This is a genomic window from Vibrio sp. OY15, assembly GCF_000742455.1.
Classification (GTDB): Bacteria; Pseudomonadota; Gammaproteobacteria; order Enterobacterales; family Vibrionaceae; genus Vibrio; species Vibrio alginolyticus.
The window spans coordinates 173,014-230,684 of record NZ_JPIL01000014.1; the positions used below are offsets into that span (position 1 = coordinate 173,014).

At 44.1% G+C, this 57,671-nt stretch carries 51 protein-coding genes, 4 tRNA genes and 1 pseudogene (2 of these 56 only partly in view); 28 read left to right on the forward strand and 28 right to left on the reverse strand.

Annotated features, from left to right (window positions below; translation table 11 throughout):
* Window positions 1–463 carry the 3' end of a D-lactate dehydrogenase gene (gene dld, locus IJ23_RS18395; RefSeq protein WP_033907024.1) on the forward strand. It extends 1,244 nt beyond the left edge of the window, so 463 of the gene's 1,707 nt are visible here — the last part of the coding sequence; its start codon lies beyond the left edge, outside the window; it ends in the stop codon at window positions 461–463.
* 140 nt (window positions 464–603) lie between these two features.
* Here the strand turns inward: dld and IJ23_RS18400 are convergent, their stop codons facing one another.
* The 4 genes from IJ23_RS18400 to IJ23_RS18415 all read right to left on the reverse strand — a co-directional run bounded on the left by IJ23_RS18400 (window position 604) and on the right by IJ23_RS18415 (window position 5,014).
* On the reverse strand, window positions 604–912 hold the full coding sequence (locus IJ23_RS18400; protein WP_033907025.1) for an AzlD family protein: 309 nt from the start codon (window positions 910–912) through the stop codon (window positions 604–606).
* Window positions 909–1,640: an AzlC family ABC transporter permease gene (locus IJ23_RS18405; RefSeq protein ID WP_033907026.1), complete on the reverse strand. Its 732-nt coding sequence runs from the start codon at window positions 1,638–1,640 to the stop codon at window positions 909–911. The genes IJ23_RS18400 and IJ23_RS18405 overlap by 4 nt, the downstream gene beginning before the upstream one ends.
* A gap of 311 nt (window positions 1,641–1,951) precedes the next feature.
* On the reverse strand, window positions 1,952–3,181 hold the full coding sequence (alr, locus tag IJ23_RS18410; protein ID WP_033907027.1) for an alanine racemase: 1,230 nt from the start codon (window positions 3,179–3,181) through the stop codon (window positions 1,952–1,954).
* A 201-nt stretch (window positions 3,182–3,382) separates the two neighbouring features.
* Complete coding sequence (locus IJ23_RS18415; protein WP_005375988.1) at window positions 3,383–5,014, reverse strand: methyl-accepting chemotaxis protein; 1,632 nt, start codon at window positions 5,012–5,014, stop codon at window positions 3,383–3,385.
* Between the two features lie 550 nt (window positions 5,015–5,564).
* On the opposite strand from IJ23_RS18415, the gene IJ23_RS18420 reads away from it, so the two are divergent.
* From IJ23_RS18420 to IJ23_RS18435, 4 genes are all read left to right on the forward strand, one after another.
* Window positions 5,565–5,651, forward strand: a tRNA-Leu gene (locus tag IJ23_RS18420).
* A gap of 36 nt (window positions 5,652–5,687) precedes the next feature.
* Window positions 5,688–5,761, forward strand: a tRNA-Cys gene (locus IJ23_RS18425).
* A 307-nt stretch (window positions 5,762–6,068) separates the two neighbouring features.
* Entirely contained in the window at window positions 6,069–7,592 is a 1,524-nt protein-coding gene (gene amyS / locus IJ23_RS18430; RefSeq protein WP_033907028.1) for an alpha-amylase, read from the forward strand.
* A 130-nt stretch (window positions 7,593–7,722) separates the two neighbouring features.
* Complete coding sequence (locus IJ23_RS18435; RefSeq protein WP_005375990.1) at window positions 7,723–7,977, forward strand: hypothetical protein; 255 nt, start codon at window positions 7,723–7,725, stop codon at window positions 7,975–7,977.
* A 74-nt stretch (window positions 7,978–8,051) separates the two neighbouring features.
* On the opposite strand, the gene IJ23_RS18440 is transcribed toward IJ23_RS18435, so the two are convergent.
* Together IJ23_RS18440 and IJ23_RS18445 are read right to left on the reverse strand one after the other, a co-directional pair.
* Window positions 8,052–8,840, reverse strand: coding sequence for a lipase family protein (locus IJ23_RS18440; RefSeq protein WP_033907029.1), 789 nt, complete (start codon window positions 8,838–8,840; stop codon window positions 8,052–8,054).
* 69 nt (window positions 8,841–8,909) lie between these two features.
* Window positions 8,910–9,839, reverse strand: coding sequence for a CHAD domain-containing protein (locus IJ23_RS18445; protein ID WP_033907095.1), 930 nt, complete (start codon window positions 9,837–9,839; stop codon window positions 8,910–8,912).
* Between the two features lie 301 nt (window positions 9,840–10,140).
* Between IJ23_RS18445 and IJ23_RS18450 the strand changes: the two genes are divergently transcribed.
* Window positions 10,141–10,227: transfer RNA gene (locus IJ23_RS18450), tRNA-Leu, on the forward strand.
* A gap of 36 nt (window positions 10,228–10,263) precedes the next feature.
* A tRNA-Cys gene (locus IJ23_RS18455) sits at window positions 10,264–10,337 on the forward strand.
* Between the two features lie 5 nt (window positions 10,338–10,342).
* Here the strand turns inward: IJ23_RS18455 and IJ23_RS18460 are convergent.
* The 5 genes from IJ23_RS18460 to rnk all read right to left on the reverse strand — a co-directional run bounded on the left by IJ23_RS18460 (window position 10,343) and on the right by rnk (window position 15,729).
* Window positions 10,343–11,335, reverse strand: a complete 993-nt coding sequence (locus IJ23_RS18460; protein ID WP_005376038.1) for an LLM class flavin-dependent oxidoreductase — start codon at window positions 11,333–11,335, stop codon at window positions 10,343–10,345.
* A gap of 235 nt (window positions 11,336–11,570) precedes the next feature.
* Window positions 11,571–12,776: a diguanylate cyclase domain-containing protein gene (locus IJ23_RS18465; protein WP_235213041.1), complete on the reverse strand. Its 1,206-nt coding sequence runs from the start codon at window positions 12,774–12,776 to the stop codon at window positions 11,571–11,573.
* Between the two features lie 133 nt (window positions 12,777–12,909).
* Entirely contained in the window at window positions 12,910–13,896 is a 987-nt protein-coding gene (locus IJ23_RS18470; protein ID WP_033907032.1) for an ABC transporter substrate-binding protein, read from the reverse strand.
* Window positions 13,897–14,123: 227 nt separating this feature from the next.
* Window positions 14,124–15,083 (reverse strand): GGDEF domain-containing protein, encoded by a 960-nt coding sequence (locus IJ23_RS18475; RefSeq protein WP_025767735.1) that lies wholly within the window; start codon window positions 15,081–15,083, stop codon window positions 14,124–14,126.
* A gap of 238 nt (window positions 15,084–15,321) precedes the next feature.
* Window positions 15,322–15,729, reverse strand: coding sequence for a nucleoside diphosphate kinase regulator (rnk, locus tag IJ23_RS18485; protein ID WP_005390213.1), 408 nt, complete (start codon window positions 15,727–15,729; stop codon window positions 15,322–15,324).
* A 526-nt stretch (window positions 15,730–16,255) separates the two neighbouring features.
* On the opposite strand from rnk, the gene nirB reads away from it, so the two are divergent.
* The 4 genes from nirB (at window position 16,256) to cobA (ending at window position 21,136) form a co-directional block, all read left to right on the forward strand.
* Entirely contained in the window at window positions 16,256–18,820 is a 2,565-nt protein-coding gene (nirB, locus tag IJ23_RS18490; protein ID WP_033907033.1) for a nitrite reductase large subunit NirB, read from the forward strand.
* A gap of 13 nt (window positions 18,821–18,833) precedes the next feature.
* The gene (nirD, locus tag IJ23_RS18495) at window positions 18,834–19,157 is read left to right on the forward strand and encodes a nitrite reductase small subunit NirD (RefSeq protein WP_005387969.1); all 324 of its coding nucleotides are present in this window, start codon (window positions 18,834–18,836) and stop codon (window positions 19,155–19,157) included.
* 195 nt (window positions 19,158–19,352) lie between these two features.
* Entirely contained in the window at window positions 19,353–20,204 is an 852-nt protein-coding gene (locus IJ23_RS18500) for a formate/nitrite transporter family protein (RefSeq protein ID WP_033907034.1), read from the forward strand.
* 173 nt (window positions 20,205–20,377) lie between these two features.
* The gene (gene cobA, locus IJ23_RS18505; RefSeq protein WP_033907035.1) at window positions 20,378–21,136 is read left to right on the forward strand and encodes a uroporphyrinogen-III C-methyltransferase; all 759 of its coding nucleotides are present in this window, start codon (window positions 20,378–20,380) and stop codon (window positions 21,134–21,136) included.
* 16 nt (window positions 21,137–21,152) lie between these two features.
* Here the strand turns inward: cobA and IJ23_RS18510 are convergent, their stop codons facing one another.
* A complete protein-coding gene (locus tag IJ23_RS18510) occupies window positions 21,153–21,593 on the reverse strand; it encodes a DUF4174 domain-containing protein (RefSeq protein ID WP_005376058.1) in 441 nt (146 codons plus the stop codon).
* Window positions 21,594–21,712: 119 nt separating this feature from the next.
* On the opposite strand from IJ23_RS18510, the gene IJ23_RS18515 reads away from it, so the two are divergent.
* A complete protein-coding gene (locus IJ23_RS18515) occupies window positions 21,713–22,201 on the forward strand; it encodes a LabA-like NYN domain-containing protein (RefSeq protein WP_005387978.1) in 489 nt (162 codons plus the stop codon).
* Window positions 22,202–22,289: 88 nt separating this feature from the next.
* Here IJ23_RS18515 and IJ23_RS18520 read toward each other — a convergent pair whose 3' ends face one another.
* Entirely contained in the window at window positions 22,290–23,621 is a 1,332-nt protein-coding gene (locus IJ23_RS18520; RefSeq protein WP_033907036.1) for an anaerobic C4-dicarboxylate transporter, read from the reverse strand.
* Between the two features lie 419 nt (window positions 23,622–24,040).
* On the opposite strand from IJ23_RS18520, the gene IJ23_RS18530 reads away from it, so the two are divergent.
* Window positions 24,041–24,778, forward strand: coding sequence for a siderophore ferric iron reductase (locus IJ23_RS18530; RefSeq protein WP_033907037.1), 738 nt, complete (start codon window positions 24,041–24,043; stop codon window positions 24,776–24,778).
* An 89-nt stretch (window positions 24,779–24,867) separates the two neighbouring features.
* Window positions 24,868–27,039 (forward strand): TonB-dependent receptor, encoded by a 2,172-nt coding sequence (locus IJ23_RS18535; protein ID WP_005376064.1) that lies wholly within the window; start codon window positions 24,868–24,870, stop codon window positions 27,037–27,039.
* A 49-nt stretch (window positions 27,040–27,088) separates the two neighbouring features.
* On the opposite strand, the gene IJ23_RS18540 is transcribed toward IJ23_RS18535, so the two are convergent.
* Window positions 27,089–27,280: a DUF2986 domain-containing protein gene (locus tag IJ23_RS18540; protein WP_005376066.1), complete on the reverse strand. Its 192-nt coding sequence runs from the start codon at window positions 27,278–27,280 to the stop codon at window positions 27,089–27,091.
* 136 nt (window positions 27,281–27,416) lie between these two features.
* Between IJ23_RS18540 and IJ23_RS18545 the strand changes: the two genes are divergently transcribed.
* Window positions 27,417–27,926 (forward strand): GNAT family N-acetyltransferase, encoded by a 510-nt coding sequence (locus tag IJ23_RS18545; RefSeq protein ID WP_033907038.1) that lies wholly within the window; start codon window positions 27,417–27,419, stop codon window positions 27,924–27,926.
* 14 nt (window positions 27,927–27,940) lie between these two features.
* A complete protein-coding gene (locus IJ23_RS18550) occupies window positions 27,941–28,330 on the forward strand; it encodes a nitrous oxide-stimulated promoter family protein (protein ID WP_005387988.1) in 390 nt (129 codons plus the stop codon).
* Window positions 28,331–28,380: 50 nt separating this feature from the next.
* Here IJ23_RS18550 and IJ23_RS18555 read toward each other — a convergent pair whose 3' ends face one another.
* Both IJ23_RS18555 and trxC read right to left on the reverse strand, forming a co-directional pair.
* Window positions 28,381–29,541, reverse strand: a complete 1,161-nt coding sequence (locus IJ23_RS18555; protein WP_033907039.1) for an MFS transporter — start codon at window positions 29,539–29,541, stop codon at window positions 28,381–28,383.
* Between the two features lie 176 nt (window positions 29,542–29,717).
* The gene (gene trxC, locus IJ23_RS18560) at window positions 29,718–30,152 is read right to left on the reverse strand and encodes a thioredoxin TrxC (protein WP_005376074.1); all 435 of its coding nucleotides are present in this window, start codon (window positions 30,150–30,152) and stop codon (window positions 29,718–29,720) included.
* A 162-nt stretch (window positions 30,153–30,314) separates the two neighbouring features.
* Here trxC and IJ23_RS18565 point away from each other — a divergent pair, with 162 nt between their 5' ends.
* The gene (locus tag IJ23_RS18565) at window positions 30,315–31,409 is read left to right on the forward strand and encodes a ketoacyl-ACP synthase III (RefSeq protein ID WP_033907040.1); all 1,095 of its coding nucleotides are present in this window, start codon (window positions 30,315–30,317) and stop codon (window positions 31,407–31,409) included.
* An 86-nt stretch (window positions 31,410–31,495) separates the two neighbouring features.
* Here the strand turns inward: IJ23_RS18565 and IJ23_RS18570 are convergent, their stop codons facing one another.
* The 8 genes and pseudogenes from IJ23_RS18570 to IJ23_RS18605 all read right to left on the reverse strand — a co-directional run bounded on the left by IJ23_RS18570 (window position 31,496) and on the right by IJ23_RS18605 (window position 41,892).
* Complete coding sequence (locus IJ23_RS18570; protein ID WP_033907041.1) at window positions 31,496–32,821, reverse strand: DUF1501 domain-containing protein; 1,326 nt, start codon at window positions 32,819–32,821, stop codon at window positions 31,496–31,498.
* A gap of 9 nt (window positions 32,822–32,830) precedes the next feature.
* A complete protein-coding gene (locus IJ23_RS18575) occupies window positions 32,831–34,399 on the reverse strand; it encodes a DUF1800 domain-containing protein (RefSeq protein ID WP_033907043.1) in 1,569 nt (522 codons plus the stop codon).
* Between the two features lie 407 nt (window positions 34,400–34,806).
* A complete protein-coding gene (locus tag IJ23_RS18580) occupies window positions 34,807–36,069 on the reverse strand; it encodes a hydroxymethylglutaryl-CoA reductase (protein ID WP_033907044.1) in 1,263 nt (420 codons plus the stop codon).
* 352 nt (window positions 36,070–36,421) lie between these two features.
* Window positions 36,422–37,639: a mannose-6-phosphate isomerase, class I gene (manA, locus tag IJ23_RS18585; RefSeq protein WP_033907045.1), complete on the reverse strand. Its 1,218-nt coding sequence runs from the start codon at window positions 37,637–37,639 to the stop codon at window positions 36,422–36,424.
* Window positions 37,640–37,762: 123 nt separating this feature from the next.
* Window positions 37,763–39,103 carry an MFS transporter gene (locus IJ23_RS18590; protein ID WP_033907046.1) on the reverse strand — a complete coding sequence of 447 codons (1,341 nt, stop codon included), beginning with the start codon at window positions 39,101–39,103 and terminating at the stop codon, window positions 37,763–37,765.
* Window positions 39,104–39,109: 6 nt separating this feature from the next.
* Window positions 39,110–39,829 (reverse strand): annotated as a pseudogene (locus IJ23_RS18595) (histidine kinase); the annotation flags it as partial.
* A gap of 294 nt (window positions 39,830–40,123) precedes the next feature.
* A complete protein-coding gene (fdhD, locus tag IJ23_RS18600; RefSeq protein WP_005460891.1) occupies window positions 40,124–40,954 on the reverse strand; it encodes a formate dehydrogenase accessory sulfurtransferase FdhD in 831 nt (276 codons plus the stop codon).
* A gap of 53 nt (window positions 40,955–41,007) precedes the next feature.
* Window positions 41,008–41,892, reverse strand: coding sequence for a LysR family transcriptional regulator (locus IJ23_RS18605; protein ID WP_005388011.1), 885 nt, complete (start codon window positions 41,890–41,892; stop codon window positions 41,008–41,010).
* A gap of 667 nt (window positions 41,893–42,559) precedes the next feature.
* On the opposite strand from IJ23_RS18605, the gene IJ23_RS18610 reads away from it, so the two are divergent.
* Together IJ23_RS18610 and IJ23_RS18615 are read left to right on the forward strand one after the other, a co-directional pair.
* Window positions 42,560–44,884, forward strand: coding sequence for an FdhF/YdeP family oxidoreductase (locus IJ23_RS18610; protein WP_033907047.1), 2,325 nt, complete (start codon window positions 42,560–42,562; stop codon window positions 44,882–44,884).
* A 195-nt stretch (window positions 44,885–45,079) separates the two neighbouring features.
* Entirely contained in the window at window positions 45,080–45,556 is a 477-nt protein-coding gene (locus IJ23_RS18615) for a DM13 domain-containing protein (protein ID WP_005376099.1), read from the forward strand.
* 198 nt (window positions 45,557–45,754) lie between these two features.
* On the opposite strand, the gene IJ23_RS18620 is transcribed toward IJ23_RS18615, so the two are convergent.
* Window positions 45,755–46,204 carry a YkgB family protein gene (locus tag IJ23_RS18620; RefSeq protein ID WP_005376100.1) on the reverse strand — a complete coding sequence of 150 codons (450 nt, stop codon included), beginning with the start codon at window positions 46,202–46,204 and terminating at the stop codon, window positions 45,755–45,757.
* A gap of 146 nt (window positions 46,205–46,350) precedes the next feature.
* Between IJ23_RS18620 and IJ23_RS18625 the strand changes: the two genes are divergently transcribed.
* Both IJ23_RS18625 and IJ23_RS18630 read left to right on the forward strand, forming a co-directional pair.
* Window positions 46,351–47,151 carry a PhzF family phenazine biosynthesis protein gene (locus IJ23_RS18625; protein WP_033907049.1) on the forward strand — a complete coding sequence of 267 codons (801 nt, stop codon included), beginning with the start codon at window positions 46,351–46,353 and terminating at the stop codon, window positions 47,149–47,151.
* A gap of 139 nt (window positions 47,152–47,290) precedes the next feature.
* Window positions 47,291–47,989, forward strand: coding sequence for an aspartate/glutamate racemase family protein (locus IJ23_RS18630; RefSeq protein ID WP_017820174.1), 699 nt, complete (start codon window positions 47,291–47,293; stop codon window positions 47,987–47,989).
* 67 nt (window positions 47,990–48,056) lie between these two features.
* Here IJ23_RS18630 and IJ23_RS18635 read toward each other — a convergent pair whose 3' ends face one another.
* The gene (locus IJ23_RS18635) at window positions 48,057–49,760 is read right to left on the reverse strand and encodes an FAD-dependent oxidoreductase (RefSeq protein ID WP_033907050.1); all 1,704 of its coding nucleotides are present in this window, start codon (window positions 49,758–49,760) and stop codon (window positions 48,057–48,059) included.
* Window positions 49,761–49,911: 151 nt separating this feature from the next.
* On the opposite strand from IJ23_RS18635, the gene IJ23_RS18640 reads away from it, so the two are divergent.
* From IJ23_RS18640 to IJ23_RS18650, 3 genes are read left to right on the forward strand one after another with little or no spacing between them, the layout of a single operon-like run.
* Entirely contained in the window at window positions 49,912–50,202 is a 291-nt protein-coding gene (locus IJ23_RS18640) for an ArsR/SmtB family transcription factor (RefSeq protein ID WP_005376206.1), read from the forward strand.
* A gap of 5 nt (window positions 50,203–50,207) precedes the next feature.
* Window positions 50,208–50,621 (forward strand): YeeE/YedE family protein, encoded by a 414-nt coding sequence (locus IJ23_RS18645; protein ID WP_372058356.1) that lies wholly within the window; start codon window positions 50,208–50,210, stop codon window positions 50,619–50,621.
* A gap of 14 nt (window positions 50,622–50,635) precedes the next feature.
* A complete protein-coding gene (locus tag IJ23_RS18650) occupies window positions 50,636–51,076 on the forward strand; it encodes a YeeE/YedE family protein (protein ID WP_031781165.1) in 441 nt (146 codons plus the stop codon).
* A gap of 36 nt (window positions 51,077–51,112) precedes the next feature.
* On the opposite strand, the gene IJ23_RS18655 is transcribed toward IJ23_RS18650, so the two are convergent.
* Complete coding sequence (locus IJ23_RS18655) at window positions 51,113–51,976, reverse strand: endonuclease/exonuclease/phosphatase family protein (protein ID WP_033907051.1); 864 nt, start codon at window positions 51,974–51,976, stop codon at window positions 51,113–51,115.
* A gap of 309 nt (window positions 51,977–52,285) precedes the next feature.
* On the opposite strand from IJ23_RS18655, the gene nrdD reads away from it, so the two are divergent.
* Both nrdD and nrdG read left to right on the forward strand, forming a co-directional pair.
* The gene (gene nrdD, locus IJ23_RS18660; RefSeq protein WP_005388026.1) at window positions 52,286–54,406 is read left to right on the forward strand and encodes an anaerobic ribonucleoside-triphosphate reductase; all 2,121 of its coding nucleotides are present in this window, start codon (window positions 52,286–52,288) and stop codon (window positions 54,404–54,406) included.
* An 84-nt stretch (window positions 54,407–54,490) separates the two neighbouring features.
* Window positions 54,491–54,961 carry an anaerobic ribonucleoside-triphosphate reductase-activating protein gene (gene nrdG, locus IJ23_RS18665; RefSeq protein WP_017634628.1) on the forward strand — a complete coding sequence of 157 codons (471 nt, stop codon included), beginning with the start codon at window positions 54,491–54,493 and terminating at the stop codon, window positions 54,959–54,961.
* An 84-nt stretch (window positions 54,962–55,045) separates the two neighbouring features.
* Here the strand turns inward: nrdG and IJ23_RS18670 are convergent, their stop codons facing one another.
* Window positions 55,046–56,431: an MATE family efflux transporter gene (locus IJ23_RS18670; RefSeq protein WP_005388027.1), complete on the reverse strand. Its 1,386-nt coding sequence runs from the start codon at window positions 56,429–56,431 to the stop codon at window positions 55,046–55,048.
* A 120-nt stretch (window positions 56,432–56,551) separates the two neighbouring features.
* On the opposite strand from IJ23_RS18670, the gene IJ23_RS18675 reads away from it, so the two are divergent.
* Together IJ23_RS18675 and IJ23_RS18680 are read left to right on the forward strand one after the other, a co-directional pair.
* Window positions 56,552–57,409: an AraC family transcriptional regulator gene (locus tag IJ23_RS18675; RefSeq protein ID WP_025767758.1), complete on the forward strand. Its 858-nt coding sequence runs from the start codon at window positions 56,552–56,554 to the stop codon at window positions 57,407–57,409.
* A 155-nt stretch (window positions 57,410–57,564) separates the two neighbouring features.
* Window positions 57,565–57,671, forward strand: partial view of an amino acid aminotransferase gene (locus tag IJ23_RS18680; RefSeq protein ID WP_033907052.1) — the beginning only. The gene runs 1,081 nt beyond the window's last position; 107 of the gene's 1,188 nt are visible here — the first part of the coding sequence; it begins with the start codon at window positions 57,565–57,567; its stop codon lies off the right edge, out of view.

The window sequence follows — 57,671 nt, forward strand, 5'->3', positions numbered from 1 at the left end:
CTTCGAGTGTACGCCGGAAGAGGGTAAAAAAGCTTATTTACATCGCTTTGCAGCAGCAGGTGCAGCAATTCGTTACGAGACGATTCACCGAAAAGACGTAGAAGACATCGTTGCACTTGATATTGCATTGCGACGCAATGATGAAGAGTGGCTAGAAACTTTGCCTGAAGAGGTGAGTAAGAACCTTGTTCAAGCGCTCTATTATGGTCACTTTATGTGTTACGTCTTCCATCAAGATTACATTTTCAAAAAAGGGACTGACACGAAGTTGATGAAAAAGCTGATGCTAGAGCACCTCAATAGCCGTGGTGCCAAATACCCAGCAGAACATAACGTGGGTCACTTGTATGAAGCCGAAAACTCGTTGCAGAAGTTTTACCACGAATTAGACCCAACCAATACCTTTAACCCTGGTATTGGTAAAATGGACAAATATAAGCGCAATTGTAACTGCTGTGCGTGATGTGCTGTCTCACCATGATTAATAATCGTTGTTCATCGTTAAAATGATGAGCATAAGATAAGCCCTGATAATACTTGTGACATCAGGGCTTTGTGTTTTGGGTCTTTTATTGATGACTGGTATCGGCTTTGAAACAACGACTAAAGAGCACGTACTGCAGCGGCGGCGATGATGCCTGCTGCGATTGCGGGTAGAGGCTTTTTCGCGATGAACATGACAACGGCAGTAGAAAACAGTGCTGCTCTAGCACCATTATCACCCTCTACTGCTAGCGGAGCTAAAAGGGCAACCAGTACGGAGCCTGACATCGCAGTAATGAAACGTTGAACCCGTTCGCTAATTGGAATGAATGACATAACATACACTCCGCCCCAGCGGGTTATGAGCGTGACTAGCGCCATAGCGATGATGATAAGCAGTGTGCCACCTATGGTTGTTTCGATGTTCATGCTTTCTTCTCCTTCCAACAAGCACCCAATACTCCGCCAGTAATGGCGCCAACCACTACGTGGCTATTCTCTGGCAAATACCAATACGCCAACATAGAAGATGCCGCTGCTATGGCCCAAATCGCAAAGATTCTTAAGTCTTTCGGCCCGGCTACCACCATAGACAGCAGGAAGCACCCCATAACCATATCGAGCCCTAGGCCCACCGGATCTTTGATTGCGCTACCAAAATAAATGCCGATCCAGGTGCCCACAATCCAAAAAGACCACATCGCTAAGCCGCCACCAACAAGCAAGCCAAAGCCTGGTTCTTTTCTACCAAATGCATTGAGTGCCATTGCCCAGTTAGCGTCTGATGCTACCAGCATTACACCGTAACGTTTTGTTGGTGGGAGTTGTCGTAACCATGGATAAAGTGTGGCTCCCATCAAGAGGTGACGAGCATTAATAGCAAATACAGTAATAAGAACTGGAATGAGAGGGACTTCTGTTCCCCACATTTCTAACGTGGCAAATTGTGAAGCACCGGCGAAGACCAGTGTGCTCATCAACATAGTGGGAAATACATCTAGTCCAGTCTGTACCGCAGCAACACCGAAAGCGAGGCCAAATATGACCACGAACATAGAGAGGGGTAAAAGTTGGGTGAAGCCGTTCCAGACGTCAAGCCGATTAAATTCGTGCAACTCAGTGGAGGAGCGTTGAAGATGTTGAGTATTTTCTGTCATAGAGATACCTAGCTAGCAGGCAAAGGGGCAGTGCCATACGAGTGTGTTTGTTATTCTTTTGTAAACTTCATGTTTAACATCAATTAGAGGGGCTTTCAAACACTAAGTGCTATATAAAATTGAGCCATCCAAGCGGCTTTAAGAAACAGAGTGTAGAGAGTCGCGCTTGGTAGTGCTAAAGGAGAATAAAACAACAGAAATAGTAAGCTCTGTTTAATTGATAACATCACGAGCTAGTACAGATTAGTAAATAAGAAAGAAAGCGAGCAAGAGGCTCGCTTTTTCGCTCTGTTACGAATAACTGAATAGGTTTATTTTACGTAGACACGAGGGTTCGCGCTTCCCCAAACCGTGTATAGTTCAGGGAAGATGACTTCTGCGTGTTTTTCCATCTCAGCAGCTGAAATCGTTTTGCCTTGTTGGGAGCCAAACAAAACAACTTCAGAACCAGGCTCAACATCTTTGATACCTGTAACATCTACCATTGTGGTGTTCATTGAAGCAACGCCCGCAACTTTTGCACGTTGGCCATTGATCAGAACTTCTGCCGTATTCCCCATTTTTCGTGGATAACCATCAGAGTAACCAACAGGAATGTTCGCCATTAAGCTTTCTTTGCTTGTTGTGTAGCTGCTGTCGTAACCGACTGTGCTATTTTTTGGCAGGTGGTGAACGGATGCCACGCGTGTTTTGAAAGACACGATAGAAGGGTACTCAGGGTTAGTTGGTAAGTCTCCGTATAAAACGCCACCAGGACGAACCATATCAAGCTGCGCCTCAGGAACATTAAGCGCGGTGTAAGAGTTTGCTACGTGCAGTAAAATGTTGTCGCGTTTTAGATTCGCTTCTTTAATCAGCCATGCAGAACTGTCTTTGAATGAAGCTAACTTTTGGCGCACGTCGTCTGCATTGTAGTTAGGGAAATGAGTCATGATACCAACAATATTAACGCCAGCTTGTTGAGCGATTTCTAGCGCTTCTTTCTTGCCCGCTTCTGTCGTCATATCAACACCATTACGTCCCATACCACCGTCGTTCAGAGCAAGGTGAACTTTGATTTCTTTACCAGCTTTCTCGGCTAGTTTAGACAGTGCTTTAGCTTGCTCTGCTGTGCCTATCAACTCTTCGACATTTAGGTCGATTGCGGCTTCAATCTCGCCAATATCCGCTGAGCGTACACGCATAAGTTGGCCTTTAAAGCCACTGTCGCGAACAGTTTGTGCTTCGGCGTTACTTGCAACGGCAACGCAAGGAATTTGTTGCTCGATAATAGTCGGCATCAGGCCTGCGATACCATTGCCGTATGCGTCGGCTTTCATCACGGCGCAGATTTTCGTTTTGCCATCCATGTGCGATTTAAACTGCTCAATATTATCGCGGAACTGACCTAAGTTTATTTCTAGCCAAGCGTTAGCACCTTGAACTTGCTCTGCTTTTGCTGCTGTATTGCTAATTTGAAGAGGAGCAGCAGTAGCTTGCATTACAGGAACCGCGATTGCAGCAGCGATAGTCAGTGATAGTAAGGTTTTATTTAAGCGCATAAAGTCTCCGTATGCGTTTTTTGTATTGGTTATGTTATTGAGTACTTGGGGAAAGTACCTGACGAAGTAAAACGCTCCAAGTGGTGCTTTGGAGCGTTTGTTAAGATAATGATTTAATATATACCTAAATATACCTCAGTGATGACATTCTATTTAAGCAAATCGGGATTGATTTGGTATCTACTAAGGTATCCACTGAGTTTAACTCAGTTTAAAGCGGCTCATTACATCTTTAAGAGAAATGGATAGCTGGCTTAGTTCGCGGCACGCCTGTGCGGTTTGCTCCGAACCTTGAGAGACCTCTTGAGATGCCAAATGTATGTTTTCAATGCTGCGGTTAAGCTCTTCCGCAACAGAGTCTTGCTGGTTACAAGCCGTGGCGATTTGGGTACCCATGTCTGAGATGTCCGAAATCGAATGCTCAATGTCGCTCATCAGCTGTTTTGATTGAATGCCTTGTTCTGCACATTCTGAGATGCTGGTTCTAGAAAGTTCAGTGGCTGATTTTGCGTCTTTTGCAAGTGATTGTAGCTGCTCAATGATCGAAGTGATTTCACTCGTTGAATCTTGCGTACGGCCGGCAAGAGTTCGAACTTCGTCTGCAACGACGGCAAAGCCACGACCAGACTCACCAGCACGCGCCGCTTCAATGGCTGCATTAAGTGCAAGTAGGTTGGTTTGATCGGCAATGTCGCGGATAACATCCACTATAACGTTAATTTTATTCGATTGCTGTTCAAGCTCTGCTACGGTATCGCCTGCAGCGCCAATTACGTTTGAAACTTCTTGAATCGCGTCAACCATACCTTGGGTTTCACGAACACCGTGTTGTGTGCGGCGGTTTGCTTCGTTAGCTTGGTTCGCTGAGTCTTCAGTGTTACGAGCAACATCGGCTACGGCCGCTTTCATTTCTGTCATTGCTGTTGCGATGTGCGTAATTTGCAGCTGTTGATCTTTCATACCAGACGCAGAAATATCGGAGATTTGGTTCATCTCTTCGACAGCGCTGCTTAACTGAGTAACTGCAGCAATCACGTTATCGATAACTTGGCGTAAGTCATCTTGCATCTTAGTGGTCGCGTCTGCCAGTTCACCAAGCTCGTCATTGCCGATTGCTTTACGGTCAATGTCACTTGATAGATCACCTGTCGCGATGGCATTTGCTTGCTCAACAACAAGTTTAAGTGGGCCACAAATTAGGCGAGTCAGCACGTATGTCATGCCTACCATGATCAGTAGAATAATCACGTTACTTGCAATTGAAGAATTACTCAATCCATTTACAGAGGACAGGATATGAGTTTTGTTGCTGTCCATAGCTTCTTTAAGGAGACGGATTAGTTCGCCTAACTCTGAGTCAACCGCTTCGAAAGCAGACAAAGAGTTCGCCAAAATAGGGTGGGCCTTGCTTTTGTCGTTAGCTAGCATCGCTTCATTGTACTGGTCCATAGTAACCAAGTACTTTTTCCACTGACGCATAAGACGCTGGTAAGTTTGCTGCTCTTCGCCAGGCCAGATAGTTTCACCGTAAGCGTTGAGCTCTCTAGTGATCTTTTCGCGTTCTCTAATATTGTTAGAAATTTTAGTTTTGACTTGGTCTGCGTCTTCATAAGTGTACGCAGCAAATTGAGCTCGGCGCCAGCGAGACAAGTGATCTCGAATCGAATCGACCCTTTCCATTGCAGGAAGCGTATCGTCGGTATAGTTTAAAAGCTCAGATTTGATGCTTTTGAGCTCTGTAGATAAAAATACGCCAAATGCAATGTTGACGATGGCAATGAGTAAAAACGATAGCGATATCTTTTTCGCTATAGAAAGATTCTTGATAGACATTAGTGATATACCTTGTTTTTCTTATGTTGTGTCGCCAAAGTAAACCACATCCTTATATGTGATATATGTCCATTAAATTACTGCAACTCGTGTAACGTACCATTATTTATTGATATTTTCGATAATGAATTGAGCTTTGTTTGAAAATAAAAAAAGTCAATGATTTTATAAAGGTACGACCACATTCGATATAAAGTTATCGGTAACAAAATATGATGTTCTGTACGCAGTCGTGCCAAGAGTAGGGAATCAAATTGTTACAGATGTTACAACGATGAAAAGATCAGCGTTCATAACGTGATAGTCGCGTGTTTACCTCGAAGCAGTTACGGACACTAGTATGCGTATGACTTCATAGCTAATGAAAGGGAACGGGTGCTTATTGGTCTAATTGAATGCCAAACGTACTAGTCAGATCGCTTTTTAAGCACTTAAATCAAAAAGATAAAATTTATTGTTGACCAGATAAATTAATCCGTTAAAGTACGCCTCGTTCTCACGGCAAAGGCCGCTGAGACAGATGGTGTCTAACCCATCGCATGATTGCGTTGCCCTGGTGGTGGAATTGGTAGACACAAGGGATTTAAAATCCCTCGGCGTTCGCGCTGTGCCGGTTCAAGTCCGGCCCGGGGCACCATCAAAATCTTTGGTGACAGAGATAAAAAATCAGAAAGGCGCCTTGGCAGAGTGGCTATGCAGCGGATTGCAAATCCGTGGACCTCGGTTCGACTCCGGGAGGCGCCTCCACTATTTCGAAAGCCAGTCTTAAATGACTGGCTTTTTTCGTTTTTAGTCCACCTTTTCGTAACCCTTCGCGCTTTCCTAAAGTCTCCCATGTTTTGATCACCATTCAATATTTTTAACGCGCTAATCATTGATTTTATAAATGTTAGACAACTCAATAATTGTATAGTGTGATTGGTGATAGTTTCTCTTCGATTGTAATCCGAACTTTTTGTATTACAGGCAGCAACCTAGCTAGCGTCATAGTTAGTATCGCTTGGTGCGTATATGCAGAAAGGAGGATTCTAGTCCTTAACGTGAGAGAAAAATAATGAAAACATTCAACCTTAAACCTACACTTTTACCCTTAACTTTGTTGCTCAGTTCGCCTGTAATGGCGGCACAAAATGGCACCATGATGCAGTATTTCCATTGGTATGTGCCAAATGACGGTGCACTCTGGACACAAGTTGAAAACAACGCTTCGGCACTATCTGACAACGGCTTTACTGCGTTATGGTTACCGCCCGCCTATAAAGGTGCTGGTGGTAGCAACGACGTCGGTTATGGCGTTTATGATATGTACGATTTGGGAGAGTTTGATCAAAAAGGTTCGGTGCGCACCAAGTATGGCACCAAAGATCAGTACCTAAGCGCCATCAATACTGCCCATAAAAACAATATCCAGATTTATGGCGATGTGGTGTTCAACCATCGCGGCGGTGCGGATGGTAAATCCTGGGTCGACACCAAGCGAGTCGATTGGAACAACCGAAATATTGAACTTGGTGATAAATGGATTGAAGCGTGGGTAGAGTTTGATTTCCCTGGGCGCAACGATAAGTACTCAAACTTTCATTGGACGTGGTACCACTTTGATGGCGTGGATTGGGACGATGCTGGCGAAGAAAAAGCTATCTTCAAATTCAAAGGTGAGGGTAAGGCATGGGATTGGGAAGTGAGCTCGGAAAAAGGCAACTACGATTACCTTATGTACGCTGATCTAGACATGGATCACCCTGAAGTGAAGCAAGAGCTGAAAGACTGGGGTGAGTGGTATATCAACATGACTGGTGTTGATGGGTTTAGAATGGACGCGGTGAAGCACATCAAATATCAATACCTGCAAGAATGGATTGATCACCTACGTTGGAAAACAGGGAAAGAACTATTCACGGTCGGAGAGTACTGGAACTACGATGTGAATCAGCTGCATAACTTTATCACCAAAACCTCTGGCAGCATGTCTTTGTTTGATGCACCGTTACATATGAACTTTTATAATGCGTCTAAATCGGGTGGTAGCTACGATATGCGTCAAATCATGGATGGTACGCTGATGAAGGACAATCCAGTCAAAGCGGTTACCTTAGTAGAAAACCATGACACTCAGCCTTTGCAGGCGTTGGAATCAACCGTTGATTGGTGGTTCAAGCCGCTCGCTTACGCGTTTATCTTATTGCGTGAAGAAGGTTATCCATCCGTGTTTTATGCAGATTACTACGGCGCGCAGTACAGTGATAAAGGGCATGACATCAATATGGTCAAAGTACCTTACATTGAAGAGCTAGTAACACTGCGTAAAGATTATGCGTATGGCAAACAACATTCTTATCTCGACCACTGGGATGTAATTGGTTGGACTCGAGAAGGTGATGCAGAGCATCCACATTCAATGGCCGTGATCATGAGCGATGGACCAGGCGGCTCGAAGTGGATGTATACGGGTAAACCAAGTGCTCGCTACGTAGACAAGTTGGGTATCCGAACTGAAGACATTTGGACTGATGCGAATGGTTGGGCTGAGTTCCCAGTAAACGGCGGATCTGTCTCGGTTTGGGTTGGCGTTGAATAATCCATTCCTGTGATTTTGATACAGAGTAGGCAATTCTTAATAAAACTTTTCAATGAATCAATGTGTTATTTGATATTCATTCGACAAATGAGTAACTTATATTTGAGCATAATCTAGAGGAAGATAAAGAATGGAATCTATTGCTGATGTATTGGTTGTGGCTATTGTGTTCGGTGCCATATTTGGGGGCGGGATAATAAAGTTAATCTTGAACCATCGTAAAGAAGTAAGAGCGTTGGAGATATCTGAACGTAATACGATGAGCCGAGAAGAACAAGATAACCTTAACAAGCAAATTGGTGACTTGAAGCGACGTGTTGAAGTGTTAGAGCGAATTGTCACAGATAACAAATATCAACTTGAAAAAGAAATTGCCTCTCTGTAGATCACCACTTAATCGTAAAGCCGGCGAAGCCCGGCTTTTTCGTGTCTGTACGTCATACCTTTCGGATGTTTAACTCAGCGTTCATCAAAAAAGTCTTTGTCGCGAATGTATTTACTCATAAAGTGATAAGAGAACGGTCGCATTAACCAACTAAATAAGGAGCGCCCAAGCCGTATGAGCGTTGGGGTGTTCTCGTATATTCTCCCGTTATATAACCATAGCATTTTGCCTACATGCCAATACAAAAAAGGTACGGGCGGCATAAAGGTCACGATGTCGATGTCGCAACAAATCCTGTATGTTTTGTGCCCCAAACGGTAGCGTTTCTTAAACGTCCAATCCCCGACAGCGGGCTGTCCGAAAGTGACCACGCGTTTAATGCTTTTTGGGTATTTTTTCTCAATATAGTCAGCAAAAACACTGCCAATCGCGCCACCTGAAGAGTGGCCAGTAATAGTGATTCTTTTTCCCCTGAGAATGAGCGGTACAACGATACCTTCGAGGCGCTCGAGCACGGTCAACCCCAACCGATCTTCATTTCGGCTCGGTAAACTTTCTTGAAACAGAAGATGATAGAAACCCGCGTGAATGCGATAGTTTAGTCCCAACCTTCGACAGCTTCTCGTCCACATCGCGAAGTTCAACAACCAATCACTGATACTGTGTGAGCCTTTAATCACTACGACCACTTCACTCTGTTTTTTACTCCAGAGCACGCGAATCATAATCTTACCGTGTTCATTTCTAATGACTCGTTGCCCATTAGGATCGAACCCATATTGGGTTTGCCTGAAGACGCGAGGGTAGGCGAGATTACAAAGCACCGCATAGCGCTCGTATTGGTATCGTTTTAATGGTTTCACGTTATCTTTCTTAGTGGAGCCTAACGATTGACTGTAATTAATGAATATTAAAAATACGTGAACCTTGATTTAGAGCCGATAGAGATTCTGTGTATTGGTATCGCGAATGAAAGACTCAAACTGCCTTAAATGCGTCAAGATGGTTTGGCGAGAGAGTTCATGATGTTCGCTAAGCACGTTAATTAGCTTTTTCAAAGCCTTACGATCTTGTTTATCAAGATTTGCTGTTTCTTTGAGTTGTGCGAAAAATTCAATTTGACTTGAAGTGTCGTTAAAGTCACCGAGCTTGTCTTGCAATAGTTTTAGTTGTTTCACGTTGTTTTTGTGCTGTTGGGAAGGATAGAGCGTGGAAAATCCTTCTAACAAATAACGAAGCGCTTTGCACTTTATCCGCATTGAATGAATCACGCTGTCACGACTTTTGTCCGAGATCTTGCGTCGTGCTTTATCAACTTTTTTAAATTGATCGGAGATTTTTTGGCTTGCGAAGAGTAACGCAGGTACGTTGCTATCCACTCGTTCGTGTTGCGTACTTCGCAGCAGACTATTCCTGACCAAAGTGCAGTGCGTTGTGTATTCTTTTGTAGCTAGCCAACGCGTAACTCTTGCCTGTTCGTAAGCACGTTCGGCTTCGATAAAGCCAAAAAGCTGCTCAAGAGACGATTTGTGGTTTGGGAGCATTTCAATGTATTGTTTTTTGCCCAAGATAAATACGTCCAAATCACGCAGCTTATTTGTTTTCTTCATCATTATTTTTAAATGAGGTTTCAAAATACGCTGTTCAAAAGGAGGGATCAGTTCGCGAAGTAGTAAGCATAGTGAGCGTATGCGCCTTAGTGTGACGCGATACTGGTGTGTATATTCAGGGTCCAAGTCATGGACGATCCCCTGTTCCAGAGAGCGTGCATAATCAAATTCAGTAAGTAAGAAGTGGGACACTACGAAGTCGCGTTCGGAGTCGGCATGTAAGGGTAAGTGAAATGATGGTTTTCGAAACATGATGAGCGCTATTTTGTTCTCTGAAATACACGTTAAGTTTATACCCATACTGTTAACTTGCGCGATTTGTTGGCTCTTCATTGATATAAAATGAGAAGGTTAAAAGGCACGAAAGCAAAGCGTATTGATGATCAAATAAGCAAAGTGATCGCCCTTTGTTCGTTAGAGTCGTCTTTTTAACCATTTGAATAAAAAAGACTAATTTTTTGTTGACCAGATAAATTAATCCGTTAAAGTACGCCTCGTTCTCACGGCAAAGGTCGCGAGATAGATGGTGTCTAACCCATCGCATGATTGCGTTGCCCTGGTGGTGGAATTGGTAGACACAAGGGATTTAAAATCCCTCGGCGTTCGCGCTGTGCCGGTTCAAGTCCGGCCCGGGGCACCATCAAAATCTTTGGTGACAGAGATACAAAATCAGAAAGGCGCCTTGGCAGAGTGGCTATGCAGCGGATTGCAAATCCGTGGACCTCGGTTCGACTCCGGGAGGCGCCTCCATTCTTTTACTTGTCCATGAGTTCCGATAGTAACCTGTAGGATCTCAACTTCTCAGATTGTTCAAACACCATCGTGTTTACCATAATTTCATCTGCCCCAGTGCGTTCCAAAAGTTTCTCAATTTTCTGTCTTACATATGTTTGATCACCATGGATAGATTCACGTAATTGAGTTTCAACGTGAAGCTTTTCCTGTGCTGACCATAGTGGTGCCATACTTTTCACTGGTGCGCGAAGTTTTTCGCGATTGCCGCGAATCATTTTTAAGAATTTTTGCTTCTCTGTTGTCGCGAGAAAATCTGCATGTGACTGAGTATCCGCTACGATAACGTTGGCACAAATCATCACATAGGGTTGAGCTAAATGCTCGGATGGGACAAACTCATCTCGATAAAAGTTTAGAGCACGAGACATTGCATCTGGAGCAAAGTGTGCAGCAAATGCGAAAGGTAAGCCTCTCTTAGCTGCTAAACGTGCGCTGTATGTACTCGACCCCAGAAGCCAAATCGGCAGAGATGTGTTGTTACCTGGATAAGCCGCGACTGGTTGATTTCGAGATACGGGACCAAGAAAGAAATTAAGTTCCTCCAACAGCTCTTCAAAGTCAGGATCCATATGCTCTGGTTCCCGCCTTAATGCATGCATTGTTTGGTAGTCGGTGCCTGGTGCGCGTCCTAATCCGAGGTCAATACGACCAGGGTATAATGCCTCTAACGTTCCGAATTGCTCTGCAATAACTAGTGGTGCATGGTTAGGTAACATGATTCCACCTGATCCTAAACGGATCGAGTTCGTGTGCGCTCCAATATGACTGAGTAATACACTGGTTGCGGCACTGGCGATGTCGGGCATGTTATGGTGTTCAGCCATCCAAAACCGATGATAGCCCCAGGACTCGATTGATTGAGCTAATTCAACGGAGCGTTCGAACGTTTCGGTGAAGTTTGTTCCGTCGGACACGGGTGCCAAATCCAGAACAGATAAACGAGGAAAAGACATAGGATAGTTATAGCCTGTTAATGAATCTTAACTATCATATGGTGGTGAAAGTTGACGTTTAAAAGGGGAGGATTAACCATTCACAATGGATTATTTTTCTTCAATGCCTGGAGAGCGTTTAGCTTACGAGTTTAGCTTTTGCTATGTGATAAAAGCGGCTTTATTACTGTAAGTGGCCACAGTGGTCGATGTCGTTGAATATTCGCATGTAGAACGTTTCCACAGCTACTTTAGATTAAAACATAGGCCTCTTTAACAGCGAACTGCTGTTGTCGACAATAGTGAACGAGCTAGCTTTAGAACGTTTTGACTGATACATAGACTTGTCTGCCGCTGTTAATAATTCATGTACATTCGACCCATGCTCAGGATAGAGTGCAATACCAATGCTAGCTCCGACGCATAACTCTTTACCTTTAAAATGAATTACTTTTTCTATTTCTTGGATATAGCGTAGTGCACATGCAGACAGAGACGTACCTGTTGTGTGTGAACGATGAATAATAATAAATTCATCTCCACCAAAGCGGCCTACCATGTCTGATTCGTCGATAATACTTGATAATCTACTAGCTACAGATTTTAACACTGCATCACCTGCCTCATGGCCATGGCTATCGTTAATATCCTTAAATAAATTTAAATCTATAAAAAACAAACTAAAACTATTCTCACTGCCTCTGAAATTACGCGTAAGCTGGATCAAATGTTTTTCTATTGCTCGACGATTGTAGATATTAGTTAAGGAGTCGTGCTCAGACAAAAATACCAAACTTTCTTTTTGACGATTTAGAACTGAAGTTTGATTCTCTACTTCTTCTTTAAGTTTTGATTTTGATATTGTTGTGTGGTTTAACAATGCCGCCATTTTATTGAAGTAACAAGACAGATTTTCAAATTCCGTGAATTGATTTTCTGAAGGGATTTTATAGTCAAAATTTGACCTGCTTAATTGTTTTATTCCATTTATAAACCTTTGAAAGCTTCTTTTGAACTTTATTTTTATATAAAAGCACAATAGCATAACAGCCAGAGAGATAAAAATAATACCTGCTTGAGTATAATAATTTAAATTTTGTAGTTTTGTAGACTTATTATTAAGTATTTTTTTATAAATATATATTATTTCATTATTCATATCCTGGGATACAATGTTTATTCTGGATTGTATGGCAGGATTTGATTTATTATAATTTACGACTGAATCATAATGGCGATCTTTGTCTAGTAAATGATTATTTTCGTATTGAACTAAAAAATACAGTTCGAGATTCATTTTTTTTAGGTCTTTAGTAAGGAATGAAACATCTTCATTTTGAGATAATAATTCGTTTAATTTGTTATGAGAAATCATGAATTGTGTGAAATTGTTTTTTCCCCTATTTTGAGTGTAAGCCCAAAGATAACTACTTAATGACTCTAATGATATTTGTATGTCCATTATTTGGTTTAATTGTTTCTTGGCTTTATAATCTTCTATTTTTATGAAGCTTATGTATACTATAACGCTGATACATAGTATTACGCTTAGACTGAATAGTGATGCTAAATAGTGGTTTAACGAACGATGCATTTTAATCTAGACCATCAAAATATGAATTGATATAGTTTTCTTTAAATATTTTTCTGTAATTTGGAATCTGTCCTTCTACATAGTTTTGTTTTAATGCCCAATTAGCTTCTGATTGTAATGTAAATAATAAAGAATTCGTTAAATTTAATCGAAAATTATAATCATCCCAGCTCCAAGATATTTCTTCAACTGTTGTGTTAAGTTTTTGTGATAGTATTTTCATTGTTAAATGAGGGTTTTTATCCATCCAGTTAATTGAGTGATGAAGTGACTTTATTATTTTCATTACTTCTTGATCTGATTTTTCAATGTGTATTTCTTTTGATACAAGCAAAAAGTAAAGTTTATACACGCCAATAATTCCTATGTTCTTTACTTCTTCATTTATTCTATTCTTGGCCATAAATCCGTATGGCTCCCAAGTAGATATTGCATCGACGTTTCCTTGCATTAAATGATTTATAATAACCTGCGTTGTTGATGATATTTTTTCTACTTTTTCTAAATCAATGTCATTTACCTGTAGCAACAAGTCTAAGTAATATTCGCTAGCGCTCTTTTTTATTACACCAACCTTTTTTCCTGGTAATTTATCTATACTTTCTATGCCAGACCGCTTTTTAGTTAGCAGCTTAATATCATTCGTAGAAGATGCAAAAGAAGTGATTAATGCTAAATCTTTGTATTCAAAGCTTTTAAACATCAGTACGCTTTCAGAAAAAGTGGCGTAATTAACATGGTTTTCTAGAAGTAGGTTTGAACATTCGACCCCTCCAAAGCACATGATAAGTTCGACGTTTAAATCGTTTTCTTCAAACGCACCTATGTGCTCTGCAATGATAAAAGGGGCTGACAGAGGCGTCTTAGATATACCGATTGTTGTAGGTTTGTGGATAGCATTTGATACCGTTGTTAACTTTAAACAAGCAACTGCTAATACAGAAAGAACTAAAATTATGATAACTGTAGAAATCTGTTTTGTATCCATCAAAAACAACTCCCTTCATAATAGTAGTAATTAATCTATCAGTTAAATGAGTGTAGTTGCTTATTGGGTTGATGCTAGGAGAGGAGGGGATTTATTTGTATCGTGCCAAATTTATGAGTACCTAGGGGTAATTTCGGTAACTGGCTTAGATATAAAGAATTTATCTTTAGTTAGTTCAAGTTGTAGCAAATGACTGATTTCATAACATGATGATTTATGGAGAGATATCAACTTTTTAAGTTGAAAAATTGTACTCCATTTTTGCCATTTTTCTTTATCTCATACATTGCGTGATCGGCTTTTTGATACACTTCATTAAACGGTTGCTTTCCTTTGTTAAAGAGACAAACACCGATACTCATTCCTATCGTTACTTTATGTAAGTCTTGATTTATCGCTGGAATGATTGAATCTAAGAGTTGATTGCAAAGTTGGGATATCTCCTCTCGACTTGAATGCCAGTTTAAGATAACAAATTCATCGCCTCCTATGCGTCCAACTTGAGACTTGCTTGACGCAAGCTCTGTTAAGCTATTGGCGATATTGATGAGGAGGGTGTCGCCAGTATGATGGCCTAGCTGGTCGTTAACTGCTTTAAAATTATCTATATCAACAAACACTAAAGCAGACTGCTGAGACGGTTCGGTTTGAGGTTGATGATTAAAGTTTTCCTCAATTGCTTTTCTATTTAACAATCCAGTCAATGGATCACTCGAAGCCAACTTGGCCAGTTGCTGCTCATAACGCTTTTCTTTTGTAATATCGATATGAGTGCCCATCATGCGTAGTGGTTCGCCATCAGAACCATACTCGACGATGCGCCCTCGATCGTAGACCCAGCTATCACTGCCGTCTTTATGAATCATGCGATGCACTACCTCATAAAGGTCGGTCTTGCCTGCTAGGTGATCTTCAAATGCACCCACCGCAAGATCATAATCTTCAGGGTGGAGATTGTTTTTCCACGTTTCAACCGTCGCGGTTAACTCATGGGGCTGATAACCTAGCATTTTTCCCCACTGCATATTGAATATCGTCAAAGTACCTGAAGGAATATGCTGCTCCCACAAACACAGTCCATTACTGTCGAGTGCAGCATTCAACTTTTCTTGTAGTCGCGCATTCTTCCGCTTCAGCTCTTCATTTTCTTTTTCTAAGCAGGCAATTCGAGTTAGATATTCTTCCATTTTGCGCATAATTTACGTCGTTTTCGGAGCGACAATATACGAAAAATACTTTGCAATTTCTATGATTGAGCTTGGAGATATAAATATTGAATATGCGGTAAATAATAAAGAATCGGTGATGTTACTTAAGAGCAGTAAAGTAAATGCTTGGAAAACAAAGAAGGAAATAGGGGGTAAGCGAGGGGCTCTCCTGGTGCAAAGTCTTAAATGGAGGCCTTTGCACCGGGACTACTGAGGGTTAGCGGTTTAGTGCACCACAACGCTCAGGTTGGTATGTGATATCGACAATTTCAATTGTCTTCACTTGATTATTTGGCATTGGCCAGTCAAGTTTTTGGCCGACAGACAAACCGATCAGTGCGCTGCCTACGGGTGCAAAAATAGAGATATCATCACTGCTTTTCAGTTCAGAAGGGTAAACCAGTGTCTTTGTCATGGTTCTATCTTCACCTGAAAATTTAAACTCTACAGTCGAGTTCATCGTGACCACGTTATCTGGCATTTGTTCTGGCTCAAGAACTGTTGCTCGGTCGAGCTCTGCTTCTAATTCCACAAGCTCCGCTGCGATGTTTGGCATTTTATCCAACAAAGCCGTGATTCGGTTCATATCTAAGCTTGAGATGTAGATAGAATTGTTTTCTGACATTTTATGACTCCCAAATAAAAGGCCGCCTCACAAAAATGGGACGGCACTCTATATGTCAATTACGGTATCAATCATATGGACGCTATTCCATATGAACTAAACCCGATTTTAGTCTTTATAGTGCGACTTAGCTAGTAAAAAATTTTTGTTGTGAAGCTTGATTTTTCTAAATCTTTCAATCACTTCAGATATTGTTCTCTGATCACCTTGAAACGGTGAAGTCAAGTGAGTGCGTCGTTTAGAAGCAAAACAGGATTTATCGTAGGTGTGCTCGGTTTCGATGGTCAGTCTTACTTCATAAAGCAAAACGGTATAGTCCGTTGCTAGCATGGCTTCGGTTATCTCAGTTTGTTAAAACTACCAATATCCGTTAATAAATTACTTTTTATTTCGCAATAGTCAGATAAATACGTTCATCTACCCCTTTAGGGTAGTTTGAAATTGTAATTGATTTACATCATGTATTAATTTTCTTTCACAATTAACAATGAGCTCAGTGATAAGAACCTAACCCTTAGGAATTATAATGAGCAAGTTGAAGCTAGTAGTCATCGGTAACGGTATGGTAGGGCACCGTTATATTGAAGACTTAGTCGAGAAAGCTGATATGTCTAATATAGACATTACGGTTTTCTGTGAAGAACCTCGTGTCGCATACGACCGTGTGCACCTTTCCTCTTACTTTTCTCACCATACTGCAGATGAACTTTCTTTAGTAAAAGAAGGCTTCTACGAGAAACACGGTATTAACATGCTGATCGGCGAACGCGCGATTAACATCAACCGTGAAAACCGCATTGTTTACTCAAGCACTGGCCGTGAAGTTCAATACGACAAGCTGATTCTTGCTACTGGCTCATTCCCATTTGTTCCACCTATCAAAGGTCACGAAAGCAAAGACTGTTTTGTTTACCGTACTATCGAAGATCTTAAAGCGATCGAAGCGTGTGCGAAGAAGAGCAAATCAGGCGTTGTTGTCGGTGGTGGTCTGCTAGGCCTTGAAGCAGCAGGCGCACTGAAAGCACTGGGTGTAGAAACGCACGTTGTTGAGTTCGCGCCAAAACTAATGGCTGAGCAACTTGACCTGGCTGGTGGTAACCAGCTTCGTCAAAAGATCGAGCGTATGGGCGTGAACGTTCACACCAGCAAAAATACGCTTGAGATTGCGCCAGAAGGCACAAACGCACGCAACGTTATGCGTTTTGCTGACGGTTCAGAGCTAGAAACAGACTTCATCGTATTCTCTGCAGGTATTCGTCCACAAGACAAACTAGCACGCCAAATGGAGCTAGAAGTGGCACCTCGTGGCGGTGTTGCTATCAACGATCATTGTCAGACTTCTGATGAGAACATCTACGCGATTGGTGAGTGTGCGTCTTGGAACGAAATGTTCTACGGCCTTGTTGCTCCTGGCTACAAGATGGCGACCGTTGCTGTTGACCACCTACTAGGTAACACAGAAAGCAAATTCGAAGGCGCTGACATGTCTGCGAAGCTGAAACTTCTTGGCGTGAAAGTAGGCTCTATCGGTGACGCGAACGGTCGTACTGAAGGGTGTAAGAGTTACGTTTACCAGAACGAAGAGCAAGAAGTTTACAAACGTCTTGTCGTTTCTGAAGACAATAAGAAATTGCTTGGCGCGGTAATGGTTGGCGATACCTCTGACTACGGCGATCTGCTTCAACTTATGTTGAACGAAATCGACCTACCAGAACACCCAGATGCGTTGATCCTTCCGGCACACGCAGGCGCTGAGAAACCAGCACTAGGTGCAGACGCTCTACCAGAAAGCGCAGTGATCTGTTCTTGTTTCGACGTAACCAAAGGCAAGATCGCTCAAGCGGTTGCTGATGGTCACCACACATTGGGCGACATCAAAGCAGTGACTGGCGCAGGTACAGGCTGTGGTGGTTGTATTCCTCTAGTAACCTCTGTCCTAAACGCAGAGCTTGCTAAATCTGGTATCGAAGTGAAGAACGACGTGTGTGAGCACTTTGCATACTCACGCCAAGAGCTGTTCCACCTAATCCGTATTGAAGAGATCAAAACGTTTGATGAGCTTCTAGAGAAATACGGTAAAGGTTACGGCTGTGAAGTTTGTAAACCACTGGCTGGTTCTATCTTGGCTTCTTGCTGGGGTGAGCACATTCTTAAGCCACAACTGGTTAAGCTGCACGACACGAACGATAACTTCCTAGGTAACATCCAAAAAGACGGTACTTACTCTGTTATTCCACGTATGGCGGGTGGTGAAGTAACACCTCAAGCACTGGGTGCGCTAGCGAACGTTGCTGCTGAATACAACCTATACACCAAAGTCACTGGCGCTCAACGTATTGGTCTGTTTGGTGCTCAAAAAGACGATCTTCCAGAGATCTGGCGCAAGCTTATCGACGCTGGTTTCGAAACAGGTCAGGCGTACGCAAAAGCCCTTCGTATGGCGAAGACCTGTGTTGGCTCAACGTGGTGTCGTTACGGTGTTCAAGACTCTGTTGGTCTAGGTTCCTACATCGAGAACCGTTACAAAGGCATTCGTACACCTCATAAGATGAAGTTCGGTGTTTCTGGTTGTACTCGTGAGTGTGCGGAAGCACAAGGTAAAGACCTTGGTATCATCGCGACTGACGCAGGCTGGAACATGTACGTATGTGGTAACGGCGGTATGAAACCTCGTCACGCAGACCTACTTGCAAGTGACCTAGATAAAGAAACGCTAATCAAGTACATCGACCGCTTCATGATGTTCTACATCCGTACTGCTGCGCCATTACAACGCACATCAGTTTGGATGGAAAACATGGAAGGTGGCGTTGACTACCTACGCGAAGTGATTGTTGACGACAAACTTGGCATCAACGCGCAACTAGAAGCAGACGTAGCGAAACTTGTCGACGAATACGAGTGTGAGTGGACTGCGACTATCAACGACGAATCACAACTGACTCGTTTCGCGCACTTCATCAACTCTGACAAGCGCGATGAAAACGTCCTGTTTGTACAAGAGCGTGAACAGCACCGCCCAGCAACCTTCACGGAAAAACACCCTGAAGCGAAAGGCGACATCCTACACGTAGCGATCACTGAAGCATAAGGGAAGGTTGATTATGTCATTTGAAAAGATTTGCCAAATCAGCGACATCGTACCGGGCACGGGTGTTTGTGCACTGGTTGATGGTCAGCAAGTTGCGGTATTTCGCCCAACACAAGCAGAAGAAGTGCTGGCTATCAGCAACACAGATCCGTTCTTCCAATCAAACGTGCTTTCTCGCGGTTTGATCTGTGAGCACCAAGGCGAGCTTTGGGTGGCTAGCCCACTTAAGAAGCAGCGCTTTAACCTGACAACAGGTGCGTGCATGGAAGACGAACGTTTTAGCGTGAAAGCGTACAAAACGCGTGTAACCAACGGCGAAGTAGAAATCTCTGCGTAAGCTTGGTTTTCATTCCCTCCTCTTAGGGGGAGGGAATGAACTGAAACCTAGATTTAATAGACAAAGGCTTTCCAAGCATCATCTCAGGGGAACAGGGAAGCGAGGTGTTGTAGACAGCGTTCAGGTGTCAACGGGAAGCCTTTCTCTATTCAATCTTTAACTTTTTAACTTTCAATTTTGGATAAGGACACATTCATGTCTACTGATTTTAAGCCTGCAGAATTCGTGCAAACCATGATCAATGTTGGTGAAGCGAAAACCAATACAAGCACGCGAGACCTTCTGCTTCGCGGTACGATGGCTGGCGTTATTCTTTCGCTTGCGGTGGTGGTTGCTATTACCGCGATTGTACAAACGGGTATCGGTCTTGTAGGAGCACTTGTTTTCCCCGTTGGTTTCGTAATTCTAAGTGTGATGGGGTATGACCTAGTAACCGGTGTTTTTGGTCTAGCGCCTCTGGCTAAGTTTGCTAACCGTCCGGGCATCACTTGGGGTCGTATCTTCCGTTGTTGGGGTCTTGTAGGCTTGGGTAACCTTATCGGTTCTCTGATCGTTGCTTACCTAGTGGCTATCTCTCTAACAGGTAACTTCTCTCTAGAACTGAACGCAGTAGCGAAGAAATTTGTCGCTGTTTCTACCGCGCGTAGCCTTGGTTTTGAAAACATGGGTATGGACGGATGGATCACGTGTTTCGTACGCGGCATCTTCTGTAACCTAATGGTGTGTCTTGGCGTTATCGGCAACATGACAGCACGTTCAGTGTCTGGTCGTGTAGCAATGATGTGGTTCCCAATCTTCATCTTCTTTGCGCTAGTATTTGAACACACCGTAGTAAACATGTTCCTATTCCCACTAGGTATGATTCTAGGTGCGGATTTTGGTATCGCGACTTGGTTGAACTTCAACCTTATTCCAACCATTCTAGGTAATATTGTCGGTGGTCTCGTAATGACTTGTATTCCACTGTACCTAACTCACGCAAAAACAGCGCCTTCTATCAACGTAGTTGAAGAAGAAGTAAAAACAGAGCCTGCAATCGCAAAATAAACCGCTTTTATCTGGCCCTACCTATGGTAGGTAGGGCTGTTCAACTCATTTAACTTTCGATAAGTATTGTATTGATTTAACTATAAAAAGTAATAACTCCTTGGGGTGATTTTAACCTTGAGTTAATGACTTGAGTGTTACTTTTTATGTCCAAATTTTCGATAGGCGTTGATATGACAACTGTTAACTCATCTTTAAACAGCGGCTTTGTTTCTCTTGTTGGTGCAGGTCCAGGTGATCCTGATTTGCTCACAGTAAAAGGCTTAAAAGCCATTCAAGCGGCTGAAGTTGTGGTGTACGACCGATTAGTGTCGAAAGACATTCTTGAATTGGCTCACGCATCAGCAGAGATGATTTACGTAGGAAAAAAATTGGACTTTCACTGTGTGCCTCAAGATCAAATCAACCAAATCTTGGTGCAAAAAGCACAAGAAGGTAAACGCGTTGTGCGCCTAAAAGGTGGGGACTCATTTATCTTTGGCCGTGGTGGTGAGGAGCTAGAAGAACTAGCGGAATTTGGTATTAAATACGAAGTGGTTCCGGGGATCACAGCAGCAGCGGGTGCAACGGCTTACGCTGGTATTCCATTAACACACCGCGACCATGCGCAAAGCGTTCAATTCATCACTGGTCACGTACAAAAAGATGGTCGTGAGATTGAATGGCATTCTCTAGCACAATCCAACAACACACTTGTTTTCTACATGGGTTTGAAGCAAAGCGGCCATATTATGGATAAGCTGATCACTCATGGGTTAGATCCTGAGATGTCATGCGCCATTATTGAAAACGGTACGCGCCCAGAGCAGCGCGTGTTCCAAGGAAAGTTGAACGAGCTATCGATCATGGCAGAGCAAGCCGTGAGCCCAGCATTGATTGTGGTTGGCAGCGTGACTCAGTTGCACAACAAATTGGATTGGTTCGCAAAGTAATACTGCCCAGAAGTGACTATATTTTACAGGGACTTTGCTGCCTCTGCATTTCTTGCTTACGCATTGGCATTTGATCAATCAAGTTGTTGATAAATGGCCAATCCGTTTCTGCGCCCCAGCGGTGCTTTTCTAGACCATCTTTACCAAGCAAAATAGCGGTATGAGAACCTTTTTCGACCTCATAAAGACGAGCTAGCATTTTTAAGTCGAACTCTTCTTTAAGCCAAGCAGGAAAGGTATAACCTTGTTCTGTAATGACCAGTGTGACGACATCTCTGTCTTCCAACTCACACTCATTCATAAGTGTTTCTAGCAAGAATTGTTTTACGTATTCATCATTTTCTGGCGCAAAGTAGAGCACACTTCTATGTGGCCAGTATTTGGAGTGCGCTGGATAACCAAATGCTGTCGATGACAAGATACAAGAAAGCAGTATCACTAGTAACTTTCCGCCCATGACAGTTCCCCTAGAAACCCAAATAACTTTTTATACGTTAAGTTTAGTGGAATTGGCTCATTGTGCTTTTTCCAAAACTGGCATAGGGTAGGCAGCAAATAAATTGAGCGTAGAAATAGATGAGTTCGGAAAGCAAACAAAAAATCGCCATTTTGGTTGATGTACAGAATGTGTATTACACCTGTCGCGAAGCGTATCGAAGCAATTTTGATTACAACCAGTTTTGGTATGTCGCCACACAAGGGAAAGAGGTGGTAAGTGCTCGTGCTTATGCCATCGCGAGTAACGATCCAAAACAACGTCAGTTTCATCACATTTTACGCGGTGTTGGATTTGAGGTGATGCTTAAACCCTACATCCAGCGTCGTGATGGCAGCTCGAAAGGCGATTGGGATGTGGGTATTACTCTCGATGCAATTGAAATTGCTCCCGAAGTTGAGGAAGTGATTCTAGTTTCGGGAGATGGAGACTTTAGTCTGCTAGTAGAGAGAATTCAGCAGCGCTTCAATAAAACGGTGACCGTTTATGGTGTACCTAAACTTACATCTCAAACTCTGATTGATTGTGCCGACAATTTTGTCGCGATTGATGACGATTTCTTGCTGTAGTTAAATAGTGTAATAAAGAAAGGCGAGTCACTCAGGCTGTACGAAAACGTACAATGACTCGCCTCTAATTTATCGTTGATTTGGCTAGTTACGAAGGAATGATCATTTGCCCTAGCAAGTAACCCAAGCAACACGCACCAATCACGCCGATTAAGCCCACAGACATGAATGAGTGGTTGAAGTACCACTTACCAATCTTAGTTGTGCCCGAGGTATCGAAGTTCACAGTCGCGATATCTGAAGGGTAGTTGGGAATAAAGAAGTAGCCGTATACCGCTGGCATCAAGCCGATAAGCAGCGCAGGTTCCAAACCTAAGCCGAGACCAACAGGCAGCATCATGCGAGCCGTTGCAGCTTGAGAGTTCACCACAACCGACACAATGAATAACGCAAGCGCGAATGTCCAAGGGTAGTTGGTTACCATCTCTACGATGCCAGATTTAAATTGAGGCATAGCGTACTGGAAGTAGGTATCTGACATCCATGCAATACCGAAGATAGCAATCGCCGCCACCATACCTGACTTAAACACCACGCCATTTGGTACGTCACGCGGGTCAGTTTTGGTCGCAAGCAAAATGATACCGCCGAAGCAGAGCATCATCATTTGAATCACAACGGCCATGCTGATTGGCTTCGCGCCATCTACGATGGTACGAATGTCTGGCCACATCGCGATAACGACGATCACCAAGATCGATGCAATGAACAGCAATACAGAGTTACGAGCACTTGTTGGTAGTACTTCATCAAGAGACGTCGCAGTTGTGTTGAGGATCTTTTCGCGCCACACAGGATCTTTCAAACGCTCTTGGTATTCTTCATCGTCGTCTAGTTCTTTACCACGCTTTAGGCTGTAAAGTGACATCAACAACGTACCGAATAAGGTTGCAGGTACAGTAACGAGCAGAATTGAGAGCAGAGTGATCTCGTGTTGAATATCAGAGAGTTGCGCCAAGTAGTAAACTACGGCCGCTGAAATTGGTGATGCCGTGATTGCGATTTGAGAGGCGACAGAAGCGGCAGCCATAGGACGCTCAGGACGAATGCCGTTTTTAAGTGCAACGTCGCCAATGATTGGCATGATAGAGTAAACCGCGTGACCTGTACCAAGTAGGAAGGTCATAAAGTAAGTCACGAACGGAGCAATAAGGGTGACGCGTTTTGGGTTCTTACGAAGCACACGCTCGGCAACTTGCAGCATGTATTTCAAACCGCCAGCGGCTTCAAGAATGGAAGCACATGTTACCACCGCTAAAATGATCAACATAACGGTGACAGGAGGAGAGGTTGGCGGCATCTTAAAGATGAAGACTTCAATCACCAAGCCAATTCCGGATACGACCCCAAGGCCTATACCACCATAACGTGAGCCGATATACAGCATCACGAGCAAAAATAGAAACTCAAGATACAACATGTGGATTTCCTTATTCAAAACAGAGGGCTACATAGCCAAATTACCTCTTTGTATTGTCTCGATATTCAGAAAGAAAATACTTCATGTTGTTCACAATCCGCTGGATAAGAAACAGCAATATTCAATTATTGGCAATAACTCACGCTACACAGGGAAACTGTTAACACAGTTTTATCAGGGTGTTTTTATGCTGTGTATTTTTGCGATCATGTGAGCGTTAAATGCGAAGAGGTTTAAGAGTTTGTTGCTATTCATCGCATACGTAACCAGACCTTACAGCTTCACAGAACTCGGAAATACATTCATAACTAACCCTAAGAGTGCTTCTTTGTTATGAAAACGCAAAGGATAATAGTTTGCATTGCGATTGGTGCTTGGGTATAAAGGTGTCAGAATGACTACACCAACAATAAGCCATCATGTCTGAGCAATTTTTCCCGCAACTGTTTCAAACTTCGAGTGAGATTACACCTTACCTACACGGTGATATCGGCGAGATAGGGCAAGAAGCTATCCATATCGAAAATGATATCAACCCGATCATCCAAGGCCTTTACCAGCAAATCTCGGAGGCTCATCCGGAAGCGGGAAAAGCATATTGGTTGACAAGAACGTGGGATTTACTTTGTTGGCAGCCAGTTTATGTCGCATTCATCTCTATTTACGGTTACCACACGTTGCCAAACATTCGCGAGATAGCGCAGCACCTCAAACCTTGTTTTGTTTCTGGGTACCGATTCGCCGACGAAGCGCATATACATGGCGAGCCAGAGGCGTTGATAAAAGAGGCGGGGCGTCAAATCCGAGAACTGTTCGACTTCTATCAACAAGAGATGAGTCAATGGACACGCATTCGTCCTGGCTTCACCCATCAATTGATGTCGGACGGAATCATGGCTTGTTTAATTCGTCTCCAACAGCGCTTTCCGCAAATGACTAACTCGACACTTCAGGAGCATGCGGTCTTGTGGCTAAGCGCAATGGGTTTGGATGTTGATAATAGCCGCTCACTTCATGAGACGGGATCTGATCAGCCGCTAAAGTTAGTAAGAAAAAGTTGTTGTTTAGTCTATAAGTGTGAAGGCAGAAAGCTTTGTGCAGATTGTCCTCGTTTAGAGGAAAATCGACAGCTTATGAGCAAGAAGGCTCTTAATTAACATTTATTTAACTTGTGTAACAGTGCTCGATTTGAGAGTGAGAATAAGTATCATTGCATGCTCTTGTTGACAACAAAAAGATAAATACAATGATGAAAAGGACGTTTTCTTTCAATCTCATCGTACTTGCGATGAGCAGTGGATACGCAGTTAGCTCAATAGCAGCAGAAGATCTTCAACAAACATCGACTCCGAGCGATGAGCAATTGGTTGTCGTAGGCAGTGTGATGCCGAAATCGATCTCCGATATTCCAGGAACGGTTTGGTTTGTTGGCCAAGAAGAGATTGCTCAGCAATATCGTGCGGGCAAGACACTGGGTGATATTCTTTCTGCAACCATCCCTTCTTTAGACGTCGGCACCGGTGGTCGAACTAATTATGGTCAGAACCTTCGCGGTAGAGCAATGTTGGTAATGATTGATGGTGTCTCGTTACAGTCTTCTCGCCCGATTAGTCGTCAGTTAGACGCAATAGACCCATTCAACATCGAGCGAATTGAAGTACTATCTGGTGCAACCTCCATTTATGGTGCAGGCGCTACTGGTGGTGTTATTAACATTATCACCAAGAAAGCGTACTCGGATGACTTGTCGTTTGAATCCTACGTGAGTGGCACTACAGGCTTTAATAGCAGCGATGACTTTGATTACAAACTCGCTCAGTCTATCTCGGGTGGTAATGAGCGAATTACCGCTAGAGGTTCGGTTGTGTACACCGAGACACAAGGTGCATTTGACGCAAATGGCGACATTGTCACCCCAGACATTTCACAGGGCTCCTTGCAGTATAATTCAACGCTCGATGTTATGGGATCGACCGAGATTCAAATCTCCGATGCCAGCAAGTTAAACCTTGTCGCACAATACTATGACAGCCAGCAAGATTCGCCATACGGTTTGTACATTGTTAACAATAAATTTGTTGATGTACGAGAGGGGTTCGATTCCGACCGTGAACATGGTACAGAGCGAGTTCTCTTAAGTGCGAACTACGCTCACGACAGCGTATTCGGTCATCAACTGATAGGCGAGTTATCTTACCGTAGTGAAGACCAAACCTTTACTCCTTATTACCAAAGTGCCTCTCAACAAAAAACAGAAGTTTTTGCTGGGCGCTTAGCGTTAGCTAAAAGCTGGGAGTCATTCAAACTTGTTTATGGTGTCGATGCGTACTTAGACCGTTTTGAAAGTAACCAGGCTCTGTTCGATCCAACCATTGCGAACAGCTCTGGGAACTTAATTAATCGAACCTATGCCGAAGTGGGGCGTTACCCAGATGTTGATGTGGCGTCTTACGCAATGTTTGTCCAAGGGGATTACCAAATCAATCAAGATTGGTCAGTACAAGCAGGCTACCGCTACCAATACATGGACAATAAGATTGATGATTTTGTTGCCTATAGTATACAAAAGAAGATCGCATCGGGTAATGGTGTATCAGCGGATGCGGTACCAGGTGGCAGCACTGACTACTCAGTGAGCTTATTTAATTTGGGCACCATTTATCAGCTTAACGATGAATCTCAGCTTTGGGCGAACTTCTCTCAAGGTTTCGAACTCGCTGATCCTGCAAAGTACTACGGCCAAGGTAGCTACGATGCCGCGGATGCAAATGGTCACTACGCGTTGAACAATAGCATTAACGTATCTGACTCAAAAATGTCGGGCATCAAAACGGACAGCTATGAAATTGGTTACCGATTAGATACCGATACTGTCGCACTGCAAGCGGCGGGTTACTACTCGGTGTCGGATAACTCAATCAAGTATGACAAGAAGACGCTCCTAATCACCAATGTTGATGACGAGCAACGTGTATACGGTGCCGAAGCAAACATTAACTACTGGGTAAACCGTGATATTTTGTTAGGTGCATCAGGTCACTATGTGGTTTCTGAGCTGAAAACCAACGGTAAGTGGGAAGATCTAAGCGCGGGTAAAGCAAGTACATCAAAAGCGAACGCGTGGGCGGCTTACTATCAGGATGGCTATTCAGTACGTTTACAAAGCCAGACGATGTTTGATTACGAAGATGACGCAAACAATAAACTAGATGGATACACTACGTTTGATCTTCTTGGTAACGTAACACTACCTATCGGGCAGTTAGGTTTTGGTATTCAAAACCTATTTGACGAAGACTACACAACCGCTTGGGGACAACGTGCGCAGATTCTTTATGCAGCACACTACGATGCAGCAGCGTACGACTACAAAGGAAGAGGTCGCACATTCACACTGAACTACAGTGTCGAATACTAAAGCTAACTATCTCCGAATATCAAAAAAGCCGCTTGAAGCGGCTTTTCTTTTAGGCTTGATCTGTCTGCGCTGTGTCTACAACGTTTTCCGTGTGTTCTGAAGCTTGGTTTTGTTCTTCAGCTTCCATTTTCGCGCGTTCAGCTTTGGAGATATAACGCGGCTTATTGCTCTTATGTAGCTTAGCGTTATGCTTCTTCTGCTTCGCTTTCAAGATCTGATTGATTTTCTTCTTGCGGTTCATGGTGGTGGTCCTTTAATTTAGCGAGGCAGGATAGTTACTTTTTTATCAAGTTACAACTAAATAAGCGCCGGTATCGGTCGCAAAATTCAAGTACGTTCCTATGTCCAATCATCTATCGCGTTTTAATGGAGCCCAAATGAAAACACTGTACACCGAACGTTTGATACTGCGTCTTGTGAGTGTAGATGATGCACCATTTATACTAGAACTTTATAACCACCCAGACTTCTACCGTTTTGTCGGAGATAAACAAATTCGTACCGAATATGAAGCGGCGAGTTACATAAAAGAAAACATGCTACGCATGCAAAAAATTAGAGGCGTGAGTTTACTCGTTGTAGAGAAGAAAGAAGATGGGCAACCCATCGGGATTTGTGGGTTGGTTAAACGTGACACATTGCAACACTATGATCTCGGATATGGATTTTTACCTTCCGCTTATGGCTTCGGCTACGGAACGGAGTCTGCAACCGCAGTGCTGGAATACGCTAGAGAGGAAATGAAACTCGATAATTTGGTTGCCATCACCAACAATGACAATATTCGTAGTATAAGTTTGCTCAAAAAACTGGGCTTTGAGTTTGAACGAGTTGAGCAGCAATATGATAATGGCCGCACGTTAGAACTTTACACAATGATGTTGTGATTTTTGGATAGTGCATGAGCGATATTTTACTTGGCAAACTCGCCACTGAATTTAAGACAGTAAAAGCCATGGTAGAGGTTTACTGTCATGACCATCATGGAACAAAACGTGACTTATGCTCAGAATGTCGTGAGCTGCTTGAATACGCAGAAGTGCGCCTCGACCGCTGTCCTTATGGAGAGAATAAACCGACGTGTAATAAATGTCCGATTCACTGCTACAAACCAGAGCCGAAAGAACAAATGCGTTTGGTCATGCGTTACTCTGGCCCCAGAATGTTACTGAAACATCCCATCTTGGCGGTTCGTCATTTGCTTCATGAAAAGCGCATGGTACCGGAAAAGCCTGCAGCGAACGCGTCAAACCGTCACAAGCGTTTATCTAAACAAAAATGCGAAGAATAAAAAAAACGAGGGCGACATGCCCTCGTTTTCGTTGAGTAGAAGCGGCGTGATTAGAGGCCAGCGGCCATACGCTGCTTGGTTTTGCTCGCAGCAAGTAGCATGTATACGCCAGTCGCAACCAAAGCGGCAAACAAGTAGCCTAGTAAGCCGTGTTCTTGGCCCATAAATTTATCAGCGACAACTGGGCCAGCAACAGAGCCGATGCTGTAGCTAAACAGCATGACTTGTGTCGCAGAGACAATAAAGCGTTCATCAAGTCCTTCGCAACCTAAGTTGATTGCTATCGGGTACAAGGCAAAAGTAGCTGCACCTAAAAAGAATAATGCAGCAGCCAATACCACGGCTGACGAGGAAATAAAGGTCATACCGATCGAAAAAATACCCAAAATACAGAAAAACGCCATTAGCACTGTGCGGCTCATGTATTTGTTTAACGCGGTCACCATTGGTTGAACTAGCATGCCACCTAGAATAACTAGCGCCATCAATGTACCAATGTCTTGATGGCTAATTTTACGGTTAGTTAACTCAACTGGCATTAATCCGTAGATTGCACCTAAGGTCAAACCTGAAACAACACAACCAATAATTGCTGCATGGTTTAGTTTGGCAATTTGCTTAAATGATAAAGCGGTTGATTCATGGCTGTTTGGCTGCTCACACTCAATGAACATTAGCACCAGCATCGCCATTAGTATCAACGTCGTGATCGCAATAAACGGAACGCCGCCACTTACGCCAAGCACGCCAATACCAAACTGGCCTAATGCTGAACCACCATAAAGCGATAGCATGTACAAGCTCAAACGTTTCGCACGCGATGCTTCGTCTCCAGACATTAGCCAAGACTCAACAATGACAAAAACACCAGCAACCGCGATACCCGCAATAAAGCGAGCGGCAAGCCACATCAATCCGTTAGCAAACACGGGTAGTGTGACGATAGTTAGCGAAAATACGGCCAAGCAACCAATAAACGCGTTACGGTGACCAACTTGACGTACGATACGTTCAATAAAAATAGCACCGGTTAATAAGCCGCCATAAAACACACTCGCCAACCAACTCGCGTAATCTGCTGAGATGTTGTATTCACCGAGCATGAGAGGGATCAAGCTCATTAAATAGCCCGAAGCCACCGCATAAAGAGACAGTGCGACGACTGGAACTGTAACTCGTGGTGATGCTGCAGGAACGACTGTGTTTTCCACTGTTTTGCGCCTATAAGTTAAATGAAATCTAAGGGTTATTCGGCGCGAATATGAGGCTAATAGTTAGGCAAGTAAAATGATAAATTTAAGTCGTTTCGACAAATAATATTTATTAACTAGATAGGTTGATAAGTTGCATAAAAACGCCAACCTACAAACAAGGTTGGCGTGGAAGATTATTTAGTAAGTGCTTGATTTAACCATTGATCAAATTGAGTTTTAGGTAACGCACCATTGATCATATCAACGCGTTGACCATTTTTGAAAACCATAATGGTAGGAATGCTGCGAATACCAAATTGCGCCGCAAGTTGTTGTTGAGCTTCGGTATCAATCTTAACAAAACGAGCCGTTCCGGCTTGCTCATGAGCAACATCAGAGAAAACAGGAGCAAAACCAACGCACGGGTTGCACCATGGGGCCCAAAAATCTACTACAACAGGCATATCACTTTGTAATAGAGCAGAAAAGTTATCTTGTGTACCTTCGATAGGCGAGCCGTCTAAAAGTGCACTTTTACATTTACCGCAAGTTGCAGATTCGGCAACGCGCTCATTAGGGACACGATTTAGACCGCCGCACGAAGGGCAGCGAGTTTTAAACGATGACATGACTTCTTCCTTTATTACGTATTGATGAAAACATGACTTACCAGTCAGCCTCATTATTTGTATACTTATTTTTTAACCTGCCGAAATAACGCAGCGCAGGTTTGTATTTGAGCCTAAGGTTCTAAGAAATTTTATTAAAATACAACAATAAATAGGTCTGCGATGACAAATTACTACGCTGAAATTACAGGTTGGGGGAAATGTGTTCCGCCAGCCGTGCTCTCTAACGATGATCTTAGCACTTTCCTCGATACTTCCGATGAGTGGATTCGTACCCGCACTGGTATCGAAAACCGCCGTATTAGTCATGTAAACACGTCAGACATGGCGACCGTTGCTGCTAAACATGCATTAGCTCGAGCAGGCGTCGATGCAACAGACGTGGATTTAATCATTGTGGCGACTTGTTCACCAGATTCATTGATTCCAAATATCGCGTCTAAGGTACAGCAGAACCTAGGTATTCGTGCAGCCGCTGCCTTTGACTTAAATGCCGCATGTACGGGATTTGTCTATGGCCTAGAAACGGGCACACGTTTGATTCAATCAGGTAACTATCGTAACGCGATCATTATTGGTGCGGAAAGATTGTCTTTCTACATCGATTGGGCAATGCGAGATACCGCTGTTCTATTTGGTGATGGTGCGGGCGCCGTTGTGTTATCAAGAACGGAAAAAGAAACGGGTTTACTACAGTCTCAAATCGGTTGTGACGCAAAAGGCCGCGATATTCTGTCCGTACCAAAGTTTGGTACTTGTATGGATCGCTTTGCGGAAGACAACGGTTACTGGGATTTCAACTTTGTAGGACAAGAAATTTTCAAACGTGCAGTAAAAGGCATGGGGCTAGCTGCGAAAACCGTACTGAAAGCATCACAGTTAACGACGGACCAAATCGATGTTGTGATTCCGCATCAAGCGAATATTCGTATTATTCAAACCTTGTGTGACCTGTCTGGAATTCCGCACGACAAAGCGTTTGTTAACATTCAAAACTATGGCAATACTTCAGCTGCGACGGTGCCAATTGCATTGTGTGAAGCGGTAGAGCAAGGTCGAGTTAACCCAGGTGATAATATGCTTCTTGCTGCGTTTGGTGCAGGTTTGACATGGGGTGCGGCAGTATTGAAATGGGGTGACCGCGTAACGCCAGTTTCTGAAAGTGATGCGGTTCTGCCTGAATGTGAGCAATCCGCGTTAGAATTACTTGAGCGTGCCATTAAGCTGTGTAACGAACGCCGTCGCGACGAGGTGTAACGGACACTCTGCAAACATAAGATGGGTAAGGGAGCGCGAGGCTCCCTTATTTGATGATGCGTTCTACAGCTAACCTGAAAAATATCTTAAGCCATAAAACCCAGGTTTGAATGAGTAAAATTACGGATGTTCGGGAAGACGTATTCCAGTGCAGCGTTATCACTCACGCCCATCCACTGTGCTAGTGTTGAACCAACTTGATCAGCGGCAATTTTGGGTATGAGTCGGCCTTGAGAGTAATCATCGTTTCCGCCCAGTATTAGTTCCGGCCATGTACCGATAGGTTGTTTCCCATTTACCGCGCCTCCAATTAATAGTTGATGGCCACCCCAGCCATGATCAGTACCATTTCCGTTGCTCATCATCCGTCGACCGAAGTCAGACATAGTGAAAGAGGTGACTTGCTTGTTTAGCCCTAACCGTTCGACCGCACGATACATTGCCAAAAGGTTTGTCGCGAGATCCTCAAGTAACACTGGATGACGTGCCAGTTGCGAATCGTGTAGGTCATACCCAGAGTGTTTAACGAAAAAGACTTGTCGTTGCTGCTTCAGGACATCTTGGCTTGCTATCAATTTGTACACGGTTTGCATCTGCTTGCCGAGCGTCGATGACGTAAACAGCGGCTCGTCAGCAATGTGGTTGAGTTGCTCGCTCAGTACACTGCTCATTACCATCGACTCATCAACCATCAAATTAAAATGACCATTAAATGGATTGTCAGTTTGATGAGAGAGAAGGCGATCATAGATCCCCTTGTATAGCGGGTTCTCAATCGCGGTAAGCTGAACCGCGCGATCTTTTTTCAGGACAGTTTGGCGGTGTTCCATTGCCCGTAACCAAAGCGAGTTGCCATGCACACTGTATAGCGGTGTTATTTCTGATTCAGAGTTTAATACATCCAACATTCTGCCAGCCCAACCAAGATTTTTAGACTCGCTCATTCCACCAAGTAACCAAGCGTCTGTTTGAGAATTATGAGAAAACAGTTGCTCGGGAAGTGATGCTTCACCTTGCTCAATAGCTTGTTTGGTGACGGGATGGTTGAGAATGCCACTATTGAGCACGATGCTGGCATCGCCTTGTTCGAAAACGGAAGTTAACGCATTTAACTTTGGGTGTAAGCCGAGCTTCACTGGGTGATTTGAGCTATCGACAGCACTCAAATTGATAGGGAGTATGTCTTCTTTGGCGACAGAGAGTGGCCCTCTGACTTTGGAATATTGACGATAGTGCGCCTCCGATAATGGCAGTACGGTGTTGAACGCATCGTTTCCGCCAGCTAAATACACACATATTAATGCTCGAAAGTCATTAGATGGCGCTGCGAGAGAGTAACCTGGCAGACTAAGAGAGGCTAGTGCGCCCATCGATAGCGTGCTTTGTATAAAATGTCGTCGTGAAATATCCATAATTCACTCCTAATCCTGAATATAAAATTCGTCGCCAGAAATGGCGGTAAATATCACTAGAGCGAGTTTTGTTGTTGGCACATAGTCCTCACGATAATCATTCAGCGCGGTGAGCATGAGCTCTTTCAATTCAGCAGAAGCCGTTCCAGCAAAGAAACGCTCGTTAACCAATTCGACTAAGGCATGGTGATCGTCTAGAAGAAGATAAAGCTCGTTAAGATCGAAGTGGTAGGAATCACCACCTCCTCTACGAGTGCTGGTTAACATATAGTTGACCAAATCGGTATAAACAGACCAATTGAGAAGTTCATACTCTGGAGAGTTAATACCAGACTCCGTAAACTCGTTAGACGGCTGATAGTCTGGAGAGTAAAAATTAAACACGGAAGGAGAACGAAGCGGCCCTTGATTAGCGATGTTCATCATCGTTGTTGCGTCTTCGTAACGTGATCCTTTAACCGTAAAACCTGATGCTCGATGAAAATTAGTCAGGACCAGTATCGGTTCTTTCACTTTTATAGGCGGGGTATCCGTCATCCCTAATGCTTCAGGGTCGAGCAATATGGCTCGAACAACGGCGGTTAGATCGCCTTTTTCTCCTTCCCCATTGTTGTTAAATATCGTAGCAACACGCGCGACGTACTCTGGGCTTGGATTTGAACTGACCAAACGTTGGATAAGTAACTTTGAAACAAATGGAGCAACATTTGGGTGAGACATCAACATATCAATCACTTTTGAAAGCTCTTCTTGTGCGGTTAGACCCGATGGGATCACGTTCCCTAGAAATCGCTTCTCGCCGGTGTCGTGTCTTTGACTGATAACTCGCATCGGTTTCACGAATGCGATGTCGGAATTTTTCCATCCAGTTAATGCTCGCGCGAGCTCTTGAATATCAGTTTGATTGTACGTGGGGATAGGTTTGCCTGTTGCGTGGTTTAGCTTTTTACTGCCATCTAAATTGAGTTCATACAAACCGATAGTGAATAACTGCATTAACTCTCGAGCAAAGTTCTCATCGGGAAGCGTTCCTGTCGCACTATTTTCTTTTGCACTACCGAGCATAGACAAATAGCTCCCCATGACTGGATGGATGGAAACGTCATACAACAGGTCTCGGTAGTTGCCAAACGCATGCTCAACCAACAGATCGTAGTAATTCACTAACCCTGTAGGTTTGCTGGAAAGAACGCCGCCATAACGAGAAACGACTACGATCTGACTCAATGCATAAGCCGTTCGCTGTCTGAGCTGATCTTCAGCAGTAACAACAATTTGATACCAAGCATTTTCTCGGTTTGACTGTAGGCCTTTAGAAAAAGGCGTTTGATAAAGTGGTTGATGGTAGGTTGCTGGCAGGTTGATTTGTTTCTGTATCCAATCCTCTAACCCGTTTTCCCTAACCTCATTAATTAACGCAGGTGTTGGTCCAAAAGAGGTTTGATAGAGAAAACGCGCAACGGTTTGATCGGATGGGGATTGCTGTATTTGTGCTGATACATTAGACACATGGCTCAGCAATAAGATAGCCAATCCTAGTACCCAAGCAGAGATTTTATTTAGCTTCTGACGTCTCATAGTTAACTCGCTTACCCGAAGTAACGATTTAAGTCCATTTAACGGGAGTTATTAAGCTCTTTTGAGCTGTTTAGTAAATTTATGAAAATCAAGCAGCTGCATAGGCGAGTATAGTAGCTATAAGTGGTGAACAAAAAACTCAAACGATGAATTTGGTACTATAGTGCTAGAGGTTTTTGATGCTACTTTTTCTAAGATACTGATATTAAATATGGCCAATGAAGAGTAACAAGCAGAGATATCGCAATGGATGTATAAGGGGGACAGCTAAAGTACTGTTAACAAGAGATTGGTATGTTTGTTAAGGCTTAAGTTAGTTTCAAGAAATTATTGAGCCAATAAATAAAGTCCATTGGTTTGCACAAGAGAAAACCACACGGATGTTCTCTTGTACAAAGCAACAAAGGTTATTTTCGGGCAAGCTTATGGTGAGCACGAGAAAAGTGATCGGCACAAAATGCGCCCACAATCGAGAGTTCGCCAGCCAGACAAAGCGAAGCTGCGACTTCGGCTAACGCTTTCGCATTGCCGTTGCCGAGCAAACCCAAAATATCCAAACATGCTTTTTGCGTTGGAAGGCCAGTACCACCGCCAACCGTTCCCACCATGATGTTTGGCAAGGTCACGCACGCGTACAAGTTGCCTTGAGCGTCCACATCCATACGAGTGATTCCAATGGCAGACTCTGCAACGCAAGCGGCATCTTGACCACAAGCAATGTACAGCGCGGCAAGGGCGTTTGCGTAATGCGCGTTGACGCCAATTGTCCCGCTGAGTAAACCGCCCACTGTGGTCATTTTGCCAAATTGAACCATAGACTCCGGCGTCGTATGCAGATATTTTTCCACTAACTCAGCAGGAATGGTCACTTCGGCGGATACTTTCTTACCGCGTACTGAGCGCAGTGTGTGCGCGTTTGGTTTTTTGTCGCCTGATAAGTTGCCATCCAAGAATGCTTGAGTTGGTTTGATTGGGCTGGTCGCCAAAATATGATGGAACACTTCGTTTGTTGCGATGGTCACCATGTTTTGTCCGGAAGCGTCACCAGTCACGTATTCAAAGACCAAATAAACATGGTTTCCTTCGATATTTACATTGATGTCTTTGAGTTTGCCATGTGAGGTGGTGGATTCCGAAATTTGACGAAATACGTCAAACTGGGTCACAACCCAACTGACGAACTGGCCAGCGTCGGCAAGGTTATTAAAGGCGAACACTGGTGTTCGGCTCACCCCTTCACTTAGTAACAATGCGCTCGCGCCACCAGCGGCGGTGATAAGATTTGCGCCACGGTTGTAGGAAGCGACTAACGCGGCTTCTGTCGTTGCAAGCGGAACCAAAAAGTCATCGTTCGCATACAAGCCGTTGACGCGCAAAGGGCCTGCAATGCCGACCGGCACATTAACAGTACCAATGAAGTGCTCGATGTTGTTGGAGTAAGCATCGCAATGTGACTGCGTGAAAGGATCAAGGAGATGATCTTTATTGGTCATGTGTTCCAATACTTGCCAACGGCGCGCCAAATGCTTATCCGATAGGCCAGGGCTTAAGCAGAGACGTTTCTCTGGCTTGTGAAACTTCGGTTCTAATGCCGATTGAATCTTACTGCTGGTTTCGATATCGGAAAGGGCGGAGCTTTGAACAGGGTTATCTTGGTTTAACTTCGGCATACAAACGTTAACTGAAAAATCGAACCAGAGATTGTAGTGATTAGGGCTTTGATTACAACGTTGATTATACGTTTTGCAACAAATACCACTGTGTGAGTGCCTTTGTTATCCAAGTAATTTGATATTGGAGCGGAGGAGTTACCAGAAATAAATGGGTTTTGACAATGAATGTTGCAGTAAATGGCAGAGCCGGGAGGTTATGGCTCTTAGAGAAATTGGACTGTGAGTGTCTGGAGTCGACAAGGGATAAGCATGATTGCCTTAAAAGCGGAATGGTTCAATCTATGAAAGGAATAAATTGTCTAACCCAATCCCTTGGGTCAGACGCTAGCTTGAATCTGTTATTCAGAAGTTAGTTAAATGCGCGAGCCACACGTCCCGCACTTTGAATACGGTAATGGCCAACGTAAGCAGGAACAAATACAGATTGTCCTTTCGCGGCGGTTAACGTCTCACCGTTATCACTGATGAGTGTCAGGTCGGCATCAATCGCCATCAAAATCTCTGCGCTATTGGCATCAACCACTTCATTGTTCGGTTGGTTTAGAATGCTGAAGCTAAAGTCTGCCACTGGGACCGGATAAAGGCTTTGGCAACCATTGGCATTAGGATCTAGAACAAGGCTGTTAAACGGCTTAGGCGCAAAATCTGTGCATTTAACCAGTTCTTCAACATCCATGTGTTTCGGCGTGAGTCCTGCACGCAAAACGTTATCTGAGTTCGCCATGATCTCTAATCCAGTACCTTTAATGTAAGCGTGTGGCGTTCTTGCGCTCAGGAACATCGCTTCGCCAGGTTGCAGCGTGATGACATTCAACAGCAATGGTGCAAACAAGCCGACGTCGCCGGGGTATTGAGTGGATAGATCCAAGATGAGTTGGAAAACGTCGCTGTCAGTGCCTTGCTCCGATTGACGTGAAGCGTGGGCAAGAAGCTGTTTCAGTGCACGCTCTTTTGTTTCTCCTTCCATGGTCAGAATGTGCACAAAGAAATCGCGTAAACCTTGTGAGTTGATTTCGCGTTTGAATGCATCTAGCGGTGTGCGTAGCTCATCGATATCGCAAAGGCCAAATGCCTCAATAATCTCGTCATACGAACGAAAACCGTTCATGGCTTGGTAACTTGTCAGCGCGTACACCAACTCAGGTTTATGGTTTGGATCCTTGTAGTTACGATGGCTTGCGTTTAGTGGGATCCCGGCACTTTGTTCTTTTTCGAAGCCTATTTCGGCATCTTGTTTGCTTGGGTGAACTTGAATCGACAGTGCATGTTCGGCCGCTAAGATTTTAAACAGAAAGGGCAGGTCGCCAAATTTTGCTGCGGTTTCTGATGATAAATAAGCGGGTTGGTTTTGTTTGATCAGTTCAGACAAAGGCAGCGTGTTTTGCTCAACCTGAACTTCAGAGCAGCCGTTTGGGTGAGTACCCATCCATACTTCTGCTTGAGGCTCATTCGTTTCGTTAGAAAAGCCAAACAAATCGTGAATAGAAGAGGTGCTTCCCCAAGCGTAGTTTTGGATTTTGTTGTTCATTTGAAAGAAGCTATGCGATGAAATAGTGTTCAAATTCATGAATTTTTCCCATAGTTAACCCTCCGAACTGAATCGGAAGAAAAATTGAGCAGAGATACGTTAAATAAGGAGGGCGAGCGCGGTTAGGTCACTCGCCAATTTGCCCGAGGGCGATAAGTCGATTTACAACCGAGGTTTTGGTTCGAGTGGTTTTCGTGAAGGTTGCGCTTGCAAAAATGGCAGCAACAAAAGGCCAATGACGGCTGCACAAACTGAAATGGTGATGAAGAAACCTGTCCAATGATATTCTTCAAGAATTAATGCCAGTGGATAGCCAGACAATGCAGCGCCCATGTAGGCGAACAAGCCAACGAATCCTGTTGCCGCGCCGGCAGAATCTTTGTGAGAGCACTCCGCCGCCGCCATACCGATCAGCATTTGTGGCCCAAAGACAAAGAAGCCGATGGAGAACAATCCCGCGGCTTGGAACGCAAAGTTGGTCAGGGGCATCAGCCAAAGCGCAGAGACAGATAAAAAAATCCCAATCGCGAACAGCAAGTTCATTGGCCCACGGTTACCGCCAAAGAGTTTGTCTGAGCCCCAACCCGCAACCAATGAACCAACAAAACCTCCGATTTCAAACATCGACAGAGCAGCGTTGGCGTTAATCAGGCTATAGTGATGCTGCTCGGTCAAGTACAGGTTTCCCCAGTCATTGATTGCGGTTCGGACGATGTAAACCAACACATAACTGAACGCGAGCAGCCAGATGTATTTGTTGTTAAATACGTACGATTTTAGAATTTCTCGGTAGGTGAGGCCACGTCCGTAATTTTCCTGCGCAAGTTCTAGTGCGTCGTTGCGCCATCGGCCGACACTTGGTAAACCCATTGTTGTGGGTTTGTCGCGCAATCGCCAACAAACGAATAGACCGAGTAATACCCCGATGATGCCGGGTAGAATAAAACCTTCACGCCAGCTGTAGTGCAACGTTAAATAGCCCACCAAAATAGGGATCAGCGCGCCACCAACGTTGTGTGCGGTGTTCCAAATCGCCCATAAGAAGCCACGCTCGGAACGTGAATACCAAGTCGTTAACAGCTTGGAGCATGAAGGCCAGCCCCAGCCTTGGAACCAGGCGTTTAAGATCCACAGAGTAATGAAAGCCGCGAGTGAGCTAGAAAAACCGAACGCGATATTGACCAGACCTGTCGCAATCAATCCTAATCCCATGAAATAACGAGGGTTAGAGCGATCTGAAATCGTACCGGAAATAAACTTCGAGCAGCCGTAAGTAATGTAGAAAAGCGTACCGATAAGGCCCAAATCGCCTTTATCTAAGCCAAGATCGGTAATCATCGCTGGTGCGGCGTAGTTAAAGGTCTTACGAGTAAAGTAGAAACCTGCGTAGCCGATGTACATCCCCAACATAATGTGCAAACGCCAATGGCGGTAACGCTGGTCGATTTGCTCGTTGCTCAGACTCGGTTGAGTAAATTTAGGTGAACGTAAAAATCCAAACATCTTGAGTTACACCTTAGGTAAAGTAATGCTGATTTGTGTGCCAGTCACTTGATCGCTGGTGGAGTAGATAACCATTTTTCCACCTAACGCGTGCACACGCTCTTGCATGCCGCGAACGCCCATGCCTTTCATGCTGTCCTGAACTTTGAAGCCGACACCATCATCGTGAATCATTAGTGACACCGCCGTTTCTCCAATTGTCAGCTCAATATTGATCAACTGCGCTCCTGCGTACTTGGCGGCGTTATTCAATGACTCTTGGCATAAACGGAATAGGGTGACTTTGAGTGTGTCACTCACGCTGGTGTAATTGCCTTGCCAGTTCAGTTGAACAGTTGTTCCATGATTGGCGAATTCCATCTCTCGCGTCAGTTGCTCGACGGATTCTTTCAAGTCCAAATCATCCAGCATTTTGGGTCTTAGCTTGCTCAACAGTCGCTTAGTGGTGTCGTACACGTTGAGGGAAAGCCCTTCGATCATGTCGGCGCAACCTACGCGTGTTTCTGTGTTATTTACCCGCTTAATGATGTTGGCTTGTGTGCGGATTGCCGTGATGTTCTGGCCGATTTCGTCATGTAGCTCGCGCGCAATATCGCGTCTTACCGATTCTTCCGCTTTGATAAGCTGGCGAGACAAATTCTGATTGCGTGCAAGTTCGCCGCGCAGTTTGTGATTGAGGTCTTTTTGTTTCTGAACCCCTAAGCCGAGCATAATGCCGGTGATGGTTGCCTAGATCGGCTAGGAAAAATTCCTAGAAATGCCTAGGAAGGCGGAAAAGCGTGAAAAGAGTCACACAAAATCCTTACTAATTTATGGGTTTTTGACAGGGTTCTTATCGGATTGGAAAGCGTTCAAATGCAAGCAGGTTAATATATGCAAGCTTAGTGCTGACAAGGGGTGAGCACGTTTGGTTGGAGAGAATAGTGTCTTGTCGCTAAGTATCAATTGGGAACGAGAAGCAAACAACAGAGACCCAGAGGTCTCTGTTAGAAATATTAGGAATTCGGCTAGGTTGACGTGTTAAGGCGCAGGGCTGTATAGACGCGGCGAGCCGTGTTTTGGTAAGTGAATTAGGTTCAAATGGTTTCTTCTTGCCCATTCGACAGTTAACGCTGTAGGTGCAGATAAGCAAACCAGAGTGGGGATACGCGCGCGAACGGCTTTGTGGATCAACTCTAAGCTGCAACGGCTTGTCATGATTGCGAAGCCACTTTGAGGTTCGATGTGATTGTTGGCCAATGCGCCAATCAACTTATCTAGCGCGTTGTGACGGCCGATGTCCTCTCGGCACAACTTGATGTTGCCTTGTAAATCTGAAAATAAAGCGGCGTGTAGCGCGCCAGATTCACGTGCGGCTTCTTGATGCAGTGCGACTTTGTCTCGCAGCCCTTCGAATACATCGGAGCGCGGAGGAAGAGACGGTGTTAGCGGTGCTAAATCAGGCAAAGCTTGTTCCAGAGCCTCGACGCCACAAATGCCGCATCCGGTTGTACCTGCAAGATTCCGACGTTGTGTTTTTAGCGCCCAGAAAGCGCGGTTGCTGATTTCTACTTCCGCATAATGAGATTCGTGATCGCCACCAATTTCAATGTCTTTGATCTCTTTGAAGTCGTGGACGATGCCTGTGCTTAGGCTAAATCCTTTCACGAAGTCTTCCAGATGGCCTGGCGTCACCATCATGACCGCTTGGCTAATGCCGTTGTAGCTGATAGCTAAGGCGGATTCACTCGCCAGCGACATTTGTTGCACTGGGCGGCCATCAATCAATTCTCGGTAATTGAACGCACTTGGTTGAGGTGGTGCTTGATTGAAATCGGACAGTTCAAAATAAGATTGAGTAGTACATCTCATGAAATCACCTCATAAGCCGTTATGTATGCCAAAAATTGACGTGTGGATTCTTGTTATCGATTAAATATGTTTTTTGCTTCTGCGAAGCACTGATCGGTTAGCGCGGAGAAGGGTTCTTGTTTTCGCTTTAACAAACCTAGCGGGGCGTGAACGGCGGCTTCTTCGATAGGGATAATGCGAAGCGTATCGTTCAACTCTTCCAATCCACAGTTCAGCGGCATAATGGCGCAACAAAGGCCACTGGTTACTGCTTGGATCAAGTGAAAGGTGGAGTTACTTTCAATGACGGTTTGCGGAACCAGCCCTTTACTCACAAAGCTAAGATCAATTGAGTGGCGATAGTGCATGCCCTTCGAAAGCAGCCCTAGCGGAATGTTATTGAGTGACTCCCACAACACTTCAGATTCGGCAAAATCAAAATGACGCTCATCGAATAAAACGCCAAGTTTGGTTGAATCTAGTTCGATAACATCGAAGTAAGCGGTGTTGACTTGATCGACATAACACATCCCCAAATCAAGTTGATTGCGATTGAGTTGGTCTATGATCTGTTCGGTCGTCATGGAGAGTATTTGAAAGCGTAACTCAGGGAACTGGTGAGCTAATGGTTTGAGCAATTCCATCGGGTTTTGGCTGGCGAGTGGCACCATTCCAAGCCGAAGAGAGCCGACCAACTGACCACGGCAGTTAGCAGCCTCGGCTTGCAATCCATCATGAGCGGCTAAGACGGTTTTTGCCCAAGCTAAAATGCGTTCTCCGGCTTCAGTAAACCCTTCAAATCGTTGACTTCTTTGGATTAATTCGAGGTCGAGTTCTTCCTCTAAGCTTCGGATTCTCATGGACAAGGTAGGCTGCGTAATGTGGCACAATGCGGCGGCTTGACCAAAGTGTTTGGTCTGTTCAAGTGCGATGAGATATTTAAGTTGTTTGATATCCATAATGGCTTGTTAACCTTGCGTTGTGAGTCACATGTACGGGGGGAACTCCCTAAAAAGGGCACGGCACTACCGTACTTTTTAAGCGCTGGAGCGTTTTAACTGGGAAATGGAAAACCAAAACCAAGTCAAGAATAAAACCACACTCAAAATTGATCTGAATCAAGGCTATTCCTGATATTAATTAGGGTCAAATTTAAAGTATCTATAGTGTGATAGATATTATCTATTATCAAGAGTACCGATTTTATTGAGCTCGTTAAGCGAACTAGGTGGAATCGGATGGGAAAACGATTAACCTCATAAATTGTATTGATTAAAAATGTTATGACCGTCAGTGGAAAAATTCGTCATAGATTTTGTTTATCACTCGGTCAGGATTATCAATTGGACGCATATTGAATAACGACTTAATCTTTGATTTAGATCAAGACGCAACAATGCGAATTGAATCTACCAGTCTTAGAAACAGTAGGCGGGTATCCGATATCAAGAATCTAGATAAGTAAACGCTCGGACAAGCGAGAGCATGTTGAGTGGTTACTTATTTGGATTAAAAAATACATGGATTAGAAACTAAGCCCTTCAATACTTCCGCATTATCTCAATAAATAACGCGCTTGTTTTCACGGGCACCCTGCTTGCTGGTATATCTGCGAGGAGTAAAGTCGTGAGCCAAAAAGAACAAATAAAAACATACAAAGGTCCAGCTGGGGGTTGGGGTGCACTGAAAGCCGTAACCAGAAGTTGGTGGGGCAGTGAAAATGCAGTTAAAAACATTCGCACTATGCTCAAAACCAACCAAAATGGCGGTTTCGACTGCCCGGGATGTGCATGGGGTGAGTCGCCAGATAGCGGTAAAGTCAATTTCTGTGAGAATGGCGCGAAAGCGGTAAACTGGGAGGCGACCAATCGTCTGGTTGATCCTGAGTTTTTTGCCAATCACAGCGTTTCTTCTCTCTCAACGCAAACCGATTACTGGTTGGAATACCAAGGCCGTATCACGCACCCAATGCGATACGATGCTGAATCCGATCACTACGTGCCAGTCTCTTGGGATGAGGCTTTTGCACTTGTCGCGAAACATCTCAATCAATTGGATTCACCACACCAAGCTGAGTTTTATACCTCTGGTCGTGCAAGCAACGAAGCGGCGTTTTTGTATCAGCTATTTGTGCGCGCATTCGGTACCAATAACTTTCCAGATTGTTCCAACATGTGCCACGAAGCCAGTGCTATCGGGATGAAAGACACCATTGGCGTTGGTAAAGGCACAGTGATCTTTGATGATTTTGAAGAAGCTGATGCGATTTTCGTGATTGGTCAAAACCCGGGTACGAACCACCCACGAATGCTTGAACCTCTGCGTGAAGCGGTAAAACGTGGAGCACAGGTTATCTGTCTAAACCCGCTGAAAGAGCGCGGATTAGAGCGTTTCCAAAACCCACAGATGCCGATTGAGATGTTGAGTAACGGTTCAGAGCCTACCAACACGGCGTACCTGCGTCCTGCTTTAGGTGGAGACATGGCAGTGTTTCGTGGCATCGCGAAATTCTTGTTGCAATGGGAACGCAAGGCATTGCAAAACGGTGGAAAAGCGGTATTTGATCGTGAATTCATCAAGCAACACACAACAGGTATTGATGAGTATTTGGCTGAAGTGGACGCAACCTCTTGGGAACACATCGCGGAACAATCGGGTCTTGATTTAAGTGAAATCGAGATGGTGGCGAGCATGTATCGACGTGCAGAACGTGTGATCATGTGTTGGGCGATGGGGTTGACTCAGCATCGTCACTCTGTGCCAACCATTAAAGAAGTCGCAAACGTGCAAATGTTACGAGGTAACGTTGGTAAGCCGGGAGCGGGGCTTTCACCAGTGCGTGGTCACAGTAACGTTCAGGGCGACCGTACGATGGGCATTGATGAAAAACCTTCAGATCTGTTGTTGGATCGCATTGAAAGTCGATTTAACTTTGCCGTCCCGCGCGATGAAGGCCACAACACTGTGCAAGCCATTAAAGCGATGGAAGAAGGGCAAGCGAAAGTATTTATCGGTTTGGGCGGCAACTTTGTACAAGCAACGCCAGACACAGAACGTACGCACAACGCGATGCGAAACTGTAATTTAACCGTACACATTTCGACGAAGTTAAATCGTTCTCACCTTGTCACAGGTAAAGATGCGCTTATTCTTCCATGCTTAGGCCGTACTGAGATTGATCAGCAAGCGACTGGCCCACAAGGCGTGACGGTTGAAGATACCTTCAGCATGGTACATATTTCATTTGGTCAGCTAAAACCGCGTTCGGAGCATTTGCGTTCAGAACCAGCGATTATTGCCGGTATTGCCAATGCTACACTTGGAGCAAAACCAATTGATTGGTTGTGGGCGATTGAAGATTACGACCGTATTCGCGATTTGATTGCCGACACGATTCCGGGCTTTACCGACTTTAACCATAAGCTTAAACACCCAGGTGGATTCCACTTGGTAAACCCAGCTGCCGAGCGTCGATGGAATACACCAAGCGGCAAAGCGCAGTTCAGCTCTAGCGAGTTGCCGAAGCAGTTGATCAGCGAAGCGATACTCGAAAAAGGCCAAAAGCCAGATTTGATCTTGCAAACCATGCGCTCACACGACCAATACAATACGACACTTTACGGCTTGAATGACCGTTATCGTGGAGTATTTGGTATGCGCGAAGTGCTGTTTATCAATGAAGCGGATATTCGTAAACTCGGTTTTGAACCGGGCGACAAAGTGGACATGGTGTCATTATGGGAAGATGGCGTAGAGCGTCGCGTAAGCGGATTTACGCTTGTTGCCTATGATGTGCCAGCAGGTCAGGCGGCGGCTTACTATCCAGAAACAAACCCATTAGTTCCTTTGGACAGTTATGGGGATAGAACGTTTACGCCAACCTCTAAGTTTATTGCGATAAAATTGGAAAAATCGACATCCGATAAGATCGCTTTGGTGGAAGCGGAATAGTGACCAAACCGGCACAACGACATTTCGGATAAGCAAACGGCTGATATTAATTATCAGCCGTTTTTAATTGCGCTCAGTCTGCATTTAGTGCGCATAGCTTGTGTATAATGTTAATGACATTATGCTGCTCGATAATAGACAGATAAGGCCGATTTGAATCTAAATTCAAGTAGTAAAACTAATAAGAAGATGCTTATGACCTTGAAAAATATAATTAAATTAACAATCAGTCACTTAGTGGCAGTTTCTATTGGCATTGCGATAGGTATCTATACTTTACCGATCCTTATTGCACCACCTGCGCCGACCGATGAGCAAGTTGCTAAGAGTAAGCAAGGTGCAGAATACAGCGCAGTGTTTAAGAGGGAACTCAAAGGTAGCGATGCTTTTCATTGGGGAGAGGGAGAGATTCATTTGAGTTCTGAAGTCATTACGTTGGTAGGAAAACTCGCTCCCGGACCAGACTATAAACTCTATCTATCTCCTAAGTTTGTCGAAACGGAACAAGAGTTTAATGACCTTAAATCTGAGATGAGCTTAATTGGTGATGTCAAAACGTTCGATAACTTCGTTGTTGAGGTTCCTCAAAGCACTTCAATTTCTGAATACAATACGGTTGTTGTATGGTGCGAGACATTCGGTGAGTTCATTACTTCGGCAAAGTATCAATAAACCTTAGCAGTAGAGTGAAAGGCTTTTCTTTTCACTTTACGCTAGGATGTTGTTTCGCATAATTAAGAGGCAAAGACTCTTAAACACTCTAAATTTAAGAGCCTTTGTTTAGAGTTATTGACAGAACCATTCGACTTGTAAGTCGTTTGCACCTTTCAGGCTACGTTCTGGAAAAACAAGATTTCGAACTATTTAGAGTTATTCTCTGTTTGGCTTGTTTCGTTCGATGACGCTAATCGCAATGGCTAAAAATAGAATATCTTTTACTAAAAAGAAGTTTGTCACCAAAACCCCATCAGACACTTTCCATGTATTCGGTGTCGTAATTAGAAAGCTGAGTGTCGCAAGAAAAATAATTGCGGCGGCTATGCCAGAAAAATAAGCGACTCGTGTGTTTTTAAGGCCAACGATTAATCCAATAGCGACAATGATTTCTGTTGCGCCAATGATGTTTGATACGGCTTGAACTGACATCACATCATACAACCAACTCATCAGAAAATGATTTTCAACGAGCGGTTGTATAAGCTTGGCCTCTGTAGGTGTGAATTTATAAATACCAATCCATATTAGAACTAAAGAAACGCCGAAAACTCCGATAAGATATCCAATTGAGTCACATTGATGATGGCTTTTTACGTTTTGCATAATTAACTACATTCTCCTGTTTGTTAGCGCTTCCAACAAGACCTATAAGGTTGGTAGAAAATTTCATAGGTTTTTTCGCTCAAACAACAGATATTAAAAATCACGTGATACAGAATTACGTGTTTGATAGAACTTAAGGATATTTCGTGGAAGTTAAAATTTTTCAGGTTGACTCGTTTACATCAGAGGTTTTCAAAGGTAATCCCGCGGGTGTTTGTATCACAGAGTCAAGCCTTGATGAGGAAACGATGTTGGCCATCGCGGCCGAGATGTCGTTATCTGAAACGGCATTTCTGTCACTCAGTACAATGCAACTTCGTTGGTTTACACCGAGAACGGAAGTTGCTTTGTGTGGACACGGCACACTTGCAACGGCGCACGTTCTGAAAGAGCAGGGGTTATATAATACTGGAGATACGATTGAGTTCGTTACGCTATCTGGGGTTTTAACTGCACAACTCGATCATGAAGAAATTCATTTGGTGTTTCCTGCTCCAACTTTAGATATGCGAGCTAGTATTAACAAAGACTTACTTCATGGTTTGGGGCTAGATGCCGCCAATGTAGTCGCCTACGGTCATTTTGATAATAAGCAGTTGGTCGTCATTAATGATGAATTTGTGCTTGAACAGCTCAACCCTGATTTTGGTGCGCTGCTTAAACAAAAAGGCCGTGGCGTCGTCATCACTGCTCAATCAAGCACTGACGCCGATTTTGTCTCTCGATACTTCGCGCCTTGGGTAGGTGTTAATGAGGACCCAGTTACAGGCTCTGCACATTGCGCTTTATGTGTTTACTGGGCTAAAGAGCTCAACAAAAAGCAACTGAAAGGCTTCCAAGCCTCCAAGAGAAGTGGGGTCGTTCATACAGAGTTGTTAAGCACTGAGCACGTTAAGCTTTCTGGAAATGCAGTAACGATATTGCGAGGATATATGAGAATCGCGTAGCGGTCCTTGTGGGAATGATTTTATTTTCGTGTTACCCAATGCTCAATAGTGAAGATGCTTGAATGCTGCTTATTTAAGTGGCTGATTTTTTTTGTAAAAACACCCCTGGCACGGTGGTGTATAACGATTGGAGAGTTATATGAAAACTATCGGCCTTCTAGGTGGTATGAGCTGGGAGTCGACGCTTAGCTATTACAAATTGATCAACGAAGGAGTCAAAGAGGCGTTAGGCGGCCTAAATTCCGCAAAAATTTGTATGTATAGCGTGAATTTTTCGGAGATAGAGAAACTTCAACATCAAGGTAAATGGGAAGAAACGGCAAGCATTCTATCTGATGCTGCATCTTCAATAGAAAAAGGGGGCGCTGACTTCATTCTTATTTGTACTAACACAATGCACAAAGTTGCGCCTCAAATTGAAGCCAGTATTAATATCCCCATACTACATATCGCAGACGCGACTGCTGAGTTACTTCGTGAGAAAGGGGTTCAAAAGGTCGGACTCCTTGGTACTCAATTCACAATGGAGCAAGACTTTTATAAAGGAAGGCTTTCCGACCGTTATGGGCTTGATGTCGTCATTCCCGATCAAGACGACCGCTCTAAAGTACATAACATTATTTATAAAGAGTTATGCCAAGGTGAAATCAAAGAGGAGTCAAGGACGATATACTTGCAAATTATTGAAAAACTAAAAGAGCACGGAGCTGAAGCTGTGATTCTCGGGTGCACTGAAATTGCCTTACTTGTAAACCAAAGTCACACCGAGGTTACACTACTTGATACCACTTCTATCCATGCTCAAGCAGCAGTCCGTTTGGCAATTGAAGGTGAATGATCTACGCTTTCTTTCCTGCAAAAAAAGAGAAAACCAAGCACGTGGTTTTCTCTTTTTTATTATCAAGTTATAAGCGAGCAAATTTGAGAGTTCTGTATCCACCAATCAAGTTGCGGGCTTTGTAACCATTGTTGACCAGCTGACGGTATGCTACGTTACCGCGTAACCCAACTTGACAGTAAATCACGATCTCTTTGTCTTTAGGAAGTTCGTGCATGCGACGACGTAGTTGATCGACAGGAATATTAATTGCACCTTCAAGATAACCAACGGACTCCAATTCACCAGGATTACGAACATCAAGTAACAGTTGGTCTTCTGTCAGTGAATCCATTTCATCATAATGAATCGCGGTCGCATCGCCTTTGATGATGTTATTTGCCACAAACGCCGCTTGGTTAATTACATCTTTAGCAGAGCCATAAGGTGGCGCGTAAGTTAGCTCGAGGTGTTGCAGTTGCTCTACCGTCATACCAGCACGCTGAGCAACTGCCATTACGTCGATACGTTTATCAACACCGTCTTTACCTACTGCTTGCGCACCTAATATTTTACCTGTTACTGGATCAAACAGCATTTTGAATGACACGGTTTCTGCACCTGGGTAGTAACTCGCGTGACTTGCTGTATGCACATACACTTTTTCATAAGCGATGTTTTCACGTTTCAGCTGTTTCTCGTTTTTACCAGTAGAAGCGACGGCTAAATCAAAAATCTTACAGATCGCCGTGCCTTGCGTACCTTGGTAAGTTTCTTGGCGGCCAAGCATGTTGTCTGCTGCCATTCGGCCTTGGCGGTTTGCCGGGCCCGCAAGTGGCACTAGAGTTTGCTCGCCAGTCACAAAGTCTTTCTCTTCTACCGCGTCGCCGACAGCGTAGATCGAAGGATCGCTGGTTTGCATGTATTCATTGATATAAATACCACCAAGAGCGCCGATTTCTAAGCCAGCTTCTTTTGCTAATTTGGTCTCGGGGCGAACACCAATTGCCATAATCAAAATATCGGTGGTGAGTCTTTCACCGCTGTTTAGTGTTAATTCCAATTCACCTTCTAGATGTTGGTGTTTTTCGCTCTCACCAGAGTCGAAACTTGCCACGTGCTCGTTAGGTACGAATTTCACCGACTCAAGTGCGACGCCAAGTTTAAGGTCGATGCCTTTCTCACGAATTTCAGCATGTGCGAAGCCAGCCATTTCACGGTCAACGGGCGTCATCACTTGATCCGCCATTTCAACTAATGTGGTTTTTATGCCTAGCTGGTGGAAGGCTTCCATCATTTCCAAACCGATAAAACCACCACCAACGACCGTAGCGTCTTCAACTTTGTTGGTTTCGATCGTTTTAATGATGCGATCCATATCTGGAATATTGCGCAGCGAGTGTGTTAACGGGTTATCAATACCCGGAATAGGCGGCACAACTGGACCTGCGCCAGGGCTAAGTAGAAGAAAGTCGTAGCTCTCTTGGTATTCCGAGCCATCAAGCAAATTGTTAACCGTAACCGTTTTGTCTTGACGGTTAATAGAAACCACTTCGTTCATCACACGGACATCAACATTGAAACGCGCTAGAAAGCTTTCAGGCGTTTGAAGAAGCAGTTTGCTGCGCTCTTGGATATCGCCACCAATGTGATAGGGTAAGCCACAGTTTGCAAATGACACAAATGGACCGCGTTCAAACATAATGATTTCTGCGTCTTCACTAAGACGACGAGCGCGAGCTGCTGCAGATGCACCGCCAGCAACCCCACCAATAATCACGATTTTGCTCATGGATTTCTCCTGCTGAATGATCGAAAACGCCTACACCTTACTTAAATAAATTAGCTAAGTCTAATGTTATTTAATCTACATTAGCATTGACTTAATAATATTAATTAGTAATATCTAATAAAATGTAATGTAGTAATGAAGAGGCATAAGAATGGGCGACAGTATGCTACAAAGTGCGACCGAAGCGAGTGAGCTGCTTAAAATTATGGCTCATCCAGAGCGCCTAATCGTGATGTGTAAGCTGATTGAAGGCGAGAAAGGGGTCGGTGAACTTTTTGAAGGTTCATCATTAAGCCAATCTGCTTTTTCACAACATCTCACCGTATTGAGAAAGCACGACATTATTAAAGCTAGAAAAGTTTCTCAGCAGGTATTCTATTCAATTTCTGATGAAAGAGTTGGTCCGCTGGTTGAGGCCTTTAAGCAAGTTTTCTGTAAGTAATTAGTTTGGCGGTTGCTATGTTTGAAGTTCCTTGGATGTCGCTGTTGGGCGGCATAATAGTTGGCGTATCAGCGATAACACTGATGCTATTTACTGGCAAGACTGCTGGGATCAGTGGGATCTTAAACGGTGCCGTTGAGAACGCAGATCGCGTTTGGCGCATTGTTTTTTTAATTGCGATGGTATTAGGTGGCGTGTTTGCTGTTTATGTTCTTGGCGGGCATGTACCAGAACAGTACAGCGGTTCTGTTGTTTTAGTTATCGTTGCTGGCTTGTTAGTCGGTGTCGGTACGCGTATCGGCAATGGTTGTACTAGTGGTCATGGCATTTGTGGGATAGGGCGTTTCTCAATCCGTTCTGTGGTCGCGACGTGTACTTTTATGGCCACAGCCATGTTAACCGTCTTGCTAGTATCGTGAGGAATAGTGCCGTTATGAAAACTCATGTAATGAAAAGTATTAAGCAAATGTCCGTTGTTGCATTTTCTGGTGTGCTCTTTGGTATTGGTATGGTGGTCTCTGGTATGGCTGAACCGGCAAAAGTGATTGGCTTTCTCGATATTACTGGAGCATGGGATCCAAGCTTAGCCTTTGTAATGGGCGGAGCACTTGCGGTGTTCGTTCCAGCTTATCTTTTATTAATAAAGCCAAGAAGCGAATCTGTGTTTGGTGATGAGATTGTATGCCCAACTTCTAAAGCGATAGACAAAAAGTTAGTCGGTGGTGCTGTACTGTTTGGTATTGGTTGGGGGTTACTGGGTGTGTGTCCTGGTCCTGCGGTTGCCAGCCTTTTCACTGGCAACACACAAGTTCTGCTCTTTATAGTGGCAATGTTGGCTGGGTCATTCACCGCTAAAAGAGTGGTTCGTCAATAAAGAAAGTACTTCAACGTTAAAAATAGTACTTAAACGCTAAAAAGTGAGTGTCGTAGAAACCGGGCAATGGTCACTCAGTTTATAGTCGAGTACATCTTGTGTTTTGAAAACGGTTTGAACACCAGACGACGCCTTTAAATCACCACTCACAATAATGTGGTCTATCACCGAGCGGAATTGGTGGGTTTTATTCGGATTACGATTAGAACGCACTTTACATTCCGCTTTAGTCTCTTTAGTCACTAGCTTTGCACTAGTATTGTCCGATATCACGTCCCACAACCAATCTCCTTGATAACCCAAGTTGTGGTTAAAGTCGCCAAGCACGACATAATGTTGTTTGTTGTCCTCGCGCGCCTTTATCCACTTAGCTAGTGCCTGTCCTTGTTGTTTCACTATCTTACAATCGCGGTTATTACGATACGCGCCACTGCAACCCGCTTTCAGATGTACAGAGAGTAGGTGAGTCTCGTTTTCTTGGTTTGGATTTAAAACAAGGTAGCTCGCGAAGCGCAGCTTGCTGTTGCCTCGTGTGATAGAGAAGTCTGGCTTGTCTAATACGCTTACGCCATTGCGCACGGCAAAGCCTGTGTATTGGTTGGTGTCGTTAAACTGAAGGTGTCGGTTGGAGGCGTTTGAACGATCGGAAAGATAAATAGTGAAGTCGTTGCCAACAGCTTTTTGCATTGCAGCGACGCTTTCGACTTCTTGAAAAGCAAGAATGTCGGCTTGTGTTTTATCCACATAGTGGGTCAGTTTTTCAAAATCTTGTGGTGTTCTCGACACTTTTCCACCATCTATAGATAACCATTCTATGTTCCAACTGGTTAGATTGATGGAGTTTTGAGCAAATGAAAGAGAACTAAAAAGTAATATTAACGTAACAAAAAGTGATCGCATTTTGGCCTGTTGCACTCCTATCTTTTAGCGTATTCCTTTCCATCCTTTATCCTACAAGACCTCCAAAAATAGCAAGTAGATTTAGTACCAATTTTGCAATTTTCATGGTTTTCTTCGCAACTGAGATCAACGCCAATAAGATCGATTTCTTCTTGTTCGCTAGCCAATCTTTATTGATCAAAATCAATGTTTTCGAGTGGTGCTTCTCGTTAAATACGCCACAATATATTGTGTTGCTAGAATAAAAAATAACCCCATATAGTGTGTTTGTGGATAACTCTGTGAGTATGCTCGGGTAAGGAGAACAAGGTGAAACCAATCGTAATCAAACGCGACGGATCAAGAGCTCCGTTCAACAGGGATCGTATCCAAGCAGCAGTTGAAGCAGCAGCGGAAAACAAAGATAAAGATGTCGCTATTTATGCTCTTAATGTGGCTCTTGCTGTCGAGTTACAGTTAAGAGAACACGATGAAGTTCACATCCATGAGATTCAAGACTTAGTCGAAAATGAACTCATGCAAGGTCCTTACAAAGCCCTAGCGCGTTCTTACATTGAATATCGCCACGATCGCGACATCGCTCGTGAGAAGCAAAGTGCACTAACTCGCGAAATCGAAGGTTTGATTGAAGAAAGTAATCTGGATCTAATCAACGAGAACGCGAACAAAGACGGCAAAGTAATTCCGACTCAACGTGACTTGTTGGCTGGTATCGTAGCGAAACACTATGCGAAGACGCACATTCTTCCTCGCGATGTGGTTCAAGCGCACGAAGTGGGTGACATTCACTACCACGATTTAGACTACGCACCGTTCTTCCCAATGTTTAACTGTATGCTTATCGATCTTAAAGGCATGCTGACGCATGGTTTTAAAATGGGTAACGCTGAGATTGATACGCCAAAATCAATTTCGACTGCAACAGCGGTAACAGCGCAAATCATTGCTCAAGTCGCGAGCCACATTTACGGCGGTACAACCATCAACCGTATTGATGAGGTTCTAGAACCGTACGTAATCACAAGCTACGAGAAACACCTAGAGATTGCAAAAGAGTGGAACATTGCTGAGCCAGAAGAGTTCGCAAAAGCGCGCACTGAGAAAGAGTGTTACGACGCATTTCAATCTCTAGAATACGAAGTAAACACGCTGCATACAGCGAACGGTCAAACCCCATTCGTTACGTTCGGTTTTGGTCTTGGTACAAGCTGGGCATCCCGCCTGATCCAGAAATCGATTCTGAAGAATCGTATTGCAGGTCTAGGCAAGAACCGTAAAACAGCGGTATTCCCTAAACTTGTATTCGGCATCAAAGATGGTTTGAACCACAAATCAGAAGATCCAAACTACGACATCAAGCAACTTGCGCTTGAGTGTGCGTCTAAGCGTATGTACCCAGACATTCTTAACTACGACAAAGTAGTGGAAGTAACCGGTTCATTCAAAACGCCAATGGGTTGCCGTAGCTTCCTTGGTACTTACGAAGAAAACGGTGAGCTGATTCACGAAGGTCGTAACAACCTTGGCGTCGTGAGCTTGAACCTTCCTCGTATCGCTATCCGTGCAAACGGAAGCGAAGAGAAATTCTACGAGCTTCTAAATGACCGCCTACGTCTTGCTCGTAAAGCACTAGAGACACGTATCTCTCGCCTTGAAAACGTGAAAGCACGTGTGGCCCCAATCCTATACATGGAAGGCGCATGTGGTGTTCGCTTGAAAGCAGACGACTCAATCGCAGATATCTTCAAGAACGGTCGTGCGTCTATTTCTCTTGGTTACATCGGTGTACACGAGACAATTAACGCGCTATTCGGTACAGAAGCGCACGTTTATGATGACGCTGTTTTGCGTGAAAAAGCGGTCGCGATCATCAAGCATCTAAAAGATGCTGTGAATCAATGGGCTGACGAAACAGGTTATGGCTTCAGCTTATATGCAACGCCAAGTGAAAACCTATGTAGCCGTTTCTGCCGCATCGATGCGAAAGAGTTCGGCGTAATTGAAGGCGTAACAGACAAAGGTTACTACACCAACAGCTTCCACCTAGATGTTGAGAAGAAGGTGAACCCATACGACAAGATCGACTTTGAGATGCCTTACCCAGAAATCTCAAGCGGCGGCTTTATCTGTTACGGCGAGTTCCCGAACATGCAACGTAACGTTGAAGCACTAGAAAACGTATGGGACTACAGTTACACCCGAGTGCCTTACTACGGTACAAACACGCCAATTGATGAGTGCTACGAGTGTGGCTACAACGGCGAGTTTGACTGTACAAGTAAAGGCTTCACTTGCCCAAGCTGTGGTAACCATGACTCAACTAAAGTATCAGTAACACGTCGAGTTTGTGGCTACCTAGGCAGCCCAGATGCACGCCCGTTTAACTTCGGTAAGCAAGAAGAAGTGAAGCGCCGAGTTAAACACCTGTAAGGTTTACTACCACTCGTTTTAACACTTTGAAAATCAACTTTAAACAGGTTGATTTTCTCTTTCGCGATAACACAGAGACGCATTATGAATTACCACCAATACTATCCAATTGACGTTGTTAACGGACCGGGTACGCGCTGCACGCTGTTTGTGTCGGGTTGTGTGCATCAGTGCCGTGGGTGTTATAACCAGTCGACGCAACGTTTGGATTCTGGTGTACTTTTCACGCAAGAAGCGGAAGACAAAATCATCGCTGACTTAAACGACACGCGTATCAAACGCCGTGGCTTGTCGTTGTCGGGTGGAGATCCGCTTCACCCTGCTAATGTGCCTCATATTTTGAAGATAGTGAAAAGGGTGAGAGAGGAGTGCCCAGGTAAAGACATTTGGGTTTGGACTGGCTACACGCTGACGGAACTGAATAACGCGCAAAGGGAAGTGGTGCAATACATCGATGTTTTGATTGATGGTAAGTTTGAACAAGACAAGAAAGACCTCAATCTCGAATGGCGTGGCAGTTCAAACCAAATCATTCATCGCTTTACGGACATCTAATCAAGCATTCTCCGCACATAAAAAGGGCTCACGCGTGCATAACGGGTGAGCCCTTTTGGTGTGAGTTCGTTAATGTCTTTTTGGTTACGCTGTCACCGATTGGTCATCTTCAACCATATTATTTATCCAACGTTTAGATTGAATACGGTAAGTCGTCAGTACGCCTTTCACTAACTCTTCCGCGAGCAGAGACATCAAGACAAAATGCAAAGGCAGCCCTAACACCATGCCTGTGTAATAAGTAAGGGGGATGCCAATAGCCCACTGACCGAACGTGTCGATGAAAATGCTATAGCGAATATCAGCGCCACTCTTTAGTACGCCGCCAATCCCAACCATGTTAAACACCCTCAAAATCATACCTAGCGCCATGACTAAACATACGTTAAGTGCCATGTCTGCATCGGTTAACGGGCTCAGTACCAATAGGTGATGAATCATGGGCGAGCTCAACCACACTAGGAAAAACAGCAAGGTGGCTAAGATTGCGCTGGTTAACACATACCACCACGCCGTTTTCTCGACTCGGTCATAATGTTTTGCACCAATATCATTCCCAAGAAGAACGGATGCAGCGACCGCAAATCCCATAAAGGTTGAAATCAGTACCCCTTCAATCGGTGATAAGAATGAGATGATCGCCAGTTCTGAAACGCCCAATTGACCATAGATGATGCTGTAAACGATCAATCCACCAGTCCAAAGTGCATCGTGGACCAACATGGGTAAAGAAACCTTAAAGTACTTTTTTCGATACTGTTTTAAGCGGCCTTGTACCCAATCGAACTTAGTCGGAATTAGGTAAGCATATCGTTTGTAGAAAAAATAAATCAAGACGGCGGTTTGGAAAAATCGAGAAACAAAACTACCTACGGCTGCACCAAATACGCCCCATTGAGGGAAACCAAATAAACCAAAAATCAAAACATAATTAAGCGCGACGTTAACGACAATGGCGGAGATACTAACGTTGGTTGCCAGTTTGGTTTGGCCCACGGAGCGCAATACCGCTTCAATCGGTACTACTATCGCCGTAGCAATGAGGCTAAAGCCCGTAACCACAAGATAATCACGTGCATAAGTGACGTATTCAGGATCGTCTGACATAAAAGAGACGATCTCTTCATCAAAAATCGCATAAAGAACGATAAACGGCAGCGTCACCAAAATGGAAATAAACCAAGATTGCGCCAACGTTCTGCGAATTCCGGCTAGGTTTCCTGAGCCGTAGTATTGAGAAGCAAGTACGGTAACTGCACCGCACAGGCCAAAGACAACCGCTAGGTTGAAGAAAAAGATACGATTTCCAACTCCAACTGCTGCCGTTGCAGATTCTCCGAGTAGGCTTACCATGAAAATATCCACGACGCCGAGCAAAGCAAAAAGCATGGACTGAAGTGAAACAGGTAGGCCAATCGTAATCAGCTTTTGCCAAAATGCTTTATCGATGTATTCGCGTGTTAAGAGCATCGCATTTCTCCTTAAAGATTAATGCGAGTAGTTTATCCTCATGATTTGGCGGTGTATTTTTCAAAGGAATCCAAAACCTTTGTAAAACTCTCTACTAACGCACATGTGAGCCAATAAATCATGGAAGATAAACAAGAACGCTACGCGATTTCAGAAAAAACTTATCAAGAGTTTATTGATCACAGTCGAGTATTAGCACTTGAGGAGAGAGGCATTGTGCAGTGCGGCATTGCCACTTGTCGTGACTTCTTCTCTGTTTATCGTAAAAACCAAAAGAAACACATGCTGCTCTATACGGTGCGTGGTAAAGGGTGGCTAGAGAGTGGGACTTATCGATACGATTTGGAACCGGGCTCGTTGATTACAGTACCCGCAGGTGTTGAAAACGGTTTTGGTATAGAAGAAGAACCTTGGCAGATCGCGTGGCTTTTTCTTGCTCCTGATAGAGAGTGGCCGATATTAGAATGCGATGTTCGCTACCAGCTTTCATCTACACCTGAAGTGATGTATGCATGTATCCAAACGTTACTACGCAGCATTAACCTTCCAATCGATTATGGTGGTGCGGTAGGTGAGCATAGTGTGGCTCAGTTAGAGCTGATGTTAAACATGCCGCCCTCAGAGTCGATATCACGCAGCCAATTGAGGCTTCGGCGTGTATTTGACCTTGTCCAACGTCAGCTCCATAAGGATTGGAGCGTTGAGCAGGTGGCGGCTCTATATCCATGTTCGGAGCCTCATTTGCATCGACTGACTCAAAAGCAGTTTGGTCGAAGCCCAATGGCACATTTAACGCGTATGCGCATGGAATATGCTGCTAGGTTACTTCGTTCAACAGAATGGCCAATTCAGCATATTGGAGAAATAGTCGGATATCCGACCAGCGCTAACTTTAGTACACGTTTTAAAGCGTGGTCGACCATGACACCAAGAGAGTTTAGAAAAAACGGTAGAGTGGATTGGTACAACGAGGAGTGAATCGTTCTTTTTCTGAACGATAGAGCGCACAAAACTCACCGCAATCCAGAATTTTGTTCTCTAATTGATGAAATAAGTGAAAAATCATTTCGTCATTTTTTGCGATGGTGTTAACGTGAGGTTCGGTACTTGAATTTCAAAGGGTTATGACTTTCATGTTTTCTAATCTCCCAACTCCCGTATTAGATCCTATTTTATCTCTATCCGTTGCATACCGTAACGATGAACGTCCAAACAAGGTTGACCTTGGCATTGGCGTATA

Bases quoted from the DNA above. Each gene is read 5' to 3' on its own strand.
- IJ23_RS18475 (WP_025767735.1), bottom strand. From the start codon at position 15,083: ATGGAAGAATATCTAACTCGAATTGCCTGCTTAGAAAAAGAAAATGAA.
- IJ23_RS18620 (WP_005376100.1), bottom strand. From the start codon at position 46,204: ATGCAAAACGTAAAAAGCCATCATCAATGTGACTCAATTGGATATCTT.
- amyS (WP_033907028.1), top strand. From the start codon at position 6,069: ATGAAAACATTCAACCTTAAACCTACACTTTTACCCTTAACTTTGTTG.
- IJ23_RS18400 (WP_033907025.1), bottom strand. From the start codon at position 912: ATGAACATCGAAACAACCATAGGTGGCACACTGCTTATCATCATCGCT.
- IJ23_RS18570 (WP_033907041.1), bottom strand. From the start codon at position 32,821: ATGGATATTTCACGACGACATTTTATACAAAGCACGCTATCGATGGGC.
- IJ23_RS18590 (WP_033907046.1), bottom strand. From the start codon at position 39,103: ATGTTTGGATTTTTACGTTCACCTAAATTTACTCAACCGAGTCTGAGC.
- IJ23_RS18580 (WP_033907044.1), bottom strand. From the start codon at position 36,069: ATGCCGAAGTTAAACCAAGATAACCCTGTTCAAAGCTCCGCCCTTTCC.
- IJ23_RS18630 (WP_017820174.1), top strand. From the start codon at position 47,291: ATGAAAACTATCGGCCTTCTAGGTGGTATGAGCTGGGAGTCGACGCTT.
- IJ23_RS18445 (WP_033907095.1), bottom strand. From the start codon at position 9,839: ATGTTTCGAAAACCATCATTTCACTTACCCTTACATGCCGACTCCGAA.
- IJ23_RS18545 (WP_033907038.1), top strand. From the start codon at position 27,417: ATGAAAACACTGTACACCGAACGTTTGATACTGCGTCTTGTGAGTGTA.
- IJ23_RS18500 (WP_033907034.1), top strand. From the start codon at position 19,353: ATGTCTACTGATTTTAAGCCTGCAGAATTCGTGCAAACCATGATCAAT.
- IJ23_RS18650 (WP_031781165.1), top strand. From the start codon at position 50,636: ATGAAAACTCATGTAATGAAAAGTATTAAGCAAATGTCCGTTGTTGCA.
- IJ23_RS18635 (WP_033907050.1), bottom strand. From the start codon at position 49,760: ATGAGCAAAATCGTGATTATTGGTGGGGTTGCTGGCGGTGCATCTGCA.
- fdhD (WP_005460891.1), bottom strand. From the start codon at position 40,954: ATGAGATGTACTACTCAATCTTATTTTGAACTGTCCGATTTCAATCAA.
- IJ23_RS18565 (WP_033907040.1), top strand. From the start codon at position 30,315: ATGACAAATTACTACGCTGAAATTACAGGTTGGGGGAAATGTGTTCCG.
- IJ23_RS18460 (WP_005376038.1), bottom strand. From the start codon at position 11,335: ATGTCTTTTCCTCGTTTATCTGTTCTGGATTTGGCACCCGTGTCCGAC.
- IJ23_RS18415 (WP_005375988.1), bottom strand. From the start codon at position 5,014: ATGTCTATCAAGAATCTTTCTATAGCGAAAAAGATATCGCTATCGTTT.
- IJ23_RS18465 (WP_235213041.1), bottom strand. From the start codon at position 12,776: ATGGACATACAAATATCATTAGAGTCATTAAGTAGTTATCTTTGGGCT.
- IJ23_RS18530 (WP_033907037.1), top strand. From the start codon at position 24,041: ATGTCTGAGCAATTTTTCCCGCAACTGTTTCAAACTTCGAGTGAGATT.
- IJ23_RS18675 (WP_025767758.1), top strand. From the start codon at position 56,552: ATGGAAGATAAACAAGAACGCTACGCGATTTCAGAAAAAACTTATCAA.
- nirD (WP_005387969.1), top strand. From the start codon at position 18,834: ATGTCATTTGAAAAGATTTGCCAAATCAGCGACATCGTACCGGGCACG.
- rnk (WP_005390213.1), bottom strand. From the start codon at position 15,729: ATGTCAGAAAACAATTCTATCTACATCTCAAGCTTAGATATGAACCGA.
- IJ23_RS18515 (WP_005387978.1), top strand. From the start codon at position 21,713: ATGAGTTCGGAAAGCAAACAAAAAATCGCCATTTTGGTTGATGTACAG.
- IJ23_RS18520 (WP_033907036.1), bottom strand. From the start codon at position 23,621: ATGTTGTATCTTGAGTTTCTATTTTTGCTCGTGATGCTGTATATCGGC.
- trxC (WP_005376074.1), bottom strand. From the start codon at position 30,152: ATGTCATCGTTTAAAACTCGCTGCCCTTCGTGCGGCGGTCTAAATCGT.
- IJ23_RS18655 (WP_033907051.1), bottom strand. From the start codon at position 51,976: ATGCGATCACTTTTTGTTACGTTAATATTACTTTTTAGTTCTCTTTCA.
- IJ23_RS18470 (WP_033907032.1), bottom strand. From the start codon at position 13,896: ATGGATACAAAACAGATTTCTACAGTTATCATAATTTTAGTTCTTTCT.
- IJ23_RS18435 (WP_005375990.1), top strand. From the start codon at position 7,723: ATGGAATCTATTGCTGATGTATTGGTTGTGGCTATTGTGTTCGGTGCC.
- IJ23_RS18575 (WP_033907043.1), bottom strand. From the start codon at position 34,399: ATGAGACGTCAGAAGCTAAATAAAATCTCTGCTTGGGTACTAGGATTG.
- IJ23_RS18510 (WP_005376058.1), bottom strand. From the start codon at position 21,593: ATGGGCGGAAAGTTACTAGTGATACTGCTTTCTTGTATCTTGTCATCG.
- nrdG (WP_017634628.1), top strand. From the start codon at position 54,491: ATGAATTACCACCAATACTATCCAATTGACGTTGTTAACGGACCGGGT.
- IJ23_RS18670 (WP_005388027.1), bottom strand. From the start codon at position 56,431: ATGCTCTTAACACGCGAATACATCGATAAAGCATTTTGGCAAAAGCTG.
- IJ23_RS18535 (WP_005376064.1), top strand. From the start codon at position 24,868: ATGATGAAAAGGACGTTTTCTTTCAATCTCATCGTACTTGCGATGAGC.
- IJ23_RS18550 (WP_005387988.1), top strand. From the start codon at position 27,941: ATGAGCGATATTTTACTTGGCAAACTCGCCACTGAATTTAAGACAGTA.
- IJ23_RS18605 (WP_005388011.1), bottom strand. From the start codon at position 41,892: ATGGATATCAAACAACTTAAATATCTCATCGCACTTGAACAGACCAAA.
- IJ23_RS18405 (WP_033907026.1), bottom strand. From the start codon at position 1,640: ATGACAGAAAATACTCAACATCTTCAACGCTCCTCCACTGAGTTGCAC.
- IJ23_RS18640 (WP_005376206.1), top strand. From the start codon at position 49,912: ATGGGCGACAGTATGCTACAAAGTGCGACCGAAGCGAGTGAGCTGCTT.
- IJ23_RS18540 (WP_005376066.1), bottom strand. From the start codon at position 27,280: ATGAACCGCAAGAAGAAAATCAATCAGATCTTGAAAGCGAAGCAGAAG.
- alr (WP_033907027.1), bottom strand. From the start codon at position 3,181: ATGCGCTTAAATAAAACCTTACTATCACTGACTATCGCTGCTGCAATC.
- IJ23_RS18615 (WP_005376099.1), top strand. From the start codon at position 45,080: ATGACCTTGAAAAATATAATTAAATTAACAATCAGTCACTTAGTGGCA.
- cobA (WP_033907035.1), top strand. From the start codon at position 20,378: ATGACAACTGTTAACTCATCTTTAAACAGCGGCTTTGTTTCTCTTGTT.
- nirB (WP_033907033.1), top strand. From the start codon at position 16,256: ATGAGCAAGTTGAAGCTAGTAGTCATCGGTAACGGTATGGTAGGGCAC.
- manA (WP_033907045.1), bottom strand. From the start codon at position 37,639: ATGAATTTGAACACTATTTCATCGCATAGCTTCTTTCAAATGAACAAC.